This window comes from Vibrio sp. bablab_jr001 (assembly GCF_016464285.1).
In the GTDB taxonomy this organism is placed as follows: Bacteria; Pseudomonadota; Gammaproteobacteria; order Enterobacterales; family Vibrionaceae; genus Vibrio; species Vibrio fluvialis.
On the sequence record NZ_JACDWZ010000072.1, the window covers coordinates 228273 to 285739 of the forward strand.

Annotated in this window: 56 protein-coding genes and 1 tRNA gene (1 of these 57 only partly in view); 35 read left to right on the forward strand and 22 right to left on the reverse strand. The window is 47.1% G+C overall.

Annotated features, from left to right (window positions below):
- The 10 genes in view from rapZ to JIG40_RS11760 are tightly spaced (at most 50 nt apart) and all read right to left on the reverse strand, a layout consistent with a single transcriptional unit that may run on beyond the window.
- On the reverse strand, nucleotides 1-14 hold the beginning of the coding sequence (gene rapZ, locus JIG40_RS11715; RefSeq protein ID WP_047462494.1) for an RNase adapter RapZ. It extends 847 nt beyond the left edge of the window; only the first 14 of its 861 coding nucleotides appear in the window; it begins with the start codon at nucleotides 12-14; its stop codon lies off the left edge, out of view.
- Between the two features lie 7 nt (nucleotides 15-21).
- On the reverse strand, nucleotides 22-474 hold the full coding sequence (gene ptsN, locus JIG40_RS11720) for a PTS IIA-like nitrogen regulatory protein PtsN (protein WP_020329527.1): 453 nt from the start codon (nucleotides 472-474) through the stop codon (nucleotides 22-24).
- 1 nt (nucleotide 475) lies between these two features.
- Nucleotides 476-763: a ribosome hibernation promoting factor gene (gene hpf, locus JIG40_RS11725; RefSeq protein WP_020329528.1), complete on the reverse strand. Its 288-nt coding sequence runs from the start codon at nucleotides 761-763 to the stop codon at nucleotides 476-478.
- A gap of 23 nt (nucleotides 764-786) precedes the next feature.
- The gene (locus tag JIG40_RS11730; RefSeq protein ID WP_020329529.1) at nucleotides 787-2247 is read right to left on the reverse strand and encodes an RNA polymerase factor sigma-54; all 1461 of its coding nucleotides are present in this window, start codon (nucleotides 2245-2247) and stop codon (nucleotides 787-789) included.
- A 50-nt stretch (nucleotides 2248-2297) separates the two neighbouring features.
- A complete protein-coding gene (gene lptB, locus JIG40_RS11735; RefSeq protein WP_020329530.1) occupies nucleotides 2298-3023 on the reverse strand; it encodes an LPS export ABC transporter ATP-binding protein in 726 nt (241 codons plus the stop codon).
- A gap of 6 nt (nucleotides 3024-3029) precedes the next feature.
- A complete protein-coding gene (gene lptA, locus JIG40_RS11740; protein WP_020329531.1) occupies nucleotides 3030-3524 on the reverse strand; it encodes a lipopolysaccharide transport periplasmic protein LptA in 495 nt (164 codons plus the stop codon).
- Nucleotides 3505-4068 (reverse strand): LPS export ABC transporter periplasmic protein LptC, encoded by a 564-nt coding sequence (lptC, locus tag JIG40_RS11745; RefSeq protein WP_020429055.1) that lies wholly within the window; start codon nucleotides 4066-4068, stop codon nucleotides 3505-3507. The genes lptA and lptC overlap by 20 nt, the downstream gene beginning before the upstream one ends.
- The gene (kdsC, locus tag JIG40_RS11750) at nucleotides 4065-4622 is read right to left on the reverse strand and encodes a 3-deoxy-manno-octulosonate-8-phosphatase KdsC (protein ID WP_199465371.1); all 558 of its coding nucleotides are present in this window, start codon (nucleotides 4620-4622) and stop codon (nucleotides 4065-4067) included. The genes lptC and kdsC overlap by 4 nt, the downstream gene beginning before the upstream one ends.
- Entirely contained in the window at nucleotides 4622-5596 is a 975-nt protein-coding gene (gene kdsD, locus JIG40_RS11755; protein ID WP_104966463.1) for an arabinose-5-phosphate isomerase KdsD, read from the reverse strand. Before kdsD ends, kdsC begins: the two co-directional genes overlap by 1 nt.
- 12 nt (nucleotides 5597-5608) lie before the next feature.
- Nucleotides 5609-6574, reverse strand: coding sequence for a calcium/sodium antiporter (locus JIG40_RS11760; protein ID WP_020329535.1), 966 nt, complete (start codon nucleotides 6572-6574; stop codon nucleotides 5609-5611).
- A 324-nt stretch (nucleotides 6575-6898) separates the two neighbouring features.
- Between JIG40_RS11760 and mlaF the strand changes: the two genes are divergently transcribed.
- The 8 genes from mlaF (at nucleotide 6899) to JIG40_RS11800 (ending at nucleotide 12303) form a co-directional block, all read left to right on the forward strand.
- Nucleotides 6899-7702 carry a phospholipid ABC transporter ATP-binding protein MlaF gene (mlaF, locus tag JIG40_RS11765; RefSeq protein ID WP_075988105.1) on the forward strand — a complete coding sequence of 268 codons (804 nt, stop codon included), beginning with the start codon at nucleotides 6899-6901 and terminating at the stop codon, nucleotides 7700-7702.
- Entirely contained in the window at nucleotides 7692-8483 is a 792-nt protein-coding gene (gene mlaE / locus JIG40_RS11770) for a lipid asymmetry maintenance ABC transporter permease subunit MlaE (protein WP_020329537.1), read from the forward strand. Before mlaF ends, mlaE begins: the two co-directional genes overlap by 11 nt.
- A gap of 2 nt (nucleotides 8484-8485) precedes the next feature.
- Nucleotides 8486-8980, forward strand: coding sequence for an outer membrane lipid asymmetry maintenance protein MlaD (mlaD, locus tag JIG40_RS11775; RefSeq protein ID WP_020329538.1), 495 nt, complete (start codon nucleotides 8486-8488; stop codon nucleotides 8978-8980).
- Nucleotides 8981-8982: 2 nt separating this feature from the next.
- A complete protein-coding gene (locus JIG40_RS11780; RefSeq protein ID WP_020329539.1) occupies nucleotides 8983-9642 on the forward strand; it encodes a phospholipid-binding protein MlaC in 660 nt (219 codons plus the stop codon).
- The gene (locus JIG40_RS11785; RefSeq protein WP_172557726.1) at nucleotides 9639-9968 is read left to right on the forward strand and encodes a lipid asymmetry maintenance protein MlaB; all 330 of its coding nucleotides are present in this window, start codon (nucleotides 9639-9641) and stop codon (nucleotides 9966-9968) included. Before JIG40_RS11780 ends, JIG40_RS11785 begins: the two co-directional genes overlap by 4 nt.
- Entirely contained in the window at nucleotides 9961-10215 is a 255-nt protein-coding gene (gene ibaG, locus JIG40_RS11790) for a BolA family iron metabolism protein IbaG (RefSeq protein ID WP_020329541.1), read from the forward strand. The genes JIG40_RS11785 and ibaG overlap by 8 nt, the downstream gene beginning before the upstream one ends.
- Before the next feature lie 9 nt (nucleotides 10216-10224).
- Nucleotides 10225-11490, forward strand: a complete 1266-nt coding sequence (gene murA, locus JIG40_RS11795) for a UDP-N-acetylglucosamine 1-carboxyvinyltransferase (protein WP_020329542.1) — start codon at nucleotides 10225-10227, stop codon at nucleotides 11488-11490.
- Between the two features lie 72 nt (nucleotides 11491-11562).
- On the forward strand, nucleotides 11563-12303 hold the full coding sequence (locus JIG40_RS11800; protein WP_020329543.1) for a 1-acylglycerol-3-phosphate O-acyltransferase: 741 nt from the start codon (nucleotides 11563-11565) through the stop codon (nucleotides 12301-12303).
- Between the two features lie 56 nt (nucleotides 12304-12359).
- On the opposite strand, the gene JIG40_RS11805 is transcribed toward JIG40_RS11800, so the two are convergent.
- From JIG40_RS11805 to JIG40_RS11825, 5 genes are all read right to left on the reverse strand, one after another.
- Nucleotides 12360-12749 (reverse strand): RidA family protein, encoded by a 390-nt coding sequence (locus tag JIG40_RS11805; RefSeq protein ID WP_020329544.1) that lies wholly within the window; start codon nucleotides 12747-12749, stop codon nucleotides 12360-12362.
- Nucleotides 12750-12854: 105 nt separating this feature from the next.
- Nucleotides 12855-13322, reverse strand: coding sequence for an aspartate carbamoyltransferase regulatory subunit (pyrI, locus tag JIG40_RS11810; RefSeq protein ID WP_020329545.1), 468 nt, complete (start codon nucleotides 13320-13322; stop codon nucleotides 12855-12857).
- Between the two features lie 12 nt (nucleotides 13323-13334).
- Nucleotides 13335-14264 (reverse strand): aspartate carbamoyltransferase, encoded by a 930-nt coding sequence (gene pyrB, locus JIG40_RS11815; protein WP_020329546.1) that lies wholly within the window; start codon nucleotides 14262-14264, stop codon nucleotides 13335-13337.
- Nucleotides 14265-14695: 431 nt separating this feature from the next.
- Nucleotides 14696-15700, reverse strand: a complete 1005-nt coding sequence (locus tag JIG40_RS11820) for an ornithine carbamoyltransferase (protein ID WP_020329547.1) — start codon at nucleotides 15698-15700, stop codon at nucleotides 14696-14698.
- Nucleotides 15701-15817: 117 nt separating this feature from the next.
- Nucleotides 15818-17194: a PhoH family protein gene (locus JIG40_RS11825; RefSeq protein ID WP_020329548.1), complete on the reverse strand. Its 1377-nt coding sequence runs from the start codon at nucleotides 17192-17194 to the stop codon at nucleotides 15818-15820.
- A gap of 416 nt (nucleotides 17195-17610) precedes the next feature.
- On the opposite strand from JIG40_RS11825, the gene rapA reads away from it, so the two are divergent.
- Entirely contained in the window at nucleotides 17611-20520 is a 2910-nt protein-coding gene (gene rapA, locus JIG40_RS11830) for an RNA polymerase-associated protein RapA (RefSeq protein ID WP_158151683.1), read from the forward strand.
- Between the two features lie 64 nt (nucleotides 20521-20584).
- Here the strand turns inward: rapA and JIG40_RS11835 are convergent, their stop codons facing one another.
- Nucleotides 20585-21856 carry an Nramp family divalent metal transporter gene (locus JIG40_RS11835; RefSeq protein WP_020429043.1) on the reverse strand — a complete coding sequence of 424 codons (1272 nt, stop codon included), beginning with the start codon at nucleotides 21854-21856 and terminating at the stop codon, nucleotides 20585-20587.
- A gap of 340 nt (nucleotides 21857-22196) precedes the next feature.
- On the opposite strand from JIG40_RS11835, the gene JIG40_RS11840 reads away from it, so the two are divergent.
- Both JIG40_RS11840 and JIG40_RS11845 read left to right on the forward strand, forming a co-directional pair.
- On the forward strand, nucleotides 22197-22934 hold the full coding sequence (locus JIG40_RS11840) for a pseudouridine synthase (RefSeq protein ID WP_199465372.1): 738 nt from the start codon (nucleotides 22197-22199) through the stop codon (nucleotides 22932-22934).
- Between the two features lie 45 nt (nucleotides 22935-22979).
- On the forward strand, nucleotides 22980-23942 hold the full coding sequence (locus tag JIG40_RS11845; RefSeq protein ID WP_199465373.1) for a D-2-hydroxyacid dehydrogenase: 963 nt from the start codon (nucleotides 22980-22982) through the stop codon (nucleotides 23940-23942).
- Between the two features lie 72 nt (nucleotides 23943-24014).
- On the opposite strand, the gene JIG40_RS11850 is transcribed toward JIG40_RS11845, so the two are convergent.
- The 3 genes from JIG40_RS11850 to pepA form a co-directional block, all read right to left on the reverse strand.
- Entirely contained in the window at nucleotides 24015-26876 is a 2862-nt protein-coding gene (locus JIG40_RS11850; protein ID WP_158151685.1) for a valine--tRNA ligase, read from the reverse strand.
- 92 nt (nucleotides 26877-26968) lie between these two features.
- Nucleotides 26969-27418, reverse strand: coding sequence for a DNA polymerase III subunit chi (locus JIG40_RS11855; protein ID WP_199465374.1), 450 nt, complete (start codon nucleotides 27416-27418; stop codon nucleotides 26969-26971).
- Between the two features lie 75 nt (nucleotides 27419-27493).
- Nucleotides 27494-29002, reverse strand: a complete 1509-nt coding sequence (gene pepA / locus JIG40_RS11860; protein ID WP_020329555.1) for a leucyl aminopeptidase — start codon at nucleotides 29000-29002, stop codon at nucleotides 27494-27496.
- 191 nt (nucleotides 29003-29193) lie between these two features.
- Between pepA and lptF the strand changes: the two genes are divergently transcribed.
- Both lptF and lptG read left to right on the forward strand, forming a co-directional pair.
- Nucleotides 29194-30297, forward strand: a complete 1104-nt coding sequence (gene lptF, locus JIG40_RS11865) for an LPS export ABC transporter permease LptF (RefSeq protein WP_020329556.1) — start codon at nucleotides 29194-29196, stop codon at nucleotides 30295-30297.
- A gap of 3 nt (nucleotides 30298-30300) precedes the next feature.
- The gene (lptG, locus tag JIG40_RS11870; protein ID WP_199465375.1) at nucleotides 30301-31371 is read left to right on the forward strand and encodes an LPS export ABC transporter permease LptG; all 1071 of its coding nucleotides are present in this window, start codon (nucleotides 30301-30303) and stop codon (nucleotides 31369-31371) included.
- 52 nt (nucleotides 31372-31423) lie between these two features.
- Here lptG and JIG40_RS11875 read toward each other — a convergent pair whose 3' ends face one another.
- A complete protein-coding gene (locus tag JIG40_RS11875; RefSeq protein ID WP_075988115.1) occupies nucleotides 31424-31897 on the reverse strand; it encodes an RDD family protein in 474 nt (157 codons plus the stop codon).
- Between the two features lie 235 nt (nucleotides 31898-32132).
- Here JIG40_RS11875 and JIG40_RS11880 point away from each other — a divergent pair, with 235 nt between their 5' ends.
- The 5 genes from JIG40_RS11880 to JIG40_RS11900 all read left to right on the forward strand — a co-directional run bounded on the left by JIG40_RS11880 (nucleotide 32133) and on the right by JIG40_RS11900 (nucleotide 36491).
- Nucleotides 32133-33506, forward strand: a complete 1374-nt coding sequence (locus tag JIG40_RS11880; protein WP_199465376.1) for a GGDEF domain-containing protein — start codon at nucleotides 32133-32135, stop codon at nucleotides 33504-33506.
- A gap of 143 nt (nucleotides 33507-33649) precedes the next feature.
- Nucleotides 33650-33734, forward strand: a tRNA-Leu gene (locus JIG40_RS11885).
- A gap of 517 nt (nucleotides 33735-34251) precedes the next feature.
- Nucleotides 34252-34812, forward strand: a complete 561-nt coding sequence (locus JIG40_RS11890) for a hypothetical protein (RefSeq protein ID WP_038127910.1) — start codon at nucleotides 34252-34254, stop codon at nucleotides 34810-34812.
- Nucleotides 34813-35535: 723 nt separating this feature from the next.
- Nucleotides 35536-35673 carry a hypothetical protein gene (locus JIG40_RS11895; RefSeq protein WP_020329561.1) on the forward strand — a complete coding sequence of 46 codons (138 nt, stop codon included), beginning with the start codon at nucleotides 35536-35538 and terminating at the stop codon, nucleotides 35671-35673.
- Nucleotides 35674-35735: 62 nt separating this feature from the next.
- Entirely contained in the window at nucleotides 35736-36491 is a 756-nt protein-coding gene (locus tag JIG40_RS11900) for a hypothetical protein (RefSeq protein WP_020329562.1), read from the forward strand.
- A 279-nt stretch (nucleotides 36492-36770) separates the two neighbouring features.
- On the opposite strand, the gene JIG40_RS11905 is transcribed toward JIG40_RS11900, so the two are convergent.
- On the reverse strand, nucleotides 36771-37856 hold the full coding sequence (locus tag JIG40_RS11905) for a phospholipase D family protein (protein WP_020329563.1): 1086 nt from the start codon (nucleotides 37854-37856) through the stop codon (nucleotides 36771-36773).
- Nucleotides 37857-38063: 207 nt separating this feature from the next.
- Between JIG40_RS11905 and JIG40_RS11910 the strand changes: the two genes are divergently transcribed.
- The 4 genes from JIG40_RS11910 to JIG40_RS11925 all read left to right on the forward strand — a co-directional run bounded on the left by JIG40_RS11910 (nucleotide 38064) and on the right by JIG40_RS11925 (nucleotide 40866).
- A complete protein-coding gene (locus tag JIG40_RS11910) occupies nucleotides 38064-39302 on the forward strand; it encodes an integrase family protein (protein WP_020329564.1) in 1239 nt (412 codons plus the stop codon).
- Between the two features lie 101 nt (nucleotides 39303-39403).
- Nucleotides 39404-39787, forward strand: coding sequence for a hypothetical protein (locus JIG40_RS11915; protein WP_020329565.1), 384 nt, complete (start codon nucleotides 39404-39406; stop codon nucleotides 39785-39787).
- A 44-nt stretch (nucleotides 39788-39831) separates the two neighbouring features.
- A complete protein-coding gene (locus JIG40_RS11920) occupies nucleotides 39832-40332 on the forward strand; it encodes a hypothetical protein (protein ID WP_020329566.1) in 501 nt (166 codons plus the stop codon).
- Nucleotides 40333-40434: 102 nt separating this feature from the next.
- Nucleotides 40435-40866, forward strand: coding sequence for a DUF2787 domain-containing protein (locus tag JIG40_RS11925; protein ID WP_199465377.1), 432 nt, complete (start codon nucleotides 40435-40437; stop codon nucleotides 40864-40866).
- Between the two features lie 1004 nt (nucleotides 40867-41870).
- On the opposite strand, the gene JIG40_RS11930 is transcribed toward JIG40_RS11925, so the two are convergent.
- Nucleotides 41871-42752: a WYL domain-containing protein gene (locus JIG40_RS11930; protein ID WP_020329568.1), complete on the reverse strand. Its 882-nt coding sequence runs from the start codon at nucleotides 42750-42752 to the stop codon at nucleotides 41871-41873.
- Nucleotides 42753-43019: 267 nt separating this feature from the next.
- Between JIG40_RS11930 and JIG40_RS11935 the strand changes: the two genes are divergently transcribed.
- The 13 genes from JIG40_RS11935 (at nucleotide 43020) to JIG40_RS11995 (ending at nucleotide 56755) form a co-directional block, all read left to right on the forward strand.
- Nucleotides 43020-43268 (forward strand): hypothetical protein, encoded by a 249-nt coding sequence (locus JIG40_RS11935; RefSeq protein WP_020329569.1) that lies wholly within the window; start codon nucleotides 43020-43022, stop codon nucleotides 43266-43268.
- Nucleotides 43269-43443: 175 nt separating this feature from the next.
- Entirely contained in the window at nucleotides 43444-43644 is a 201-nt protein-coding gene (locus JIG40_RS11940; RefSeq protein ID WP_038127913.1) for a hypothetical protein, read from the forward strand.
- Nucleotides 43645-43776: 132 nt separating this feature from the next.
- Nucleotides 43777-45330: a sensor domain-containing diguanylate cyclase gene (locus tag JIG40_RS11945; protein ID WP_020329570.1), complete on the forward strand. Its 1554-nt coding sequence runs from the start codon at nucleotides 43777-43779 to the stop codon at nucleotides 45328-45330.
- A gap of 76 nt (nucleotides 45331-45406) precedes the next feature.
- Nucleotides 45407-45814: an H-NS family nucleoid-associated regulatory protein gene (locus tag JIG40_RS11950; RefSeq protein ID WP_020329571.1), complete on the forward strand. Its 408-nt coding sequence runs from the start codon at nucleotides 45407-45409 to the stop codon at nucleotides 45812-45814.
- Between the two features lie 210 nt (nucleotides 45815-46024).
- A complete protein-coding gene (locus JIG40_RS11955; protein WP_020329572.1) occupies nucleotides 46025-47128 on the forward strand; it encodes a hypothetical protein in 1104 nt (367 codons plus the stop codon).
- A 96-nt stretch (nucleotides 47129-47224) separates the two neighbouring features.
- On the forward strand, nucleotides 47225-48388 hold the full coding sequence (locus JIG40_RS11960) for a site-specific integrase (protein ID WP_020329573.1): 1164 nt from the start codon (nucleotides 47225-47227) through the stop codon (nucleotides 48386-48388).
- Between the two features lie 13 nt (nucleotides 48389-48401).
- The gene (locus JIG40_RS11965; RefSeq protein ID WP_020329574.1) at nucleotides 48402-48650 is read left to right on the forward strand and encodes a hypothetical protein; all 249 of its coding nucleotides are present in this window, start codon (nucleotides 48402-48404) and stop codon (nucleotides 48648-48650) included.
- A 244-nt stretch (nucleotides 48651-48894) separates the two neighbouring features.
- Nucleotides 48895-49326, forward strand: coding sequence for a hypothetical protein (locus tag JIG40_RS11970; RefSeq protein ID WP_020329575.1), 432 nt, complete (start codon nucleotides 48895-48897; stop codon nucleotides 49324-49326).
- A gap of 66 nt (nucleotides 49327-49392) precedes the next feature.
- Complete coding sequence (locus JIG40_RS11975) at nucleotides 49393-52095, forward strand: hypothetical protein (RefSeq protein WP_020329576.1); 2703 nt, start codon at nucleotides 49393-49395, stop codon at nucleotides 52093-52095.
- A 169-nt stretch (nucleotides 52096-52264) separates the two neighbouring features.
- A complete protein-coding gene (locus JIG40_RS11980; RefSeq protein ID WP_020329577.1) occupies nucleotides 52265-52933 on the forward strand; it encodes a hypothetical protein in 669 nt (222 codons plus the stop codon).
- Nucleotides 52934-53031: 98 nt separating this feature from the next.
- Entirely contained in the window at nucleotides 53032-53652 is a 621-nt protein-coding gene (locus JIG40_RS11985) for a LysR family transcriptional regulator (protein ID WP_020329578.1), read from the forward strand.
- Between the two features lie 784 nt (nucleotides 53653-54436).
- Nucleotides 54437-56023 carry a hypothetical protein gene (locus JIG40_RS11990; protein WP_038127917.1) on the forward strand — a complete coding sequence of 529 codons (1587 nt, stop codon included), beginning with the start codon at nucleotides 54437-54439 and terminating at the stop codon, nucleotides 56021-56023.
- Nucleotides 56024-56032: 9 nt separating this feature from the next.
- Complete coding sequence (locus tag JIG40_RS11995) at nucleotides 56033-56755, forward strand: abortive infection system antitoxin AbiGi family protein (protein WP_020329580.1); 723 nt, start codon at nucleotides 56033-56035, stop codon at nucleotides 56753-56755.
- The last annotated feature ends 712 nt before the right edge of the window (nucleotides 56756-57467 follow it).

The following is a 57467-nucleotide window of genomic DNA, read 5'->3' on the forward strand; positions in this document are numbered from 1 at the left end:
ACAATTAAACGCATGGGGGACCTATTGAGGTTGGTTAACCATGATGTCGTACAGCTCCTGGTCACTGGTAGCACCGCGCAGCTGTTTCAGAGTCTGTTTGTCGTTCAGGCGTTCAGCCATGCAAGACAAGGTTTTGAGGTGTTCTTTACATTGAGCTTCCGGGACCAACAGGGCAAACAGCAGGTCAACCGGACGATTGTCGATGGAGTCGAACTCAATCGGTTCCTCACACTGCACCAACACGGCCACAGCCTGGTCACTGGAGGTCATTCGAGCGTGCGGAATGGCGATACCGTTGCCAATCCCCGTACTGCCCATTTTCTCGCGGCTGAGCATACACTCAAACAGCTCAGTGGCGTTTTGACCGGTATGCAGCGCGGCGATCTCGCTGATGATTTCCAGGGCTCTTTTTTTGCTAGAACACTGGACTGCACTCTTGGTGCAGTCCAGTGAAAGTACTTCGCGTAATTGCATGTTAGTGGCTACTTAGCTTTTCTTTATGCTTGTTGAGTTGACGAGAGAGCTTGTCCACGAGGCCATCTATCGCTGCGTACATGATTTCATCTTCCGCAGTGGCGTGAACTTCTCCTTGATTAATGTGAAGCGTAGCTTCAGCGATTTGGCGCGTTTTTTCAACACGTAAAATCACCTGAACAGTATTGATATGGTCGAAAAAACGTTCAAGTTTTTGAAATTTAGAGTGAACATAGTCTTGCATTGAATCGGTAAGATCAATGTGATGGCCTTGAATATTGATTTGCATAGACTTTCCTTCTCAGTTAGGCCTTATAGCAGGCGTTTGCGCTGACTCGAAGGGGCGATGCCCAAGGATTCGCGGTATTTGGCGATGGTACGTCTTGCCACCTGAATCCCTTGATCAGCGAGTAGAGCCGCAATCTTGCTGTCACTTAATGGTTTGGCTGGGGTTTCCGCAGCGACCAATTTTTTGATCAGTGCTCGAATCGCGGTAGATGAACATTCTCCGCCGTTGTCAGTACTAACATGACTGGAGAAAAAGTACTTCAATTCGAATATGCCACGCGGGGTATGCATGTACTTCTGTGTCGTAACACGAGAAATGGTCGATTCATGCATATCCACGGCAAGCGCGACGTCGTTGAGAACCATCGGCTTCATGGCTTCTTCACCATACTCGAAGAAATCACGCTGATGTTCAACTATGCACTTGGCAACTTTGAGCAAGGTCTCGTTTCGGCTTTCAAGGCTCTTAATTAACCATTTAGCTTCTTGCAGGTTGGTACGGATGTAGTTGCTGTCAGCACTATTTCCGCGCACCAGATCGGCGTATTGTTGGTTAATTTTGAGTTTTGGCACGCTATCCGGATTGATGGTCACAATCCACTTGCCATGCTCTTTAAACACCGACACATCAGGGATGACGTATTCTGCATGCTCTGATGCGATACGGCTGCCTGGTCTTGGGTCCAACTGCTGAATCAGCTGTAGCACTTCGCGCAACTCTTCTTCTTTGAGTTTAGTCTCTTTCAGAATGACTTTGTAATCGCGGTTGCCAAGATAGTCGATGTACTGAGATAGGAGCGTCTTGGCTTCTTCCAGCCAAGGGGTGTCGGATGGGTACGTGGCCAGTTGCAGCAGCAGGCAGTCCTGCAGATTCAGTGAGGCAACGCCCAGCGGGTCGAACTGTTGAATGCGTTTGCGCACCGCTTCGATTTCATCCAGCTCAATCTCTTCACTGTTGAAGTTTTCCAGAATCTCTTCCAGAGATTGAGTGAGGTAACCGTAATCGTCGATGGCGTCGATTAATGCAAGCGCGATGGTGCGGTCAGTATCGCTGAACGGCGTCAAATCCAGTTGCCACAACAGGTAATCCTGCAGGGTCTGGGTCGTCTCGCCCTGATACACAGGTGCATCGTCATCGAGGGCAATGCCAGTGCTGCCTGTGTTGGCACTGTATACGTCATCCCAAGTGGTATCAATTTCCAGTTCGGCGCTGATTTCCGATTTTTCGATCAGTTCTGAGCTGTCTTGCGGTTCAGGTTCGGCGATGTCAGCACTGGCGTCTTTCTCCTCACTGGCGGTCGAATGTTCAGCGGCCGAAAACTCTTCCATTGATTCTTCAACATCCAGCAGCGGATTTGATTCCAACGCTTCCTGGATTTCCTGTTGCAGATCCAATGTCGACAGCTGCAATAAGCGAATCGCTTGCTGCAACTGAGGTGTCATGGCTAACTGTTGACCTAGCTTGAGCTGTAATGAGGGTTTCATTCAGTATTAACTGCCTTGTTTTTGTTAGAATTGATCTCAATCTACTCTAATCATAGACGGAATTGTTCACCGAGATAAACCTGTTTCACCTGCTCGTTGTTGAGCACTTCCTGCGGTGTTCCTTCTGCGATTAAGCGTCCCTGACTTACGATATAAGCTTTTTCACACACATCCAAGGTTTCACGAACGTTGTGGTCGGTGATCAAAACCCCTAAGCCACGATCACGCAGATGTTCGATGATTTTCTTGATGTCGATAACCGAAATCGGGTCAACCCCGGCAAACGGTTCGTCCAGCAGGATAAACTGTGGGTTGGCGGCCAGTGCTCGCGCGATTTCCACCCGGCGGCGCTCACCACCAGACAGCGCCATACCGGCACTGCTGCGAATGTGCTGAATGTGGAACTCTTCCAGCAAATCTTCCAGCTTGTCCTGGCGCTCTTCACGCGTCATCTCTTCGCGTGTTTCCAGCACGGCCATGATGTTATCTTCCACTGACAGCTTACGGAAAATAGAAGCTTCCTGTGGAAGATAACCAATCCCCATGCGTGAACGGCTGTGCATTGGCAGGACACTGATGTCCTTGTCGTCAATGCAGATTTTGCCTTCATCACGGGCGACGAGACCGACAATCATATAGAACGAGGTGGTTTTCCCTGCTCCGTTCGGGCCAAGCAGGCCCACAATCTGGCCGGATTCAACCTGCAGGCTGACGTCCGACACCACTTTACGTTTTTTATAGCTCTTGGCTAAATGTTCTGCTTTGAGTATTGCCATAGGTTACTACTGCTGCGTCGCTTGAGGTTGAAGGACGGTAGACACACGGCCGCTGCCATTGCTGTCGGCAATCAACTTCTGCGAAGAAATTTTGTAGCGGATTTTACTGCCGCGGATTTCACTGTCGTCCTGGGACAACATGGCTTGATCGATCATGGTCAGTTCGTCATCTGCCATTTTGTAATACAGCTCTTTGGCTTCGCCGTACAGCGTTTTACCATCATCGGTCAGCTGCGAGAAGGTCGCCAGATTGCCGTAGCCTTCAATGTCCTGCACTTTGCCGGTTTTCGCGTCACGAATGACGATCAGTTTGTCAGCATTGATGTTGATGCTGCCTTGTTTGAGCTTCACGTCGCCCAGAAAGGTCACGCGGCTGCTTTTCATGTCCAGCTGCTGGCTGTCTGAGTCAATGTACACCGGCTGCTGAGAATCCGACGATAATGCCAGAGCGTGGCCAGAAGCCAGCAACAGTGCCAGAAAACTAAGGTGTGAGAGTTTCATATCTACCTTGTACATGGTTATACAGTACAGCCGAATGATCGCCAAAGTTGCCTTTCATCGCCTGTCCTTGAGTTTCAAACTGAGGACCGAGTAACTCAACGGGGTTGTCTGCCCAAAAATCGCGGTTATCGAGCTGAATGCTCATGCGCGATGTGGTGAGCGTGTCAAAACCGGAGTCTTCAAATAAATTCTTGACCAGTACGTCATCGTACAGCGTCAGCACATGTTCTTTGGTCAGAATGCCACGTTTTGCGGTGATCTCCCACTCTTGCGTGACGCCCTGTTGATACACTTTCAGTACAGGGTATTCAAAAATGGTGTTGCCGCCTTTGGCATAGTGATCCAAATGCTTGGAGGTGATCACATAGCTTTTGATACCTTGCTGATCATACGTGATGTTGTCCAGATTTTTTCCGCTAAACATCGGCAGCTCAAGATTCGGAGCCACCTGAATTGCCGTGCTTTGTTCTTTGTCCAACAGGTAATAGGCAGACCATGATGCAACAAAGAAAAGTATCGCGTAAAGGATACGAGAAAAACTCATATACTCAGGCCTTTGTGTACGTCGAGCTCATTCCGTGCTTGTAAAATTAAATCGCACACTTCGCGTACTGCGCCGTGTCCGCCTTTGATGTGAGTGACGTAATTTGCGCGTTTGGCTAACAGCGGATGACCGTCGGCCACACAAACTTTTAGGGCCACTTTTTCCATTACGGGCCAGTCAATCAGATCATCGCCAATGTAGCCAGTGTGTTGTGGCTCAATGGCAAGACGCTGACAAATATCGTGATACGCTTTCACTTTGTCATCCTGATCCTGATAGATCAGTTTAATGCCCAGTGCTTGCATACGATTTTCAACGATTTGAGATTTTCGGCCAGTAATAATAGCGATCTCAATGCCAGCGTTCATTAACGATTTTACGCCATATCCGTCACGGGTATGAAACGTTTTCAACTCTTCACCCTGATTGCCCATGTAAATCAGGCCGTCAGAAAACACGCCATCCACGTCGCAGATCAGCAGTTTAATCTCTTTGGCAATCGCCAGCAGAGCGGCATCCACGTCGCCATACAAGGTTTCGATAGTTTGGCTCATTACATGACTCCGGCTTTGAGTAAATCGTGCATATTCAGCGCGCCGACCAGCTTACCGTCTTCTACCAGCATCAAACCGTTGATGCGTTTGTCCTGCATCAGATTAAGGCCTTCGACGGCAAGCAGGTTCGGAGAGGCCACGGTCGGGTTACGGGTCATCACTTCGCTGATGGTCGCCGTGTGAATATCGATGCGTTTGTCAAGAATCCGGCGCAGGTCACCGTCGGTAAAAATACCAATCATATGGTCATCACCTTCCACTACAGCGGTCATCCCGAGCCCTTTCTGGCTAATTTCCAACAGTGCGTCACGCACCAGTGCGGTGGGCTGGACTTTCGGCAGTGCATCACCTGAGTGCATAATGTCTTGCAGTTTCATCAGCAGCTTACGCCCTAAAGCGCCCCCCGGATGAGACAAGGCAAAATCTTCGGCGGTGAAACCGCGCGCCTGAAGCAGCGCTACAGCCAGCGCATCGCCCATCACCAGTGTTGCGGTCGTGCTGGATGTCGGCGCCAGACCCAGTGGACAGGCTTCTTTAGGGACGGTTATTTGCAAGTGAATGTCAGCCAGCTTGGCCATATTCGATTGCGGGTTGCCCGTCATACTGATGATGCGATTGTTCAGACGCTTGAGGACCGGGAACAGCGCCAGAATTTCGGATGATTCTCCGGAGTTGGAGATGGCCAGCACAATATCGCCGCTCTCAATCATGCCGAGATCGCCGTGTGACGCTTCTCCCGGATGAACAAAGAATGCCGATGTGCCAGTGCTGGCCAGCGTGGCAGCAATTTTTTTACCGATATGGCCAGACTTACCAATCCCCATCACAACTACTTTGCCGCTGTTATTGGCCAGGATCATTTCGCAGGCACGGCAGAAGTCGTCATTAAAGTATTGGTCGAGTTGTTGCAGACCTTCGATCTCCGTTGCCAGCACCTGCTGAGCAACACTGCGGTAGTCAAAGTGATCAGACATCCTAAACTCCAATTAAGCAGCCATATTCATAAACAGGTACACCTGATACGCAAGAAACGCCGCAAACAGGATTGCTCCTTCGATGCGGTTAATACTGCGAGATTTACCCAGTGCCATCAGAACCAGCAGTAGTGAGACTGCCAGCATCACCCAGAAATCACGTCCCATAGCATGTGAGCTGAGAACCGACGGATTCAGGATCCCTGGCAGTCCCATGACTGCCAGAATGTTAAATACGTTGGAGCCGATGATGTTACCTACGGCCATGTCATCTTCGCCTTTGAGAACGCCTGCCAATGAGGCGGCCAGTTCTGGCAAGCTGGTACCGATCGCGATGATCGTCAGGCCAATCACCAGATCGCTCATACCGAAATATTTAGCGATAATGACGGAGTTGTCGACCAGTAAACTGGCTGCAAGTGGCAGCAGGATCAGACCGATCGCGACCCACATGACGGCTTTCCAGTTGCTGACACCTTCCGGGATCTCCGATTCGTGTTCTTCCAGCAGCGTATCGCCATTTTTCTGTTCACTGCGGCTGATTTTCAGCATCGCCAGAATAAAAGCGGCAAACAGGACGAACAGCAGAATGCCTTCGTAAAAACCAAGATGGTTATCCCACAACAGTGCGCCCGCCAGTAATGTGACGGCAATCATCAGTGGAAGTTCACGGCGAATAACAGTGGAACTAATAGAAAGTGGCTTAATCAAAGCGGTTATGCCAAGAATTAATGCGATGTTGGCAATGTTAGAACCGAGTACGTTACCCACGGCGGTATCGGTTTTACCATCGAGAGCGGCGGTTGCCGACACCATCATTTCAGGTGCGGATGAGCCCATGGCCAGAATCGTCATGCCGATGACTAAAGGAGAAATGCCGATGTTGCGCGCTAAGGCTGCGGATCCAAAGACCAGTTTATCGGCACTCCAGACCAGAAGAACGAGACCTACAATAAGAAACGCAACGGCTTCAAGCATGACAATTCCTAACTTTATGAAAAATTAAATGAGTAACCGCCAATTTTGACTTGTTGGTCATTAAAAGGGAAGCCGAAGATACAATTTATTGTCTCGTTTTTACTGTTCATCACCGCTGCCACAGAGCGGATTTGTCCGGTTGCTTGGTGTGCTTTAATTCAAGCGCTTGATGAGTTTATCAACAAAAGATTCGCATCAACTAAAAATCGTTCTTAAATTCAGTTTGAACACGAAATGTAATTGAACAGTGCTTTTAATTTACGGGCAATGTGCTTATGATTGCCCATTCCTTGGATGGAAATCCCACAATAGCGAATCGTGAGTATGTCCGAAACCGATCTAGTGACCATAAACAATCTGACGTTTTCCCGTGCTGAGCGAGTGATTTTTGATGATATCAGCCTGCATGTTCCCAAAGGGAAAGTGACCGCCATTATGGGGCCTTCCGGGATTGGTAAAACCACGCTGTTGCGCTTAATCGGCGGACAGTTACTGCCGGAACATGGCGATATCTGGTTCGATGGCCAGAACATTCCCACTCTGACTCGCAGTAAACTCTATAAAGCCCGCAAAAAAATGAGCATGTTGTTCCAGTCCGGCGCACTGTTCACCGATCTTAATGTCTTTGATAATGTCGCGTTTCCGTTGCGTGAGCACACGGAACTCGATGAATCCCTGATTCGAACTCTGGTGCTGTTAAAACTCGAAGCGGTTGGTCTGCGTGGTGCGGCGCAACTGATGCCAAGTGAACTTTCCGGCGGCATGGCACGCCGAGCGGCGCTGGCGCGAGCGATCGCGCTTGACCCGGAGCTGATCATGTTTGATGAGCCCTTTGTCGGCCAAGACCCGATCACCATGGGCGTGCTGGTTGAGCTGATTCGTAACCTCAATCAGGCGCTTGGCGTAACTTCTGTGGTGGTATCGCATGATGTACCGGAAGTGATGAGCATTGCCGACTGGGTTTATCTGCTGGCCGACGGTAAGGTGATTGCCTTTGGTACTCCAAAAGATCTGGTCAATAACAGCGATCCGCGTGTGCAGCAGTTTTTACAAGGCGAAGCCGACGGCCCGGTGCCTTTCCGGTTTCCGGCTCAGCCGATAGAAAAGGATCTTTTCCATGTTGGATAATCTGCAGCGCTGGATCGGCGGAGTCGGACGACGCTTCTTTGCCATGTGCGAATCGTTTGGCCGTGCCAGCCTGATGTTGTTTGGTGCGCTGGCCGGGCGTCCGCGTCCGATTCAGAATTTACCTCTATTAGTCAAACAACTTTACAGCGTCGGCGTTCAGTCGCTGGCGATTATTGTTGTTTCCGGTCTGTTTATCGGCATGGTGCTCAGCCTGCAAGGCTACGTGATTCTGGTCGATTACGGCGCGGAAACCAGTTTGGGTCAGATGGTCGCTCTCTCCTTATTGCGTGAACTCGGCCCGGTGGTGACCGCACTGCTGTTTGCCGGACGTGCAGGCTCTGCTCTGACGGCGGAAATCGGCCTGATGAAAGCGACCGAGCAGTTGTCCAGCCTGGAAATGATGGCGGTTGACCCGCTTAAGCGTGTGATTGCACCGCGTTTGTGGGCTGGCTTGATTTCGATGCCGCTCTTGGCGATGATTTTTATGGCGGTCGGTATCTGGGGCGGTCAGTTGGTCGGCGTTGACTGGAAAGGGATTGATCACGGCAGCTTCTGGTCTGCGATGCAGGCATCGGTCGAGCTGGGTGAAGATATTGGCAACAGTGTGATTAAGTGTGTGGCGTTTGCCATCACCGTCACCTGGATTGCTCTGTTTAATGGCTATGATGCGATTCCGACTTCTGAAGGCATCAGCCGTGCGACAACACGAACCGTTGTGCATTCGTCCCTAGCCGTGTTGGGGCTGGACTTTGTACTTACCGCATTGATGTTTGGGAACTAATCATGCAACAAACACGAAAACTAGAATTTTGGGTAGGCAGTTTTGTGCTGGCAGGAATTTGCGCAATTCTGGTGATGATTTTTCAAGTCGCTGACGTGAAAGGGCTGGGCTCCAACGATACTTATTCGGTAAAAGCGGAGTTTGATAACATCGGTAGTCTGAAAGTACGTTCACCAGTCAAAGTCGGTGGCGTAGTGGTGGGACGGGTCGAATCGATTTCGCTGGACAAAGAGCGTCTGATCCCGTCCGTAACTTTGGCGATTGACAGTCGTTACAACCAGTTTCCGGAAAACTCCAGTGTGCAGATCCTGACGTCTGGCCTGATCGGTGAACAGTACATCAGCTTGATCCCGGGCTTTGTGTTTGAGGATGAAGGCATGCTGAAAGACGGTGACCGTATTGAGGACACCAAATCGGCGCTGGTACTGGAAGATTTGATTGGTCAGGTGCTGTACAGCGTCGGCGGATCAGACAAAGACAACAAGAAGAGTGAGTAATCATGCTGAGTAAAACTAAGTGGCTGAAACAATACGTTATTCTTCTGGTGAGTGCGTTGCTGACCTGGACGGCAAATGCCGCGCAGGAGATTGATCAGACCGAACCGTATCTGATGATGAAGCAGGTGGCGCAAAAGTCGTTTGATCGTCTCAAAGCTGAGCAGGATCTGGTGCATAAAGATCCGGAACATCTGAAGGTGATCGTTGAACAAGAGCTGATGCCTTACGTCAACGATCAGTATGCGGCGCTGAAATTGCTGGGTCCAAACCTGAAAGGAGCGAAGCGTGAAGATGTGGCGAGGTTCATCACCGCATTTCGTGCTTATCTGGTGACCAGTTACGCTCAGGTACTGACTCAGTACAGTGATCAGACGATTGAATTCGGTCCGGAACAGGCGGTGGGCGATGATCGCCGTATCACTAGTGTGAAAGTCGACATCGTCGATACTCCGCGTCCGAATATCAAACTGGAATTCAAACTGCGTAAAGAGAAATCCGGCGAATGGCGTGCGTTCGACATGATTGCTGAAGGTATCAGCCTGTTGTCGAGCAAACAGTCGGAGTGGAATGGCAAGATTCGTCAGGAGGGTATTCTGGCGGTGGCCAAAGAGCTTGACGATTTGGCAGCACAACCGATTCGCTTTGAGAGTAAAACCCAATGAGCCATCCACAATGGCAACAGCGAAACCCTGAACAGGCGGAGCTGAGCGGAGCGTTAGACCGCGACACCGTGCCTGGGTTGTGGACAGTTTTGCAACAATGGCAGCCGCAAGGTGCGCATTGTGAGCTTTCCCTGAAATCGGTGACACGTATCGATTCTGCGGGGATGGTGATGTTAATTCACTTATTAGAGCATGCAAAAAAGCAAAACTGTCATATAATGCTGAGTTTTGTGCCAGAGCAACTGCGCACACTGTTTCAGTTGAGTAACATTGACGCAATGATGTCTCGACACATTAAACAACCAGCAGGGGTGAATTGTGGATAGCGCACAAGTACAACAGATATTAGAACAAGCACTCAATCTTCAAGAGATTCACGTCAAAGGTGAAGGCAGTCACTACGAAGTGATTGCTGTTGATGCCGTTTTTGAAGGCATGAGCCGTGTGAAGAAACAGCAGCTGATCTACGCTCCTCTGATGGAGTACATTCAGCGCAATGATATTCATGCTGTGTCAATCAAAGCGTTCACGCCTAGCGAGTGGGCTCGCGATAAGAAGTTGATGTCGCTATAAGGTTTGTGAATGGATAAGTTTCGAGTTATTGGGTCCAATAAACCGCTGCAAGGCGAAGTGACCATCTCTGGTGCAAAAAATGCTGCACTGCCAATTTTATTTGCTTCTATCCTGGCGTCTGAGCCGGTAGAAGTTGCTAACGTTCCTCACTTACGTGACATTGACACCACCATGGAGCTGCTTAAGCGTCTGGGTGCCAAAGTTGAACGTAACGGTTCTGTCCACGTCGATCCAAGTCAAATTGATCAATACTGCGCACCGTACGATTTGGTGAAAACCATGCGCGCATCAATTTGGGCTCTGGGTCCGCTGGTGGCTCGTTTTGGTCACGGTCAGGTGTCACTGCCCGGTGGCTGTGCGATCGGTGCTCGTCCGGTGGATTTGCATATTCACGGTCTGGAGCAACTGGGTGCTACCATCGCTCTGGAAGACGGTTACGTGAAAGCGACCGTTGATGGCCGCCTGAAAGGCGCGCACATCGTCATGGACAAAGTCAGTGTCGGCGCCACCATTACCATCATGTGTGCTGCAACACTGGCAGATGGTAAAACCGTATTGGATAACGCAGCGCGTGAACCAGAAATCGTTGATACGGCGATGTTCCTGAACAAGCTGGGCGCGAAGATTAGCGGTGCCGGTACTGATACTATCACCATCGAAGGCGTTGAGCGTCTGGGTGGCGGTAAACATTCAGTGGTGGCAGACCGTATCGAAACGGGTACGTTTCTGGTGGCGGCCGCGGTGTCACACGGCAAAGTGGTGTGTCGCAACACCAACGCCAAACTGCTGGAAGCCGTTCTGGCTAAGCTGGAAGACGCAGGCGCACTGATTGAAACGGGTGAAGACTGGATCAGCCTTGATATGACGGGGCGCGATCTCAAAGCCGTCTCTATTCGTACCGCGCCACACCCAGGTTTCCCAACCGACATGCAGGCTCAGTTTACACTGCTGAACATGATGGCCAAAGGTGGTGGTGTGATTACTGAAACCATCTTTGAAAACCGTTTCATGCATGTGCCAGAGCTGATGCGTATGGGCGCAAAAGCAGAAATTGAAGGCAACACGGTGATCTGTGGTGATGTGGATTCTCTGAGCGGTGCTCAGGTGATGGCCACTGACCTGCGTGCATCGGCGAGTCTGGTGATCGCGGGTTGTATTGCCAAAGGCGAAACCATCGTTGATCGTATCTACCACATCGACCGTGGTTACGAGAAGATCGAAGACAAGCTGTCGGCTCTGGGCGCAAATATTGAGCGTTTCCGCGAGTCGAGTTAAACTGCCGACTTATCAATGGGCCGAAATCCAAGGGTTTCGGCTTTTTTATTCTAGCTCCTTTGGAGAATCTGGATGATTGCTTTACTCCGTATTCTTGCGGTGGCGTTGTTTGCTGTCGTGATGTTTGTGTTCGGTTGTGGTTACTGCCTGCTTAGCCCGCGTAACCCGAAGCACGTATTTACCTTTGGTCGCATGTTTGGTGCGATGTCCAAAGTGTTTGGCATTAAGCTGGAATTGCGTATTCCGGATGATGCTTACAATCGTGGCCAGGCGATTTACATTGCCAACCACCAGAATAACTGGGATTTGTTTACCGTCTCTTCCGCGGTGACCCCAAAAGTGGTGACCGTCGGCAAAAAGAGCCTGGCTTGGATGCCGCTGTTTGGCCAGCTTTACTGGCTGACCGGTAATATTCTGATTGACCGCGCGAACAAAACCAAAGCCAAAGGCACCATCGACCAAGTGGTCGATAGCATGAAAAACAGCGACGTGTCGGTGTGGATGTTCCCGGAAGGTACCCGCTCACGCGGCCGTGGTCTGCTGCCGTTTAAAGCTGGTGCGTTTCACGCTGCGCTAGGGGCAGGCGTGCCTATCATTCCGATTGTATGCAGTTCGACGGATAAACTGCGCCTCAACCGCTGGAACAACGGCCACATCATTGTTGAAATGCTACCGCCGGTGAGCACAGAAGGCATGGGTAAAGAGCACGTGCGTGAGCTGTCGCAGCGTTGTTATCACGACATGAAAGCTAAACTGCAAGAACTGGATGACGAAGTGGCGATGCGCAATGCTAAGAAAGCGACGTCTAACTGATTTCAGTCCAATAAAAAAAGGTTGCTCAATGAGCAACCTTTTTTGTTTTCATTACCTTACTTGCGTACGGCAATGGCTTCAATTTCGATACCCACATCTTTTGGCAGACGAGCCACTTCCACGCAAGAGCGTGCAGGGTAGTGAGCGACTTGGTGCTCATCAAAGAATTTGCCGTACACTTCGTTTACGGTGCCGAAGTCGTTCAGATCTTTAACGAACACGGTCATTTTCACGATATCGCCGACAGTCAGACCAGAGGCCTCAACCACGGCTTTGACGTTGTCCAGAGACTGGCGTGCTTGCGCCGCGATGTCTGCTGGTACTTCACCCGTCGCTGGGTTTACTGGGATCTGGCCTGAAGTCAGAACCATGTTGCCAAGATCAACGCCTTGAATGTAAGGGCCAATAGCTGCAGGTGCAGAGTCTGTATGCAGAACTTTTGTCATGCTTGTTATTCCATTGGTTAAGCAAAAAAACGAGCGGTCAGTGTGCCTGTTCTTGGCGGCGAGGTAAAGAGCCGACCATGGATTTCACCCGGTCGGCCTCATGGCTTACGCTTCGCGTTCGGTCACGATTTCGCGTGAGAACACTTTCTCGCAGTACTTACATTTCAGGCGAATATCGTTGGCCTTTTCAAAAATGCGGAAGCTGCTTTCCACCGGCTCGTTGTGCGAAATACAGTTGCTGTTCGGGCAGGCAAACACATTGTTGATGCGCTCAGGCAGTTCCAGTGCCAGCTTCTTCACCACCTCGTAGTTTTCAATCTGGTTCACGGTGGCGTGCGGTGCATACAGCGCCAGCTTATTGGCTTGCTCTTCACTGATGAACACGTTCTCGATTTTCAGCAAATCTTTATGACCCAGCGCCGATGAAGGCAGGTTGAGGCCAATCGTCACACGCTGGTTGGAATTGTGCATATCAAACAGCTTCAGCACTTTTACGCCCACTTTCGCTGGAATGTGGTCAATCACTGTGCCGTTTTTAATCGCTTCAACTTGCAGTTTGGTTTCTTTACTCATGACAGACTCCGGTTACAGTGATTCGTTCAGAACAAGGGCAAGCAAGGCTTCACGCGCGTACACGCCGTTTTCTGCCTGTTGGAAGAAGTAGGCGTGCGGTGTTTTGTCGACATCGGTCGTGATCTCATCGACACGTGGCAGCGGGTGCAGCACTTTCATGTTCGGACGGGCATTGTCCAGCATTGCCGCGGTCAGTACGTACGCCGACTTGATGTGGGCGTATTCGGATTCGTCGAAACGCTCCTTCTGCACGCGAGTCATGTACAGAATGTCCAGTTCCGGAATCACGCTTTCCATGTCGGCGTGCAGGCTGTATTCGACGCCCGCTTCGTCCAGCTCTTCACAGATGTAGTCTGGCATCGCCAGTGCTTCCGGTGCGACGAAGAAAAAGCGGTTATTGTTGAATTTCGCCAGAGCCTGAGCCAGAGAATGCACTGTGCGGCCATATTTCAGGTCACCGACGAACGCAACATTCAGGTTGTCGAGACGGCCCTGAGTTTCAAACAGCGTGAAAAGATCCAGCAGCGTTTGGCTTGGGTGTTGGTTGGAACCGTCACCGGCGTTGATGACTGGCACACCATTGGAGAATTCAGACGCCAGACGCGCCGCACCTTCCTGCGGGTGACGCATCACGAAGGCATCCACGTAAGAGGAAATCACCTGCACTGAATCAGCCAGTGTTTCGCCTTTTTTGGCCAGAGAAGTGTTTCCGCCGTTATCAAAACCAATCACACTGCCACCGATACGCTGAATCGCCGTCTCGAACGACAAACGAGTACGGGTCGATGGTTCAAAGAAACAGCTCGCGACGACTTTGTGTTTGATCAGTTCCGGATTAGGCTGAGCTTTAAGCTGGCCCGCGGTGTTTACAATCAGTTCCAGTTCTTCACGTGAAAGCTCAGAAATGGAGATGATGTGCTTTTGATAAAGCGAATTCGCCATGATCTTCTTCCCTATAAATGTGTAGCAATACCCGGCTTTTAGCCATAAAAAAGCCCCCCGATCTGGGAGGCTTTAAAAATCAATAGAGGGGGCAAATACGACGCCCTGTAAGCATGCTCGCTTACCGAATGTGTAATGTGTTACCTGGACTTGTTTCACCGGCTACCCCTCAGACAAATTGCTCGGCATTATACGCCTAAGTGGTGTGAGCGCAAGCGATTAACTCACAATCTTCGGCATCCTGGCCACCGTCGCGTTGTTCGCTGCTTTCGCTCGCCCGAATCACATACGGATGTATGCTCATCGGGTCTCGTTCAATGGCGGCCTAACGACAGCACCCATGATTTTGAAGCGATTTCGGCATCTTAGTCACTGGCGCGTTGTTCTCTGCTTTCACTCGCCGGAATCACATATTGAGCCTTCGGGGTGAATCAGGAACCCAGCGTCGCGACCATGACAGCTTTGATGGTGTGCATGCGGTTTTCGGCTTCGTCAAACACGATGGAGTAGTCGGATTCAAACACCTCTTCCGTCACTTCCAGCCCTTTCATGCCGTATTTTTCGGCGACTTGTTTACCGATGGTGGTTTCATCGTTGTGGAACGCAGGCAGACAGTGCATGAATTTGACGTGCGGATTGCCGGTCGCTTCGATGGTGTGCATGTTGACCTGATACGGTTTCATCATTGCAACGCGTTCATCCCATGCATCGGCAGCTTCACCCATTGAAACCCACACATCAGTGTAGAGGAAATCACACCCTTTGACGCCTTCGGCGACATGTTCAGTCAGAGTAATGCGGGCTCCGGTTTGCTCGGCAATCTGCTGACAGGTTTGCACCAACTCGGCGTCTGGCCAGAACGCTTTTGGTGCAACCAGACGGATATCCATACCCATTTTCGCGGCGCCCACCATCAGCGAGTTGCCCATGTTATTACGTGCATCGCCGAGGTAAGCAAAGCTGATTTCGTGCAGCGCTTTACCGCGACCGTGTTCTTGCATGGTCAGAAAGTCGGCCAGAATTTGCGTCGGGTGGAATTCATCGGTCAAACCGTTCCAGACGGGAACGCCGGCGAACTGGCCGAGTTCTTCGACGATTTCCTGACCAAAGCCACGATACTGAATACCATCGTACATGCGGCCGAGCACGCGCGCGGTGTCTTTCATCGACTCTTTGTGGCCGATTTGCGAGCCCGACGGGCCGAGGTAACTCACCTGAGCGCCTTGATCAAATGCCGCCACTTCAAAAGCACAGCGGGTTCGAGTAGAGGACTTTTCAAAGATGAGCGCGATGTTTTTACCCGTCAGGGTTTTCTGCTCGGTACCCGCGTATTTTGCGCGTTTCAGGTCGGCAGATAGGTCCAGCAGAAACTGAATTTCTTTCGGCGTGAAATCGAGCAGTTTGAGAAAATTGCGGTGACGTAAATTGAAAGCCATATCTCAGTCCTTAGCTGTAACAATTGAGTACGGCTAGTAAAACATACAAATGCTATAAAAGTGAATAATTATTTTAAATAAAGTGGCGAGATATAGATAATATCTCGCCAAATGTGATTATAAATTCTCTTCGGCGAATTCAGCCAGACGGCTGCGGACGACACCGTTGAGGTGGATGTTGGCGCTGCCTTCGAAGTTTTTGAAGCGCTCAACCATGTAGGTCAAACCGGAGGTCACCGGGGTCAGGTAAGGGGAGTCAATTTGCGCCAGGTTGCCCGAGCAGACGATCTTGGTGCCTTCGCCGCAACGGGTAATGATGGTTTTGATTTGCGAAGCGGTGAGGTTCTGACACTCATCCAGCAGCACAAATGCATCCTGAATGGACCGGCCGCGCATAAAGTTGATGGATTTGAACTGAATGTTGGCTTTGTCGACGATGTATTTCAGCGACCCTTCAGTGCAGTGATCGTTCTTATGCAGTGCTTCCAGCGTATCGGTAACGGCCGCCAGCCAAGGCATCATTTTCTCTTCCTCGGTGCCGGGCAGGAAACCAATCGATTCGCCGATATCCGGCGTGTTACGCGTGACGATGATCTTGTCGAACATCTTTTTCTCAACGGTCTGCTCAAGTGCAGCCGCCATGGCCAGCAGCGTTTTACCACTACCGGCAGCGCCAGTCAGAATCACCAGATCGATGTCTGGGTCGAGCAGGGCGTCGAGCGCCATGCCCTGATAGATATTTTTCGGTGTAATGTCCCATGCTTTGCGGTGCAGCATGCGTTCACGACTTAAGTCGAGCAGAGTGATTTTGTCTTCGGTGATGGTTTCAACCCGTGCAGCGAAGTCACTCTCTTCGTCCAGTACGTATTGGTTGATGTAGGTGGGTTCAAACGGCTCGCGATCCAGTTTGTGGAAGGTTTTGCCGCCGAGTGAGTAGCTGTCGACGCTGTCCACTTTGTCCCAGAAATTCCCCGGGCGGGTCTGAAAACCTTTGGTCAGATACTGCACGTCGTCGATCAGTTGGTCGGTACGATAATCTTCAACAAAACGCACGCCAGCGCCTTTGGCGCGCAAACGCATGTTGATGTCTTTCGTGATCAGCACCACCGAGCGTGGCGCACGTTTGTTCTGTAGATGCAGAACCGCGTTGAGGATACGGTTGTCACCCTCTTTGTCGGTAAAGGCTTTCACGCTTTCGTGGACATCGTAATCGGCGAGAATGGAGATGGTGCCGGTCGCACTGCCGTGTTTGGTAAACGGAATCCCTTCTGAAATCTCATCTGGAGTAGCGTCGTGGAACATATTCTCTAAGGCACGAATCGCCACACGGGCATCGCGCGCAACATCGCGCTTGCTGTCTTTGATTCGGTCGAGTTCTTCGAGGACGGTCATGGGAATGACCACGTCATGTTCTTGGAAGGAGTAGATGGCTAGAGGTTCATGAAGCAGGATATTGGTATCCAGTACAAACAGTTTCCGATCGGTATCGCCCATAAGCGTCTCCTTGCTACGTAGTAGCTTGCTTTGCAAAGGATGTTTGCCACAGTACTTACAAGGATCGTACGCTTGGGTCAGGCATTCGATCACTTGTCGATTGGTGCAAACCCGTGTTGATACTCTCTGTTTGAACTTGCAGACTTTGTGCCAAGGTTTTCACCTCAGCTCGTCGCGCCTTCACCTTGAGTATAGCAACGCTGTTCTTTACAAATGCCACTGGTTTCTTACAGTTTGATGTCAGTTAGATCTTGACGAAAAAAAGCAGGGAATGGGCGTGACCTGCATCACGCCATCAAGTAAGATTAGCGACCTTTTTCTGCACCACTCTTTCAGAACTATCATAATTAGACTCTCCCTTCTTGTGGTCGCAGGTCACTATAAATTCCAATCCAAATTGATGAGGTAGTCGATTCATGACTTTTGCTTTGGGGCAACGCTGGATAAGCGATACGGAAAGCGATTTAGGTTTAGGTACTGTGGTAGCCATGGATACCCGTACTGTGACACTGATGTTTGCTGCATCCGAAGAAAACCGCGTGTACGCACGTAACGATGCCCCGGTAACCCGTGTGACGTTTAATGTCGGCGACGTGATTGACTGCCAGGAAGGCTGGTCGCTGCAAGTGGAACAGGTGGTGGAAGAGAACGGCCTGTTCACCTATCTGGGTACGCGTGAGGACACCGAGGAATCGGGTGTCGCGCTGCGCGAGATTTTCCTCAGCAACCAAATTCGCTTTAACAAACCGCAGGACAAACTGTTTGCCGGTCAGATTGATCGTATGGACAACTTTGTGCTGCGCTACCGTGCGCTGTCTAACCAGTACCAGCAACACAAGAGCCCGATGCGTGGTCTGTGTGGCATGCGTGCCGGCCTGATCCCGCATCAGCTGTTTATTGCCCATGAAGTGGGCCGTCGTCATGCACCGCGTGTGCTTCTTGCCGATGAAGTAGGTCTGGGTAAAACCATCGAAGCGGGCATGATCATTCACCAGCAGGTGCTGTCTGGCCGCGCGGAACGTATTCTGATCGTGGTACCAGAAACGCTGCAACATCAGTGGCTGGTGGAAATGCTGCGCCGTTTCAACCTGCATTTCTCCGTGTTTGACGAAGAGCGCTGCGTGGAAGCGTTCGCTGAAGCGGACAACCCATTTGAAACTCAGCAGTTTGTCCTGTGTTCGCTCGACTTCCTGCGTAAGAGCCGTCAGCGTTTTGAACAGGCACTGGAGGCGGAATGGGATCTTCTGGTGGTCGACGAAGCGCACCACTTGGAGTGGAGTCAGGATAAACCGAGCCGTGAATATCAGGTGATTGAAGCGCTGGCTGAGCGCACGCCGGGCGTTCTGCTGCTGACCGCAACGCCAGAGCAATTGGGCCGCGAAAGCCACTTTGCTCGTCTGCGTCTGCTCGATGCAGACCGTTTCTACGACTACGAAGCGTTCGTGCAGGAAGAAGCGCAATACGAGCCGGTGGCGGATGCGGTGAGTGCGCTGTTCTCCGGTCAGGCGCTGCCAAATGACGCCAAAAACCAAATTACCGAGCTGCTGTCGGAGCAGGATGTGGAACCGCTGTTTCGCGTGCTGGAAAGCCAGGCAGATGACGAAGAGAAAGCATCGGCACGTCAGGAGCTGATTGATAACCTGATGGATCGTCACGGTACCGGACGTGTGCTGTTCCGTAACACGCGTGCGGCAATCAAAGGCTTCCCGGTGCGCAATGTGCATCTGATGGAGATGGAGATCCCGCAGCAATACACCACCTCGATGCGTGTGGCCGGCATGATTGGCGGTAAGCTCAGTCCGGAAGCACGTGCGATGAAAATGCTCTATCCGGAAGAAATCTTTCAAGAGTTCGAGGGCGATGATGCAAGCTGGTGGCAGTTTGACTCACGCGTTAACTGGCTACTTGAAAAAGTCAAAGCCAAACGCAGTGACAAGATCCTGGTGATCGCATCACGCGCCAGTACCGCACTGCAACTGGAACAAGCACTGCGTGAGCGTGAAGGTATCCGCGCAACCGTCTTCCACGAAGGCATGTCGATTCTGGAGCGTGATAAAGCGGCGGCGTACTTTGCCCAAGAAGAGGGCGGCGCACAGGTGCTGATCTGTAGTGAAATCGGTTCTGAAGGTCGTAACTTCCAGTTTGCCAGCCAACTGGTGATGTTTGATTTACCGTTCAACCCAGACCTGCTGGAGCAGCGTATCGGTCGTCTGGACCGTATCGGCCAGAAGAACGACATCGATATTCATGTGCCCTACCTCAAAGGAACCTCACAGGCGATTCTGGCGCGCTGGTACCAGGAAGGTCTCAATGCGTTTGCCGAAACCTGTCCGACAGGCCGCGCGGTGTACGATGAGTTTGCCGAGCGCCTGATCCCGATTCTGGCTTCCGGCGATGACAGCGAGCTGGATGCGATCATCGATGAATCGGCCAAGATGAACAAAACGCTCAAAGCTCAGTTGGAGCAAGGGCGAGATCGACTGCTGGAAATGCACTCCAACGGTGGCGACAAAGCGCAGCAGATTGCCAAGCAAATTGCCGCGACCGATGGTGACACCAATCTGGTGACGTTTGCGCTGAGCCTGTTCGATACCATCGGCCTTAATCAGGAAGACCGTGGTGAGAACGCGTTGGTGGTGACGCCGTCTGAACACATGATGGTGCCGAGCTACCCGGGTCTGCCGTATGAAGGTGCGACCATCACGTTTGATCGCGATACCGCGCTGTCGCGTGAAGATATGCACTTCATCAGTTGGGAACATCCGATGGTTCAAGGCGGTATTGATCTGCTGATGAGCGAAGGCGTGGGTGTTTCGGCGGTCTCACTGCTGAAAAACAAAGCGCTGCCAGTGGGCACCATTTTGCTTGAACTGGTTTATCTGGTGGACGCACAGGCGCCAAAACGCACTGGCATCAGCCGCTTCCTGCCACAAACGCCAATCCGTATGTTGATGGACGCGCGTGGCAATGATTTGTCGGCGCAGGTGGAGTTTGAAGCGTTCAACCGCCAGCTCAGCCCGGTGAACCGCCATCTGGCCAGCAAGCTGGTGAGCTCAGTGCAGAACGACGTTCATCGTCTGATCACGGCCAGTGAAGTTCCCGTGATGGAGCAGGTTACCGCGATTCGCGAGCAGGCGCAGAAAGAGATGCACCAGATCCTCAACGGTGAACTGGAACGTTTGCAGGCGCTTAAAGCGGTCAACCCGAACATTCGTGATGAAGAGATTGAGGTGCTGGAGCAGCAGATTCAGGAGCTGACCGGCTACATCGCACAGGCACAGTATCAGCTTGATTCATTGCGTCTGATTGTCGTGGCACACAACTAAGTTCCCCGAAATGTAAAAAGGCCTTCCAGTGGAAGGCCTTTTTTATGTCTGTAAAATGGCGGGATTACATCAACCATTTCCACCAGATGAACAGCGCCAGGAAACCAAACAAGTAAATCAGGCCGAGAATCGACAGCGCTTTGAGTTTCGGTCCCACCTTCAGCTCGTCCGGCAGCTCGGTACGTGTCACCAGAACGTAGTTCAGCAGCGCAAATACCGGCGTGGTCATGAAAGCCATGATCATGGCAAAGTTCAGCATGGGCATCAGAGCAGACGCGAAGAACACAATGATGGCCAGTGACGCAGCCGATACCAGAATCATCCAGCCTTGCAGCACTTTCGGACTCTGTTCTTTCTGCTCTTTCAGCAGACGCTGTGATTCGGCAATCACGCGTGAGTAGCCATCAATCACCGTAATAGTACTACCGAAGATACAGAAGAAGGCAATCACAGCAATCAGGTAGCGTGACCATTCACCGATAGTGGAGGCGTACAGACCGACTAACTGATGCGAGAAACCCACGCCGGATTTTGACAGCTCTACACCAGTGCCGTGCAGCACCAGAGCACCCAACGCAAGAAAAACAATCGCCAGAATCGCAGTGCCGATGTAACCGACGTTGAAGTCGAACAGGGCTGACTGCGCAGTCACACGTTGCTGGCGACACTGACTTTTCAACCATACTGATGTCAGCGACGAGATCTCAATCGGTGCAGGCATCCAACCCATGGTCACCACCAAAAAGCCGATTGCGGCCAGCGTCCATGGTGATGGGCCTTCTGTCGTTACCGTGACGGGGGCCGGGTTCGCTGCGGCAATCACGACCGCCAATAGCGTGGCGATGGTCAATACCGCCATGATCACTTTAGACAGCGTATCCAGTGCGCGGTAATGGCCAGCAAACAGAATGATCAGACAGGTGGCAAGCACGATGCCGCACAGCACAGGCATGGAAAGCTCAAACGGAATGAAGTAACTCAGCAGGCTGGCACTGAACATCAGCAGTGCAGCCGTGTTAACGATGCCTGAGAACACCGCCAGTACCGTGAAGATCCACAGGTAAGGTTTGCCCATTTTGGCGTAGCCTTCGACCAAACTGTCACCGGTGCCCATGGTGTACTGTACGCCTGCTTTGAAGAACGGGTATTTAAACAGGTTAACCAGCAGGATCAGGACCGCGAGTTGCCAGCCATAAATAGCACCCGCTTTGGTTGATGCCACCAGATGAGAACCGCCAACGGCTGCGGCTGCCATCATGATGCCAGGACCTAGTGATCGAAGTAGTTGTGATAATGAGAGCCGTTGTTCGGATGGATAAGGGACGGCGTTTTCCATTCTTGTTCCTTATGAATTGTTATGTTGTGTTTGGTTGTATTTATGATTCGCCTTGTCCTGCTTGGGATTGGGCTGATTTTATTGTCAATACCCTCCATGAATATCACACTGATTATTAGTGTCAATTTATAGTTACAACTTCAACGCAACTTTTTATTCACCGAGTGCACATGCAAGGAAAAGCGACGACCAAGACTGCGTTCGCATAGGTAAAACGTACCCATTATGGTGGTATTCATGCATTGGGGAGTGGAGCGCCACTCACTTAGGTTTGGGGATAAAAGGTTTGGGTATATAATGCGCCGATTTTTGTAGATGAGCGTTTTCGCGAGAGACTTTTATGGCAATGACCGAGTACCACCCACCAACGGATCCGTGGATTGATGTGGTCTTTGAGGATGACTACATTCTGGCGGTGAACAAGCCGTCCGGTTTACTTTCCGTTCCGGGCCGCCTGGCTGAACACCACGACAGTATGTGGAGTCGCCTGCAGGAACGATACCCGGAGATTCAGGTGGTGCATCGTCTTGATATGTCGACGTCAGGCCTGATGCTGTTTGCCAAAGATAAGTACATGGAAGCGGCGCTCAAGAAGCAGTTTCAGTACCGTCTGACGCATAAAATTTATTATGCCCGTGTGTGGGGTGTGTTAGAGCAGGATGAAGGTAATATTGATCTGCCGCTCATTTGTGATTGGCCAAATCGTCCCAAACAGATGGTTTGTCATGAAACTGGGAAACCATCGCAGACATTGTTTCAGGTCGTCAAGCGTGAAGCGCAAACCACAGTGGTTCGTCTGTTGCCGATAACCGGACGTTCACATCAGTTGCGAGTGCACATGCAGGCACTGGGGCATCCGATTGTTGGTGATGAGTTCTACGCGCCGCAAGAAGCGATCGATTTTACTGATCGACTGGAGTTGCATGCAGCGGAGCTGAGCTTTTATCATCCTCGTAGTCATTGGCTACGCTCTATCTTTGTTCCTTGTGACTTCTATCCCGAAGCGCAGGAAGAGATATTGCAGCATTTCGATCCTGAGCGAAAATTGCCGGATTATAAAAAACTACCCCGTCCTTAATCGATTATCTTTCATTGATGACAGTGGGTAGGCAAAGGAGAAGTTATGTCTTTACCCACTGTTGTATTCCTCGATCGCGCGACGATTCCCCGTCATATTCATGTGCCCGCACTGACGTTTTCTCATCGTTGGCAAGAATTCGATTTTACCTTGCCGGAACAGGTGGTTGAACGCCTGCAAGATGCGGAAATCGTGATCACCAATAAAGTGGTACTCACCGCAGAAATGCTGGCGCAACTGCCCAAACTGCGTCTGATCGCGGTGTCGGCGACAGGTGTCAACAACGTGGATATTGACTATTGCCGCGCCAACCATATCGCGGTGTGCAACATACAAGGTTACGCGACCCAATCCGTGCCGGAGCATGTGGTCGCGATGATGTTTGCCTTGCGGCGTAATCTGATGGGTTACCATCACGATATCGCCGCTGGTGAGTGGCAGCGTAATAAGCAGTTTTGTTTCTTTACTCATCCGATTGGCGATATCGCAGGCAGCACGCTGGGCGTGGTGGGCGGTGGCGAATTGGGGCAAGCGACCGCAACCCTCGCTCAAGCGCTGGGTATGACAGTGTTGTTTGCGGAACACAAAGGCGCTGAGCATTGCCGTGACGGTTACACCCGGTTTGAACAGGTCCTGCAACAGGCGGATGTCTTGACCCTGCATTGTCCGCTGACGGAAGCGACACGTAATCTGATTGCCGAAGCGGAGTTTGCGCAGATGAAACCAAACGCGCTGCTGATCAATGCCGGGCGCGGTGGGCTGGTGGATGAAGTGGCATTGGTGGATGCGCTGAAGAGACGTCAGATTGCCGGAGCGGGCGTCGATGTGTTTACTCAGGAGCCGGCGGATATCAGCAATCCGCTGATTGCGAACATGGATTTACCTAATCTGCTACTGACGCCGCATGTGGCGTGGGGCAGTGACTCTGCGATTCAGAAACTGGCCAACATTCTGATTGATAATATTCAGGCGTTTGTCGAAGGTCGCCAGCAAAATCGTATTGTGTGATCGGCGATCGAAAACTTCAGGCAACAAAAAAGGCAGCGAATTCGCTGCCTTTTGCTTAGGTAAACGCCTGTATTACAGCGCCGCGATAGTCGCTTGCTGCTCAGCCAGTTTCACCAAGGTTTCTTTGTAACCGTCCAGCTTTTCACGCTCTTTGGCAATCACGGCTTCAGGTGCTTTCGCAACAAAGCCTTCGTTACCCAGTTTGCCTTCGATGCGCTTGATCTCGCCTTCGGTTTTGGCAATTTCTTTTGCCAGACGAGCCAGCTCGGCGTCTTTATCGATCAGACCTGCCATCGGGATCATCAGCTCAGATTTACCAACCAGTGCCGTTGCGCACGCCGGAGTCTCTTCGCCAGCCGCCAGAACACGTACGTTTTCCAGTTTCGCCAGAGACACCAGTACTTGCTTGTTCGCTTCCAGACGCGCAGCATCGCTGTCGTTCGCCGCTTTCAGCATCACATCCAGTGGTTTACCTGGGTTGATGTCGTACTCGGCACGAAGGTTACGAATCGCGGTGATGAAGGTTTTCACCCACTCGATGTCATCCAGCGCTTCCTGGTTGAAGTTCGCCGCGTCAAACTGAGGCAAAGCCTGCAGCATGATGGTATCGCCTTCCACACCGTCAACCAGTGGCTTGATGCTTTGCCAGATGGTTTCAGTGATGTATGGCAGAACTGGGTGAGCCAGACGTAGCGTCTTCTCCAGTACGGTGATCAGCGTGCGACGTGTTGCGCGTTGCTGCGCTTCACTGCCTTTCCACAGTACTGGTTTAGTCAGCTCTAGGTACCAGTCACAGAACTGGTTCCAGATGAACTCGTACAGCGTGTTCGCGGCCATATCCAGACGGTAGTTGTCGATGTGCTCGTTGAACGCTTTGGCAGCCAGTTCAAACTGAGATTCGATCCATTTGTCCGCCAGAGAGTATTCCAGCTCAGCACCCGCGCCAAAGCCACAATCCTGCTCTTCTGTATTCATCATTACGTAACGGCTTGCGTTCCATAGTTTGTTACAGAAGTTACGGTAACCTTCCAGACGTTTCATATCCCAGTTGATATCGCGGCCGGTCGATGCCATTGCTGCCAGAGTAAAGCGCAGTGCGTCAGTACCGTATGGTTCGATACCGTTTTCGAATGTTTTACGTGTGTTTTTCTCGATCTTCGCAGCAAGTTGCGGCTGCATCATGTTACCAGTACGCTTAGTTACTAGTGACTCAAGATCAATGCCATCGATCATGTCGATTGGATCCAGCACGTTGCCTTTCGATTTCGACATTTTGTCGCCATTTTCGTCACGGATCAGACCCGTTACGTACACGGTTTTGAATGGCACTTGTGGTTTGCCGTCTTCATCTTTGATGAAGTGCATGGTCATCATGATCATACGGGCAACCCAGAAGAAGATGATGTCAAAACCTGTCACCAATACTTCTGATGGGTGGAAGACTTTCAGTGCGTCAGTCTTCTCAGGCCAACCCAGTGTACCGAAGGTCCAAAGCGCAGAAGAGAACCAGGTATCAAGAACGTCTTCGTCTTGGCTTAGTGCTACATCTGCTGGGATGTTGTTGTCTGCACGCACTTCGTCTTCGTTGCGGCCAACATAAACATTGCCTTGTGCGTCGTACCACGCCGGAATGCGGTGACCCCACCACAGCTGACGAGAAATACACCAGTCTTGAATGTCACGCATCCAAGAGAAGTACATGTTTTCGTATTGCTTCGGTACGAATTGAATGTCGCCGTTCTCAACCGCTTCAACCGCTGGTTTCGCCAGAATACCTGCGCGCACATACCATTGGTCAGTCAGCATAGGTTCGATAACTACGCCACCACGGTCGCCGTAAGGCACAGTCAGGTCGTGATCTTTGATCTCTTCCAGCAGACCCAGCTCTTCGAATTCTGCCACGATCGCTTTACGTGCCGCAAAACGTTCCATGCCTTGGTATTTCGCAGGAATGTCAGTGCCGTAAGCCGTACTGGCTTCGCCGTTTGAGTTGAAGACTTCGGCTGCATCGCGGATGTTGGCATCGAAAGTCAGAATGTTGATCATTGGCAACTGGTGACGCTTACCGACTTCATAGTCGTTGAAGTCGTGCGCTGGTGTGATTTTCACACAGCCCGTGCCTTTTTCCATGTCCGCGTGCTCATCGCCCACGATAGGAATGCGACGGTCAACGATAGGCAGAATGATTTCTTTACCAATAAGATCTTTGTAACGAGGATCTTCTGGGTTAACGGCAACACCGGTATCACCCAGCATGGTTTCTGGACGTGTGGTGGCGACAACAATGTAGTCTTTACCTTCAGCCGTTTTAACGCCATCAGCCAGCGGGTAGCGGAAGTGCCACATGTGGCCTTTCACGTCTTTGTTTTCAACTTCCAGATCCGAAATCGCGGTGTGCAGTTTTGGATCCCAGTTCACCAGACGTTTACCACGGTAGATCAGGTCATCTTTGTACAGACGTACAAACACTTCCTGAACCGCTTTGTAGAAGCCGTCATCCATGGTGAAGCGTTCACGATCCCAGTCGACCGACGCACCCAGGCGGCGCAGCTGTTTGGTGATGGTGCCACCAGACTCGTTTTTCCATTCCCAGATTTTGTCGATGAACGCATCACGGCCGTAATCGTGCTTCGTTTTGCCTTCTTCTGCTGCGATCTTACGCTCAACAACCATCTGAGTCGCGATACCGGCGTGGTCAGTACCCACTTGCCACAGCGTATTTTTGCCTTTCATACGCTGGCAACGGATCAAGGTATCCATAATGGTGTCTTGGAATGCGTGACCCATGTGCAGGCTACCAGTGACGTTCGGTGGCGGAATCATGATGCTGTATGCGTCTTTTGATGTGTCACCGTGAGGCTTAAAGTAGCCTTTCTCTTCCCAAGTCTTATACAGATCTTGTTCGATGGATGTTGGGTTGTATGTCTTTTCCATAGTGCTCTTTAATGGATACTTTGATGGTTAATTCGGTCAATCTTTATAAGTGAGTTCTCTGGCAAAGAGAGCTTAACTATAAGGATGAACCGTTACGGATAATGGATCTCGATGGTTTGCAGTTGATAACCCGCCTGACGGTACAACTTATAACGCTCGCGAGACCGTTGTTTCGCATTTTCTTCGTTGGGGACGAAGTCTACCACCTCTGCGAAGGCCTTCGCAAAGGTTGTATGATTATCGGCCAAATTTATTGCCAGTTGTCGGTTCCAAGAGGGTTTCACCCCGACATGGCCAATCTCAATATTGGTGCCGTATTTCGGTCCTTCACCCACCAGATTATGGCCCAGAAAGTGTTTGGCTTCGACCTGCCAGAATCGTTCCGCCAATTGTTCGGCGTGCGCTTTATTATCGCACTGCAAATACACTTTTGCGCCCTGACGTGCAAAGTGCTGAGTCAGGTACACCACGTACGCCTCGAAACCAGCCGTGGTGGCTTGTTCCGAGTCGGGCCGAACGATGTAAAACGTGGCAGTTGCCATAGTCGTCTGAGCGCTCCTGTCATGGTGAAGGTGAAAAACAAAAAAGGGCCTTGCGGCCCTTTTTGTGGATGAGGTTTATTCCTCGGTCTCTTGGCCACTGCGGTTTAGCAGGAATTGGACAAGCATCGAGACCGGACGACCGGTAGACCCTTTCGCTGCACCTGATTTCCACGCAGTACCTGCGATGTCGAGGTGAGCCCAGTTGTACTTCTTGGTAAACTTCGACAGGAAGCAGCCAGCGGTGATAGCGCCGCCTGGACGACCACCGATGTTCGCCATATCGGCAAACGGGCTCTTCAGCTGTTCATGGTATTCGTCTGCCAGTGGTAGACGCCATGCGCGGTCACTTGCCTGTTCAGAGGCATTGACCAGCTCGTGCGCCAGCGGGTTGTGGTTCGACATGACACCGCTGATATGATGGCCAAGCGCAATCACACAAGCGCCAGTCAGGGTCGCTACATCCACCACGCAATCTGGTTCAAAGCGTTCGACGTAAGTCAGCGCGTCACACAGTACCAGACGGCCTTCGGCGTCCGTGTTGAGGACTTCTACGGTTTGACCTGACATCGTGGTCAGAATGTCGCCCGGACGGTATGCGTTGCTACCCGGCATGTTTTCACAGCCAGCCAGTACGCCGATAACGTTCAGTGGCAGGTTCAGTTTCGCGATCGCTTTCATAGTACCGAATACGGACGCCGCACCACACATGTCGTACTTCATCTCGTCCATACCTTCACCCGGTTTGAGTGAGATACCGCCTGAATCGAAGGTCAGCCCTTTACCAACCAGAACGATCGGTTTCGCGTCTGCATCTGGGTTACCTTTATATTCGATAACCGACATCATGGATTCGTTCTTTGAACCGCGGCCCACTGCCAGATAAGAGCTCATGCCCAGTTTTTCCATCTCTTCTTCACCAATGATTTTGGTGGTGATGGTTTCATAGTCATCAGCCAGGCGACGAGCCTGAGACGCCAGATAAGCTGGGTTGGCAATGTTTGGTGGCATGTTGCCAAGATCTTTACACGCTTTCACGCCCGACGAAATTGCCAGACCGTGAGTAATCGCGCGTTCACCCAGGCTCAGTTCACGGCGAGTAGGTACGTTGAACACCAGTTTACGCAGTGGACGACGGGTTTCTGGCTTCACACTCTTGAACTGATCAAAGGTGTACAGACCATCTTTAGTCGCTTCGACGGCTTGACGAACTTTCCAGTAAGTATCGCGGCCTTTCACGTGCAGTTCAGTCAGGAAGCAAACGGCTTCCATAGAACCTGTCTCGTTAAGTGTGCTGATGGTTTTCTGAATGATTTCTTTGTATTGACGTTCGCCCAGTTCGCGCTCTTTACCGCAACCGACCAACAATACACGCTCAGATAAGACACCTGGCACTTGATGCAGCAGTAGCATCTGCCCCGGTTTACCTTCTAGATCACCACGGCGAAGCAGTGAACTAATATAGCCGTCGCTGATTTTATCAAGCTGTTCTGCTACTGGAGAAAGGCGGCGTGGTTCAAAGACTCCGACAACGATACATGCGCTACGTTGTTTTTCAGGGCTACCACTTTTAACACTGAACTCCATGCGTACTCCTACATCCTAAAGACAAATAGAACTAAATGTTAGATAATGCGTTCTTACTTGTTGAATCCTTAATTGGATCTACCCTTTGTTTAAGCGCTCTAACACATAGCGAAATTTTTAAAAATAAAAGGTTCAACGGGAAATTATAGTGATTCAATCAAAAAAACAAGTTTTGCATAGGTTATTTCAGCGTGATTATTGTTAGATATTTGATCCGCGAGACACTAAAAAGCCAATTGGCTATCTTTTTCGTCCTGTTTTTAGTGTTTCTGAGCCAAAAATTTATTCGCGTTTTGGCCGATGCGTCAGATGGTGAAATCCCAGCTCGCTTAATTTTATCTATCGTTGGTTTGAACATGCCATCGATGGGGTTATTAATGCTGCCTTTGAGTCTCTATATCGGGATTCTGCTCACCTTCGGGCGTTTGTATGCTGAAAGTGAAATCACGGTGATGAACGCGACCGGTATCGGCAACAAGTTCCTGATCCGCGCCGCACTGTATCTCGGCATCATCACTTCTTGTCTGGCGGGCTTTAACGCGCTGTGGCTATCGCCATGGAGTCAGGACAAAGTCGATTCGGTGATGGAACAACTGGCAGCGGAAAACAGTGTTGATTTGCTGCAAAAAGGGCAGTTCCAGCGTTCGCCGGATGGTTCGTCGGTGGTGTTCATCGATAACATTGAGAACAAAAAACTGAGCAATGTGTTCGTTGCCCAGTTGGCACCGCGTGAGTCGATTCTGCCAAGCGTGATGTTCTCCGATTCAGGTGATGTCAAAGAGCTCAGCGACGGCCGCCAGGTCATCACGATGTATAACGGTACCCGCTATGAAGGTGTGCCGACGCGTGTCGATTACATGGTGACTCGATTTGATGAGTACGAAGGTCTGATTGGTCAGCGTGAAGTGAAGGAAAAAGGCCGCGGTTGGGATGCGATTCCGACGCTCGAACTGCTGCAAAATCCGGATCGCCGCGCTCAGGCGGAACTGCAATGGCGAATTTCGTTGGTGGTGTGTATTCCACTGCTGACCATGCTGGTGGTGCCGCTGTCGGCGGTGAACCCGCGTCAGGGACGTTTTGCCAAAATGGGGCCAGCGATTCTGATTTATCTGACTTACTTTCTGGCCATCAGTGCGACCAAATCAGCACTGGAAGACGGTTCAATTCCTGCCATGGTCGGCTTATGGCCAATCAACGCCGCGTTGCTGCTGGCGGCAATTGTTGCCAATACACTCGACAGTGTGCCGGTCAGAAAATTCAAAGACAAATTAAGACAGAAGAGAAAGGTAGCGTAAGTCGTGTTTAAGATTCTTGACTGGTACATTGGCCGGACCATCATCGCAACCACTATCTTAGTGTTGACGACCTTTATCGGTTTGTCGGGCATCATCAAATATGTCGAACAGCTGCGCAAAGTCGGTAACGGTACTTATGACCTGATGCAGGCGCTATTGTTTGTGGTGCTGAGTATTCCGCGCGACATCGAGATGTTTTTCCCGATGGCGGCTCTGTTGGGCGCGCTGATTGGTCTTGGTGCGCTGGCGGCGAGCTCTGAACTAGTTGTCATGCAGGCCGCAGGCTTTTCCAAATTGGATATCGGCCTGTCGGTACTGAAAACTGCAGTGCCGCTGATGATCATCATTACTCTGCTTGGCGAATGGGGCGCACCACAAGCACAGAAAGCGGCGCGTGATTTACGTGCGTTTGCCACATCCGGTGGTCAGATTCTGTCAGTTAGAACGGGGGTGTGGGCCCGGGATGCCAACGATTTTATCTTCATTGGTAAGATTGATGACAACCATCTGTACGGTCTCAACATGTGGCGTTTCGACGAACAGAAACAACTGCGCACGGTTATTTTTGCCAAGCAGGTGGATTACCTCGGTGAGAATGAGTGGATGATGAAAAATGTGGAAATGACTGACATGAATAACGATGTCGTGATTACTAAACAGTCACTGCCACAGTACAGCTGGGAAACCTCTCTGGCACCGGACAAACTCGCCGTCGTTACAGTGAAGCCTGAAGAGCTGGCGCTGAGCGGTTTGTATGATTACGTGCATTATCTGAAAGCGTCAGAGCAGGATGCTTCGCGTTATGAACTGGCGTTCTGGCGTAAGATCACTCAGCCGTTTTCGATTGCGGTGATGATGCTGATGGCGCTGTCGTTTATCTTTGGTCCGCTGCGTAGCGTCACCATGGGGGCGAGAATTCTGTCTGGCGTGATTGCGGGCTTTACGTTCTACATTTCCAGCGAGTTCTTTGGGCCGCTCAGTCTGGTGTATGGCATCCCGCCTGTGTTCGGCGCGGTGGCTCCCAGCCTGGTATTTCTGACCATCGCGCTGTTGCTGCTAAGACGAAAACTGTAAACGAAAAAAGGAAGGCGATGCCTTCCTTTTTTATTTGCGGGCTTTGTTAAAATTAGCGCACTTTTGGCAGCACGAGAACTTGGGTCTTGGCCCACATATCCTGAAAGGCACGTTTTTTCGGGTCAAGCGGAACCGTCAGATTGCCCAGACCAAAAACGGATGTTGCCAAGCGAATCAGAGCCTGAGTAGCTGAGATGCGATCGCCATTCTGATTGCACACCACAATTTTCCAGGCGCGCATGCCCAGTGTTTGCCCGCCACGTGTCCAGAAATAGACAAAGAAGTAGATCCAAGTCGCAGCCAGATACAAGGTGTACACCGGGCTCCAGATTGGGTGGCGAGTCAGAAGTTCCCCTGCGTCCTGATAAGGCGCGTAACTGAACAGTCCGGCGGCAACCAGAGCTTCTAACACAGCGACGACAACGCCACCGGCAATCATCAGAATAGCCATCACGACCAGGGAATCATAAAACAGGGCGCCCAGGCGGCGAAACAGTCCTGCAGGAGGCAAAGTTGATGTGTGCATAACGACCTTTGTGTCTGACAACAAATGGCGGCAAGCATATCGGCTGAGGGCGGTACTGAAAAGAGAGCTGCCGCACAGGTTAACGAATCGGCACAATATTTCAGACTCTATCTTGGCGCTGCGGCGAGATATGCAGGGAAAAGCTGGCCCGTCAACCTTGTCACGCGGAAGGGGCGGGGTAGAATGAGCAACAGGATTTTCAGCCACGCATTCGTATTGCATTACAAGGATTCTCATGTCGGTATTTAACTGGTACCACGCCTCTATCAAACAAAAAATCGGTGGCCTGTTTGTGCTGTTGCTGTCGTTTTTGTTTTTTGTCATCGTCTATTCAGGCTACAAAATTAAACTGATTGAAAAGGAGATGCGGGAAGTCGCGTATCTGGATATTCCGCTCAGCCAAATCATGCGTCAGGTTGAGTTCATCGAACTGGAGCAGCACCTTCAGTTTGAACAGTATCAGTTGAAAGGCGAAAAACCGTATCAGGAACTCAAGCAACATCAACAATTGGTTTTTCAACAACAGCAACTCAAGAGCCTGTTGGATCGTGCGGTCGGGCTGATTACCGAAAGCCTGAGCGCGAAACAATTGATGCTGGCTCAAAGTGAACACGAACAAGTGCTAAGCCGCATAGAAAGTTATGCGCAGAAAAGTGCGGCCTTTGAATCCCACCTTGAACAACTGTTTGAAAGCCAGACACTAAACGATGAACAGCGCAGTGCGATGGAACAAATGGCAGCGGAGCTGGAAAGTGCAGAAAACGATATCATTCAGCAGCTCAACACCATCACGACCAATGATGTGTATTACACCGAGAAACATGAGAAAGAGTTTCTGTTTGTCAGTTCGCTGCTCGGTATCAGCGCCGTTGTGCTTGGCTTTTTGCTGACGGTTTACATTGTGCAAATCATCTTGCAGCGTATTAAACGCATTCAGGGTGACATCAAAACTCTCAATGCGTCCCTTGACCAAGGGGATTCGTCGTCTCAGGAAGCGGTGAGCAAAATTACCACCAAGGATGAGCTGGCCGAACTGGAACACGACATCAAAGCCGTCATGTCGCGCTTGGCGAAAGAAATCACCTGTCGGGAACAGGTCGAAAAGCAATTGCTGACTCTGGCGACCCAAGACAAACTGACCGGTGCATACAACCGCCACAAGTGGGAAGAACAAATCAATATGCAGCTCAATCTCGCTCAGCGCGGTAGTTATCCGTTCGGTTTGATTCTGCTGGATGTCGACTATTTTAAACGGGTAAACGATCAGTTTGGCCATCAGGTTGGTGACCAATTATTGAAACGCATGGTATCAGAGTTGCAACAACGGATACGTTCGACGGATATGTTGTTTCGACTGGGGGGCGAGGAGTTTGCTATTTTGCTGCCGATGCAGGATATCGAAAGCGCCTGTAAACTTGCGGAAAGCCTGCGCTCGCAAATGGAATTGCTGCAAGTGGACAACTTACCCGCATTTACGATCAGTGTTGGCGTGACCAGCTATCACGACATGGACAGTGAAGCCTCTATTTTCCGCCGCGCAGATATGGCTTTGTACCGCGCCAAAGCGCAGGGCAGGAACCAGGTTGTGCAACAACTGACCGAGGAATAACCGCGGGTTGCTGCGGAGTTAGTTTCGAAAATATCTCGCTTGGCGAAATATTCAGCAAACAATTTACTTTTCAATATATTGTTATTGCGCCAACCGGTTTCTTCCGTATAATGGCCAACCATCAAAGGGTCATCCCCCAAGATGCCGGTGTGGTGAAATTGGTAGACACGACGGATTCAAAATCCGTTTCCTTCGGGAGTGGCGGTTCAAGTCCGCCCATCGGTACCATAATTCATATGACAAAGCCTCGACGAAAGTCGGGGCTTTGTTGTTTCTAGGCTAATCAAAAGCTTACCTCAGTTTTCCTGTTCTGCTATCGCCTCTTTTCTTCCCAAAATAGGCCCATTTTATCCGCCTTGAAATCTTTCCCATGGTCCATACATGGTTCATCGCATGACGATTCTGTGCGCAAGGGAATCCTAGTAAATCCAACAAACTCCGGTGACTGCTAACTCGCAAGCCATTATTCCCAAGGGGTGTGGACTGGAAGAACCATGGTCGTACCATGGTGACTTTACGGTGCTATGCGCTTCTGGTTTGGCTGCTATGTGGTTATTGATCGTTTTGATGGATTGTCGAAAACCGTTTTGTTATGTGAGGTTTTGCGGTGTGTGTGGTAAGTACGTTGGGGTATATGGTCATCGTTAAGCACACGCTAATGCACATGTTTCGACCCTAAAGTTGATATCAATATGCAACTGTGCAATCTTGTTTATAGAGGTAAACAATTGGAGCTTGCCTAACTATGAAGATGATTTTCGTTGATGCTGAAAATGTAGGGTTGAAAGAACTAGAGAAAATTGGTGCTTCCATCATCGACAAAGTGTTTGTTTTCTCTAAATCGGAAGCCGTTAAACTTGTTTGTGATAAGTCATTGTATTTATTCCTTTCCGATTATCCTACCGGACAGAATCAAGCCGATTTCTATATTGTTGCCTACTTATCCAGAGTGCTACTCGCCTTAGATAAAAAGCAGCTAGGTTCGGTTAATTTTGAGCTCTATAGTAACGATGAAAGTTTGATTTCAGCATTCGAATTTCAATGCGGTCAGTTAGGTGCAGCTTATCGCAGTGTCAGAACTAGAGATAACACCGTTGTCCCAATCGTTGAAACATTACCCGCTAAACACAAATCCCCCGAAGAGAAGCTTCTTCATGCTTTGAATACTCCTCGTGCTTTAGATCCTAGCTTTCAAAAACAACTAGGGCTGTCTAAGTCAGACTTTTCCAGAGCCATTCAAGGGCTCTCACAGAGCAAACAAATTAAGCGTAGTCCTCAGTCCAAGAAAAAATGGGTTAGGTGTTAAGGATCTGGCTCAACGGCACAACTAGGGGGTGATTAGCGACTGCCCTCACCATCGTTACTACTAACCATCAGTGCGTGAATATCGCTGCTCTAAGCTCGCTGAGTGATGATCTCGGTACTCTCTGGTGAGCTGCGTGTGAGATTTGTCTACCGAGTGGCGTACCGTAGAAAAATATGTGGTTTGAACGAGTGTCTATGTGGGTTATGGACTCTAAACGTGTTGCTGGTGTCGGTAGTTGTAGGATTACGTGGATGTGGCTTGATAGATGAGGGCTAGGTCTTGGATGGGATTTTTATATTAAATATATAATAACCAGTACAACAGCTTGCCGTAGGCCGCTGTTGTACTGGTTATTATTAATACAATGTTAGTGGTTCTGGTTGAGAAATCTGTAGGTAATACAGTGGTAGTTTCCCTTTTAAGCTATGACATTTTTCACTCATCCGTCCAAAATCACTGAATATCACTAAGAATCACTGAACAATCACCGTCCCATCATCGTCGCTACGAAACCGACTCTCATACAATGTCATCGTTCATTCAACAAAGGAGATAGCGCGATGAGCAACGGTAATAAACAGAACGATCATAAAGCAAACCAAGCCAACGGTAACAAAGGAACTTCTGGTCACAATACGGCGTACCAGAAAGTTCTTGATAACAGAGCTAATCAATTGAACCCAAATAACTCACGTTACCAAGGAAAGAAATAGGAGATTCAATATGATTGATACTTCGGACATGTCACAAGACGAACTAGATCTATGGTCAGATATCAATAACCCGAATAATGATGCAGATATGGATGATTGGGCGGATGCTCACAACCCTAATAATGATGATTATTTAGGTGATGACTAAGATGAAAGCCGATGATTAAATATCATCGGCTTTCTTTTAAATAACAGTTGGTTGGCATGACGATGAGTGACGATAAAAAATACAAATATACAAGGCAGTTGTTGAAAATTGCTAAACAAGAAGGCAATTACACGAATAAAGAGATTGAGAAGAAGGCTGGTTTGAGTGGGTCTTCCGGCTCTTTAGCGTCTCGGTGGTTAAATGGTTTAGCCCCCGCTACTGAGAGGCAAATGCGTTATTTTATCAATAACTATGGTCATCTGCTTAAGCGACAAATGGAGCATCTGTACTATCAGTTCATGCCAGATGGCGAAGACTTGGTAATTCATTACGTTAAAATTTCCGGTAATGTCATTTTTAAACACCAGATCCGCTTAGATCCCTCCCGTGAGTATAAAAAACAATTGAGCGTATTTAGGGTCGTTGTGATAGAGAGCAACGGAGGTTATAAACTTCTACTGCAATATCGAGCAGGACTTATCCAATGGAAACAAGTGCAAGATGGAGAGAAGATAGTTTATCAACCCCATATTCGTGACTTTAAAGCTCTAAGCCACGCAGATAACGAAGAGGCTAATTGGTATATATGGAGAGTTATAGATTGCGATAATGTGGATAAATTAATAGAAGAATTTGAAGTGTCTTTAGAGAGAATACTAAGGCAAGATAATATTATTGATTGGGCAAAGAATATGGGTAAAGCGGACAGTAAAGCGACGTCGCATTATTTCAGTATTAAACACGTTGCTCCGATGCAGTTTTCTTTCTATCAAAAGTTAATGAAACTTGGCTTGCAGAGTGAGTTATTGCCGTTTTAATATTAACCCGAAAACCCAATAGCCTATGAGGGGCTCAATCCTCAAAGCAGAACTGGATGCCAGTTCAACAACAAATACCTTTCATCATGAGCACCACCTTAGCTTTAAACTTAGCTTTAAAGTTGAGGTCGTGTATAGGTATTCGGATAACCTTGTAATCTGTCAGTGACTAGGTGAAAACGCTGAGGCAAGTAGCTGAAACGGTTCAAGGTTTATTAGGGATAGGGGTGGGTAAAGCCGAACCATATAACTTCGTGTTGTATCGTTCGGCTTTTATTTTCACTTCATGCAATTCTTTATTTTGCCTATTAAAAACTCGCCAAATTCTTTAGTTATCTGTACTTTATCGTTACCGAAGTTAAGCGTACCTAGAGTGAAATTTCCTGACTTTGTCACTGGAATAGTGGGATAAAGTTGTCGGAATTCTTCTAATGCCGCGTTACGTTTAATGTCATATTCCCACCATGAACCACCGAAGTCACAGCTATGGTTTTGTCCTTCCATATACCAAGGCCAGCGTTCCTTCCAAGACTCCTGTTTTATCTCTTGATCTGTTACATGGAAAAGACTACCCGTGACTTTGAAGTAACTAAGCAATGAGCCACATCCTACGCCAGTTGTAATGACGATATCGCCTTTGGTTACGCCTTTAGGCTTTTTCTTGGAAAAGTGTAAATTTTGGTGGAGATCTGAGTAATCTCGTCGTTCTTCGAGAAGTACAGGATCATCCTGAGTCCCAATTGGTTTTAGGAAGTAGAGTGGCTCTTTATCTGAGTCGCTCTCAGAGGAGTAGACTCGTGGTAGGATATCGATGTCAGCACTTGGCTGCTTTGTTTCCCATGCCTTTTGTGAGCTGTACTGCTCAGCGAACATCACGGCTTTTCTGAGTTGAGTTAACGTAAGCTCTCTAAATTCTATAGCTTCGTAAATTTCATCAATAAGATTGTCCAGATGGTCACTGTGTGGGGTTAGTACCCCCCATTCGTGATTGTGGTGCAATCCGTTTTTAGTGAAGTTTGCCGATGTGATGATAGCTTGATGCTCATGGTTTTTGGTTAGGGCATAGATTTTTCCATGAAGGCTATTATCGATGTGAACTTTTGCCTTTACCTTTGGGTATTTGGCATTGAAGTATTCGAGGAAGTCTAATAGTTGTTTTGGCTTTGTTAACTGCTCAGGATCATTGGCTTTGAATGTCGTTACCAGTTCAATGTTCTTGATCGCATTGAAATGAAAGCCATCTAAAAAACTTGTCATATCAGAAGCTAAGAACGGTGATGTAATGAGAAGTCTATCGCCACCTTGATCAACTAACCTTTGCAGATCTTGGTGATGGGAGCCAGTGATATTCGATAATATATACATATTTTTCTAGCCTTGAATGGCGTGTCGATATCTCATCATATTTGGCTGTGCTTGGTAGTGCATCAATATCGTCCTATGACTATTCAGTTTTGTTAACTAGAGTGGTTTTGTACCTAAAGCCACTATTAATCAAGGGTGTACCCGTAACTAAAGACCTCTGAAATTTATATTACTGAAGTGTGGGCATATAAATTAACGGAGGTCTAAATGAGCAAATCACAACGACTCACCACCACATTCTTAAACAACCTTAAACCCAATGCCAAAACTGCTAAATCCACTGATTACGAAGTAAATTTGTCAGCTATGAAAGATAGTGGACTGCCTATTGGTGTTCGCTGTTTAGTGGGCAAGTCTGGCGGGAAACGCTTCTTACTGAGGTATATCAGTCCTCAGATCCCCGGAAGGAAATCAGCGATTAGCCTTGGACGTCACCCTGAGACCGACTTAGTAACCTTGAGAAAGATTGCTAAAGAGTATCGTCAGAAGATCCTTGAAGGGATTGATCCCAAGCTTGAGCGTGACAATCAGACTGCTGAAAAGACAATGACTCTAGAACGGTTCTTTGATGAAGTTTACCTGCCACTGGCTAAACAGAAACGCAGTTGGAAGGACGACGCAGCGCGATTTCGTTTAGCAAAATCGATACATCATATTTCGATTCACGACCTAACCGCCGCCGATATCATCAAAGTACAAATGGAGATGCAAAATACCGTTACGATTAAAGGGACTCCGTATGCTCCTGCTTCGATAAATCGCGTTTTGGCTCTATTGAAAACTATTAACCGTCAGGCATACAAGTTGATGGATACACCGCTTATCGCGGACAAGGTGAGCTTGTTGAAGGAAGATAACGTTCGCACTGGCTACTTATCGGAAGCACAGCTAAAGGAGTTCATAGGTCACGCTTTGAACCATGAAGACAAAAGTATTGGCGCGTATCTAGCCTTGCTGTTTTTGACTGGCGCGAGGGATAAGGAACTGCGTTTACGCTTGAAATCCGATGTGAGTTGGGAAGATAAATCGCTCACTATCCCGCATACGAAAAACGGTAGTAGCCACGTTATTTACTTGAGTGATTACATGCTTGAGATTTTGAGGTCAGTGCCTCATGTGGCGAATAATCCGTATCTCTTTCCTGGACGCAAAAAGGGTAAACCAGTAGGGCAACCTAGGCATGCTTTCAAGGCTATTAAAGCCAAGATGGGACTACCCGACATACCCGGAGATAAAGCGAATCTAACCCTGCATTCAGCTCGTCATACGGTTGGAAGTCTTCTAGCTAGCCAAGGAGTCTCGTTGCACGATATAGCCAAGCAACTCAATCACGCAGACCTTTCATCAACAAGACGCTATTCGAAGCTGACTGTTGGACGTCGGCGCGAAATTGGTTCACGATTGTCGGATATGGTGACTGCGAAGCCAGAGTTACGTTGGGAATGAAGAAGTTAGGTTTAACCAGTTAATTTAGAAATGACATTAGAAAGCCCCTGTTTAGCTCATCGCTAAACAGGGGCTTTTTCATTCTTAAACGGAGATTAGAAATGAAAACAGTAAACAAGTTTGAAGACATCCAATCACTACCAATGCCTGATGGTGTGAAAGCAAAACTGCTCGAACACCTGATAGAACCATTCGGTGATGAAGAAAGCACGAAAGCGTTCTGGGATGAGGTCGGTACTACCTTGTACTTGATTGAGGAAGCCGATACCGACGAAACGTTGGGTGAGCAATCCGAAGAAGACCAGCATTTTCTACGATTTGTATCTGAATACCCTGAATGGGTGCTAATTCTTAACTCTCCTGACTGTCCTTGGCTATTAGCGGTTGCCATAGTGACCATGGAAGGCGGTGGCGTGTACTGCTGCGCTCCTATGAACAGTCCAACGTTCCCTGTCGCCAAGTTAGCTGATCAAGCTGAATCTTAAAACCAAATTAAACCTGAACAATCCCATCTTAAAGGAGGTGTCCTATGGCACGTAAATCAAACCAACAACAAGAAACGGCTCGACCTGAAATCCCAGAGAGCAATGAACAAGTAACAGTCGTGGAAGAGTTACCAGTTGACCATTTCACTAATATAGTACGCGAGGGTAAAGCGAAGAAGTTATCACCCAAAACCGAGAATCATGTGTTCTATGAAATCGCCCTACATGACGAGGAAACCGAGCTCTATATCCGCATGTCGGGCAATGAAGGTGGCGGTCTACACAGCAAGGAATGGATCCCCCTTAAAGATATCACCGCAGTTCTGGATGTGCAGGGTGATAAGCCGTTTAAGAGCTCTGTGATGCGGTGTGTGTTTTCCGGACAGTCAGCGAACAACGCGGGTTTTATGGCTGCTTGTTGCAGGGGACTTGGTCTTATCATCCAGTCCGAGAAATCGGTGTTTCTCCACGTTTTAGCACCAGACTACGAACAGCGTCGAGACGAACTCCTGTCTCTCGTGGACACAGAAACCAAAGCTGAATAACCTCGAAACTCACATCAATCCTTGCCCACTAAGCCAATTCTGGCTTTTCATACCGAGCACCTAACAAGAGTGCATCCTTAGTAAACTAAACGAGATTTTATTATGAGCTTAGTCTTTAACACTGAGAAATTTTTGCTGCCTGTCAGTATAGATCTTCAAGATGCTTTAAACCGAGTGATCAGCGAATCAGGCAAATGGACACCCATGATCCAATCGGTCGTGTTTAACTTCCGAGATTCATCTTACAGTTCGGAAAATGGTGGTTTTCATCCTGTTGAAATCAGACTTGTCCGCTGCGACGACCAGTGGATCTTTGATTACATTACGGACTTTGCGTATTGCGGTGGTCCTTATCCCGAACTGGTTAAAGAGGTGGACTTTAACTTCTCATCTGGAACAGCCTGTTTTTCCTATGTTCCGGAATTACCGATAACGAGTAATGACGTTGCTGAGTTTTATTCGATGTGGGAATCCAACTTTCTCAGCTACGTCGAAATGGGCGTGTTCGATGAGATAAAAGTCACCGTGGATTAGTCCATTCGTCCGGAACCAAGTTGAAAGCACCGTATATGAACCATAAAATTGGTTACTCACTTCCTAGTGGCTCAGAGGCTTCCTATTGTCCCATGCTTGTCATGGTGTAATGGGAAGCCTTTTTCATTGGGGCAAGTTTTAGCAACGTTTACCCAATCCGTTGCCTTCGGGATTCAGAGGGGATGGCGTTGCTGGATTGCGATGGACGGTGGAAACACCAAGGAAGGGAGCGTTAATTTTAACGAGTTTGGTTAGTTTGTTCTGGTGTTTTGTTATTAAAAACCCCCATTGCTATGTCGAAGCAATGGGGGGAGTAAAGGTAGGGAAGCCTATAGAAAATACCGAGAGAATGATTTGTCTGATGCTATCTCTGCGTCTGTGGGTAAAGGCTTCCCTTAATATCAGCGGCCAAGAGCGCTTAATTTCATGTTTTCCGTTTCGTACGAAAACTTGGTCATTTTCAACGTTGTTATAGGGGTAAGAGGTAAACAACCATGTCTGCACATACCCCAAAAACCCGTTGAGTTAAAAAGGAACTTGTCACTGGAATCTATAGTGACAAGTTCAATTCATGGCTCGGTTATCCGGTAATCAAGCAAAGTAGATAGCCAATGGCAGCAAAGCTTAACAGGTTGGCTATATCGACAAGGAAAAGATACGGGCTTGAGCTAGCGAGTTGGAGCAGAGTTCGTGCATCAGACATCATGGTTTTACCCCCTATTTAAATTCAGCTTCCTTCGGAACTATTTTAGTGTTTTCTAATTAACACTAAAAAACAGCATCATTTTGAGTTTTACCTTGCTCGGTATCGGTTTGTGATTCTGCTAAATCAGTCACTTTCCATACCCAACATAGGTGACTTAAAAATCAGCGCATAGTGGTAAGTTCTTGGTGAGGAGGGGCTGTAGTGGCCCAGTGAAACAACATTATGTCGCGGTAACTGGACAGCACAGCGTTCCACCATCAAGAAGGTACCGTTCACCGTCAATCAGTGCGCTAGCTTTCTACTTGGTTGAGTCCAGGTAAGTTTGTAACTCTTGCTTCAACAAGTAACGAATCCAGTCAGGTGAGAGCACTTCGGCATGAGGAAGCCACGCTTTGAGTTGACGTAGTAACCGAGGAATGTTCTTGGTCTGGTGGCTGATAAGCAGGCTACCTGAATCCAGTTCTTTCAATACTTGGAAGTCGTCAGTATTACTTTCATTCAAGAATGCGTCGGTCATTTTACTGCTCATCTGCATAAGAACCTCAACGGCATTGAGCAACTCCCCCTCATATTCTCGACCAGCGAGCTTCTGTTCAATGCTAGGGTCGGGAGAGTATTTATCTTCGTAGCGGATTAAATCCCGAATTTTCATGATTCTGAGTGACTCTAGGCGGTTTCTCTGAGTCCCAGCTACGTACCACAATCCATATTCATTCACCAAGCGGTAGGGGTGAAACTCATCGTAAGTTTTGCCTTCGCAGGTAAAGCTAATAACATTTCGCCTCTGGACCGATTCGATAAGTTTCTCAAACACATTGGAGTAATTACTGATGTCCTCGATGTGCGGGTTCTTGAATAGAAAAGGCGGTGTTGATTTGTTGTTAAGCACTCCGTTACTCAGATAGTGCTTACCCGAAAACAGTGTATCGAGTCCCATGTTGGCGAGTAACGTAGATATTTCGTGGTTGGTCTGCCTACCCAGAACCTTTGGGTCAAGAAAATAACAGGCCCCTTCGCGTTGAATAGGGAGGTAATTTAAGCGCTCATTGAAATCCCGTTGTAGAGTTCGTTCACTCACACCGAACTCTCGACTCAATTCTTCCAGATACAACCGTTCTCCCGTATTCAAACGGGTCAGGATAATACCAAGTCTTTTCGCTAGGGTGTCATGCTCTTTCATGCTACGCATTGTAGATAGACCACTCGTCAGGGTGTGTCGGGCTTTCAGAAACTCTGATTATTTCTAGCGAAACTTCATAAGGTTACTGATATTGCTATCGCTTTTATTGGTCGCCACAACGTATGTCTGACAAGGCATATATAACCTGAGTGAAATTGATTCACTCATCTCGACACAACCTGTCGATCACCCTCTTTAAACTATTAACCATTCGCGCTCTCGGTGCCTTCACTAATGGCGTCATGATGTATTCAAGGAAACAACACAATGAAAAAATCAATCATCCTGCTAGGTCTAACTTGTCTATTCGCTACAACTTCATCATTCGCTGGCGGTACGTTCGGCGGTAATCCGGGTGATATTTCACAAATGAAAGAACTGCTTGAATCGAAGTGGAACGGTAAGCCGGGCACTCAGAATACAGCGGCTTATGGTGTCATTGTGCAGTGGCAAGCTGATGTATGCGGAACTCTGAACGGTAAAGAAACGGATGCAACAAAGTGCACTGCTAAGTAGTATGTCATTAATCGACTAATTTAAAGAGTTTGTTGCACTGACCTACTCTATAGCTTGAATGTAGAAAGTGGGGACTCTCGGCATTTGAGCAGGCTCAAGTAGAGTTGGTGTGACATCACTAGGGCGGCAGCGTTATTCACGTTGTCGCCCTTTTTCGTTTAAGTAAGGAAATATGATGCGAAATGAAGCAGTTCATATACGTTATCCCAATCAAGACCAAGATAGAAAAATCGAAGTTGAACTCAGTTTGAGCGGTGCTAAGAAGGGATGTGCCATTGGCGCTATTGTTGCTTCTCGAATACCACATCCTGCCTCAATACCCATTGGCGTTCTTGTCGGTGGTATCCTAGGTGGGGTTTTGGGAAAAGCTGACTAAGCCTTGAAAAGAGGGGGAACTCTCTTTTCATTAGGTTTGAATTATAATTGTTGACTTTATATAAGTTGCAGCTAAGGATTTAGTCAATTAGATTGACTAAACTATAACTAGAATATGGGGCCATGTGGGTAAATGTTTGAAAAATTAAATTTAAGAAAATTGATTTTAATCTTAGGTGTATTCAGCGTAGTTATTACCCTTTTTAATGCATTTTACTCCATCTATAAAGTTCAACGGGATTTGATTGTCAACAACACAATGGAGTCGAATCGCGTATACGCAGAGAAAATGGCAGAAATGACGGACGCTTTTATCGAATCCGCCTTTTCGCAACTAAAATTTAGTGCGCATGTTCTCAGTTCTAAAATGAATAACTCACAGGTGCTCGAACTTGAAGCAGAGCGTCTCCGTACTCAAACTGATTCATTTAACTCAGTAGTTATCGTTAATACAGAAGGGATCATTGTTGCCGTTTCACCTGAAACTGTACAGGTTAAAGGTGTTAAATTGACTAGTGAAAGGTCCCTTCAGTCTTTAAGGGCTCAAGCGCCAATCATCACTGATCCCTTTGTGTCACCAGCAGGCAACTATTTAACCAGCATTTCCTATCCAATTTTTTCTTCTTCAGGGGAGTATTTAGGGTATGTTGGTGGAACAATTTACTTGGAAAAGAAAAATATCCTAACCACATTATTGGGGCAGCATGGTTATAAAGATGGGTCATATCTTTACGTTGTTGATAGAAATCATACACTCATTTACCATCCTGATAAGCGAAGAATAGGCCAAGTTATCGTTAATAATGAAGTTATTAACGATGTTATCCAAGGAGATTTTGGAGGGAAGGATATTTTTAACTCTCAAGGGGTGGAAATGCTTGCAGGATATGCTCCGGTGAAGAATGCCGGTTGGGGGATTGTTGCTCAAAAGTCAAAGCAATTAACGCTCTCTACTCTTGACGAACAAATGTGGAAAGTATTTCTAGAGTCACTGCCAATTGGCATACTAACGCTTTTACTAATTTGGGTGTCATCTATCTTCATTTCTAGGCCACTTTGGCAACTGGCCAGCGCTGTTAGAAATTTCGAAAGTCATGTAAAGACAATGGATGACTTGAAAAAGATCAAACCGTGGTATTTTGAAGCCTCGCATTTAAAAATAAGTTTCTTACGAGCTTTTAGTATCGTGTCTAATACGATAGAAAAACTTCATTCTGATAGTTTAACCGATTCAATGACTGGACTTTTGAATAGACGTGGTTTAGATAAAGCAATCGAAAGTTTCCGTCTTGAGAATATTCCATTTTCAGTTCTTGCTCTGGATATTGATTATTTTAAAAAAGTTAATGATACATATGGTCATGACGTAGGTGATGAATTACTTAAGAATGTTTCGCAACTTATGAAAAACCAAGCTAGGGAGCACGATGTTCTCTGTCGAGCCGGAGGAGAAGAATTTATGATTTTCTTACCTAATACGGATTTAAACAGAGCATTTGAAGCAGCTGAGAGAATACGTAAGTCTATTGAAATATATTCATTCCCGACAGTTGGAAATATCACGATTTCAATAGGAATTTCGTCTTGGAAAGGTTTGGCTGAACGAATTGATGATGTGATAAAAAAATCAGATCAAGCTCTTTATAAAGCTAAGAATAATGGTAGAAATAGAACTGAAGTAAATTGATTTAGTTTCTTACTTTTTATTGATGAAGTAATAGCCCGGATAAATACGTACGCGGGCTGTATTTATGAGGTTTACAATGAACGAACTTATTAAAACGTTACTCAATTTGCGTAGTCTTCGTGCTTTTGCTCGCGATTTAACCATGGAGCAGCTAGAGGAAGCATACGGTAAATTCACTACAGTGATTGAAGAACGCCGAGAAGAAGAGGCGAAAATCCTTGAGGAGCAAGCGGAGAAAGAAGCTCAGTTAGCGGCGATAGCTAAACAAATCACGGAACAAGGTCTGGATGTGAACGAGTTAATCTCGGCCCTTTCTTCGAACAAGCCTGCTAAGACACAAGCTAAACGTCAACCTAGGCCTGCGAAATATAAATATACTGATGCTTCAGGTCAGGAAAAAACCTGGACGGGGCAGGGGCGAACGCCTGCTGCGATTCAGGAAGCATTGAATAATGGCCAGTCCCTAGAGGATTTTGCGATTTAGCAGGAATAAATTTAAGTTGATAGAAAAAGCAGAGACATTCCGTCTCTGCTTTTTTGTTGGTCGTAATTTTTGATTGGTGCTTTCTCTTTTTATCATAGGGACTTTTAGCTTAGTGATCATTTAGTTCGTTGGGGAGTTAATAACACGGACTAACATACCCAATACTTATGATAGGATTATCAGTCGTTGTATTGTGAAACTGCGTAAACAATGTCTAGAAAAAAGAAAGAAATTAATGTTCTTAAGAAGCGAATCAAAGCGTGTGAGTTACAGTTAAAAGCGCTTTTAGATGAGAAAGGATTGAAGTATCACGCTAGCGCATTTGAAACAGAGAGCACATTGATCAATGGTCGAGAAACCGTTTTAGCTGGTAGTGGAGTCTGGCATTACGTCAAAGCAGCTATAGAAGACGTTCGATGTAATGCCGCCGAGTTTGTTGATGATGATTTTTGCTCTAGTATCGGTTTGCCGTCGCCTAAACAATCCGCGGGTTATACAGATGTACAAGCGCTGTATTTGTCGATGATTGTTCCGGAGTTATACCCTGATTTTGATGATAGGCTCCTAAAAGATCCTCATCTACCTGAACTTTTGTTTCCAGCCCTAGCGCACCATAAGTTAAAAACTACTAAAAAAATTGTCGAAGATCATATTATTACATTATCTGACGTTGATGAGATTCTGACTAAGGTTAGAGACTCTTTGTCTGCAGTTGATGGCCTTTCGGCTGAGCTTAAAAGCATTCTGTCCGAGGTTTATGCTCTTTTATCTGAAGTAGAAATAATTGTCGAAATGATGTCCTTAAGTCGCCGAAAGTTCTCTGGTGAAAAGACGCTTTCTCCGTTACTAAAGCTTAAAGCTGACGCTGAAAACAAAGCGGCAAAGGTGTCCGAGATTCGAAGATCTGTGACTAAGAAGTCGTCTATACAGAAAGAAGTTATGGAGTTTCAAGGTAAAGTTCGGGAGTTGGTGTCTAAGGTGGTATCGGAAATGGGTAAATATCATCTTCCAATCTCAAAGGAAACCGTGAGACGGCTATGTTTGGACGCGTTTACACCTCAAGATAGAAAGCAGTATGTTGATGAGCGCTATAGACATTTAGCTGCGGGGGGTGGTGACTATAAAAACAGAAATACAACGCTGTTAAAACAGGCTAAGCGGGATGTGAATGCGCTATATGATTTTGTTTATGAGCTAATAGACGAGTTCTTGGTTTCTTATGAGTTGGAAGATGACGGCGAGAAATCGGAAGAGCTCTTTAACGATAAAAGGTTGGAGAATTATTTGCGAAATATCATCGAGAAGGAAGTTTAGTGACCTGAAAATCGCCATTTTGTACTGCCAGATAATACACGGCTAATCCGTAAAATCCTTTGCATGTTTTTGATTTTTTATACACAGGAGTAAATTGTGGTTAGTCGTACCATTCCTTTTACCGCATCCATTTTTGAATCACATCCTCGCCCTAAATCTGGACAGAGTCCAATTGTTAAGCGACGTGAAGGTGTGAAGTACCAGCAAGTAACATTCTATGCCAATACGATCTCTCTAGGCATCTCTAAGACGTTTAAAGGTCAGCGTTTTAATGAAGTGATTGGACACTGGCCTGAGATGAGCATTTCTACTTTTGACAAGATAGCCCGAGAGCGTGTCTCGAAGATTGAGCTTGGCTATTACAACAAAGCTGCATCCCTTTTAATCGGTGACTTCTTCATTGATTATGTTCTTCCAATGATGGAAAGCCGAAATCGAGATATCGAGAGTGTAAAAACACGTTGGCGTCGAGTGGCTCCATTCTTTGCACATCAAGCTTTAGGTGATGTCAGTAAGTTGCAGATTACGCAATTTCTTACCGAGCTATCTACTCAAGTTAAAGGTTCAACGGTAAACCGTCATTTATCCCTTCTATCGCGCATTTTTTCACTTGCTGTAGAGCTGGAGCTTTTGATTGTAAACCCGTGTAAGGGTATCAAGAAGTGGCCTGAAAACAATATACGTGACCGAGTTTTAAGTGACGATGAGTTACGTATCTATATTCGGGAAGCGATTCACATTAACAGCTTTCAGTCTAAGGCGCTGTTGTTCAGTTTGATTACGGGACTTCGCATCGGAAATGTCATTGATATCCGTCGAGAAATGCTGAGTGACGACCTTACACTGTTGACTCTGCCGATGACTAAAAATGGTAAGTCGTACCGTGTGATGCTTAATGAGCCAGCTCGAGAAGTATTAAAAAGCTGCGCAGAGTTGTCATGGAATGGGTGGATTTTTCCTTCTGCTGTGAAGGAGGGTGCGCATATAGCTTACCCTCGTAGTTGCCATGAGAAGATTCGCGATGTTGTGTTGCAGTCTACGGGAGGGAGTGAGTCTTTTAATATCCATGACTTACGCCGTACATACGCCAGTAGACAGTTGATGCTCACTGGTGATGCTCGATTAGTGCAGTCCAGCTTGTTTCACCAGAGTATTACAACGACTGAGCGATATGCTTTTCATCAACAATCTAAACTGGCTGAAGCGAGCCAAAGCACTGCCTTGTCTTTGTTGTCTGGCAATTCTGAATTACGTCTATAAGGAAAATGAAAAAATGAATGATGTTATCTTGACTAAACAAGACCTTGCTGAACGCCAAAAGCGTAGCTTAGAGTCTATTACTACAGCTTGTTCCCGTAACCCATCTTCGTTACCGCCTTTCTTTAAATTGGGGACTAACCGAAATAGCCCTATTCGTTTCCGGTTAAGTGATGTGATTGCTTGGGAAGATGAGCAGGCTGAGAAGCAGAAGAAACTGTTGGAAGAGCAAGAACGGAAGTTGGCTCCTCGTTGGTTAATCTAACTTAAGTTTGTAACGTACTAAAAACAAAGCCCAGAGTGCTATGCACTCTGGGCTTTGTTTATTTCAGGAGTTTTCATTGCGCAACGATTCGTGACCTGAAAATCGCATTTTTGTACCCCCAAAATGCGATGCCTTAAAAAAGCAGAATATTGGTATCCCAAGTTTGGGGCGGGAGGGCAACTGGATTGGTTCGTCCAACCAGATTGCTCTTTAACAATTCAAAATTTAGAAGGACACAGAAAAAATGAGCAATAACTCTCTATTCATTCGTACTAAGTTAGGTGTAGCAAATGTGTTTGGTGGTAAAACTGTTCTTCCGTCTGAAGATTTACTGCTTATTCTGGGTGCAAGAGGCAATCTAATCGTTGCTGAAACAGGTGAAGAGGCTGATGCATTGTTTAAACAGGTATCGAAGAAGATGAAGCCTGAGAAGAAAAAATGCTTCATGCTGGAAAGCGGTGGCTGGATTCATGCAGATACGGTTGGCGGTGCTTTCATCTCTCCAAAGTCGGGTGCATTGTTGATGACGGTGATAAACAGCGACAACTTGCTTGCTATGTTTACGCCTGAAGAATTCAGTGACCTCGAAGGTTTGCGTGACGCGATTACTGAAGCCTTGCTGACGTACAGCGAGGGTAATGACCTACCTATGATTACTTGGTCAGATTTTAAGTAATTATCATTGTAAACCTTGCAAAAAGACGCCTTAGGGCGTCTTTTTGCGTTTCTGGAGAGTAGTTATATGAACGAAAAATATGATTGGTTAGAGCAAGCTTCTGACTTAAGCATGGACAACCTAGCAACATCCGGTTGGACTGAGGAAGAAGCGGTAAGTGCTTGGGGTGAAGCTCAACCGAGTGAGCCTGCTTCTTTTGATGGCGTAAAGCGCAAAGCTAAATCCATAGTGCTCCGCAAACCCAAAAAGAAGAAGCAAACCAAGCGTAAAAAGCGAAAGGCAACACCGTTCTTTGAACGCCCCGTGATAGCGATGGATACTGAGTATGTGGAGTCTGAATGCGGAACTTACAACCGTATCTTGAGTTACCAATTTGCTGTTCTTTTCGAGGGTAAGTTATCAACGATTATCTTGTTCCCTGAATCGACAAAAAAATCGGGACGACTAGCACTGGACAGATGCTTGGTTCAGGCTATCGAAAAAGCGATGGATGATAAAGTGCTTGATAAGTGGCCGACTGACATCATTTTGTGTGCTCATTGGCTATCGGCTGATTTGTTTAACTTCAGCCAAGCCTTTGATCAGTTAAAGACCCACGTAAAAGGTCTACGCAAGACGGTAGCAAGCCTTGATGACGTATACGGACTGGAACTTGATAAAGTCATGTCTCGACGTATCGACAAAGAACCACTACAGGCTTACTCGAAGTCTGGTAACAAGAAAACACTCTTCATCACTTTCTATGACACCATGCTTTTATCGCCTAATGGCTCATCTCTCTCATCCCTCTCATCCGTAGGTGACCTACTGTCTATACCCAAAGTTGAAATTCCAGAGCCGTATTCCATCTCCCGGATGGATGAGTTTCTGGAAGCACAACCGGAGAAATTCGCTGAGTATGCAATTACTGATTCAATTATCAGTGCTCGTCATTTCGAGCGTGTTTCTTCCTTCTGTCAAAATACACTCGGTCTAAATTCGGTTCCTTTTACTATTGGTGGTATCGCCGTTAAAGCCTTTGTGAATAGCTTAGAGGATAAGCGCGGTTATCGTGGTTTGTTTGGCTTTGAGAAGGTGACTAAAGAAGTGTGGCCTTCTGACCGAAGTAAACCGCTAACGATAACTCGTGATGTGCCTGCAACGGCTCGTATGACGTTGGAAAACTTTGCTACCCAGTGTTACCACGGTGGTCGCAACGAGTCATTTATTGCTGGCCCGACAGATATTGATACATGGCGTGATTACGATGTTCCATCATGTTATTCGGCGATTACGCTTGGTTTACGCGAGTTAGATTACGACCAGATGTACATGACCAAAGATCTTAATGATCTGTTAGGAGATAAGTGTGCTCTGGCGTGGGTGGAATTCACTTTTCCCTCGACCTGTCGCTTCCCAAGTTTAGCCGTTCGATCTGAGTATGGATTGATATTTCCGCTATCGGGTGAGACGCATTGTACAGGTCATGAGCTTGAAGTCGCTTACAACCAAGGTGCGGAAATCACCATCAAGCAAGCGTTTGTAGTGCCATGGAAGAATGATGTTCGTATTTTCGAGCCTTTTATGAAATGGGGGCGGGAGCGTCGCAAGTCATTTGTTAAAGGTAGTTTTGATGAAAAACTAACCAAGGAAATGTTAAATAGTTGTTATGGAAAGTTGGCGCAGTCACTTCGTCCGAAGAACTCGTTTGATATCCAAGCTGGATACTCGAAGCAATTACCGCCATCTACTTTGACTAATCCCTTCTTTGCTGCCTATACCACTGGACTTGCAAGAGCCTTGTTGGGGGAAATGCTTCATAACATCCCCGATGACAAGGTTGTTGTATCAGTGACTACCGACGGCTTCCTGACTAATGCTGAACTGCATGAAATAGACTTAAAAGGTCCTATTTGTCAGCGGTTCCGAGAGCTCTACCACCGTATAGACCCAACTGGTGGTGAAGTACTGGAACTCAAGCATCAAGCGAAGCAACTGATCGGTGCTAAGACTCGTGCTCAGTACACGGTTATCGAAAGTGAAGGTTTTGAGCCGATACTTGCGAAAGGTAGCGTTAAGGTTGATCCGATGGTTACTGACCAAAGTGCTTATATGGTGAACAAGTATCTTACCCGTAAGCCCGGCGATAAAGTTGATGGTAGTTACCTGACACCGAACCGAATGCGCTTTTTAGAGCACAAGGATTTGATGCTAGAGAAGCGGTCTATCTACCAGAACATGGAGTTCGATCAGAAGCGACAGCTTCTAAATCCGGTAATGGTTGACGTGAAAGGACGGAGTCATATCGCGCTTGAAACCAAACCACACAAGTCGTTGGATGAGATGCTGTTTACAAGATTGCGCTTTGATCACTGGCGGAAGGCGCATTGTCTTAAAACGTCTGAGGATTGGTATGACTGGCAAGACCGCTTGGTAATGGCTGAGACCGCTAGTAATCAAAATTTGCGTTTAAAGGCTAAGGAGGCCTCTGACAGTTTGATGGCACGCTTATTCTTGCGTTTCTACGCGCATGAAAAAAGCGGTATGAGTAAGAAACAGATTACCGCCAAAGCGTTAGCTGAGTGGATGACCGATATTGGCTATCCAACCAAAGCGACCGCTGTTCGTAGTGCTAAGAACGCCAAATTGATTGAAGGCGCTGTACCGATGACAGAGCTGACCATCAACTTAGCTCGCTTAATAGTCTCGAAGTTTCCTGACTTCGAAGTTGAAATCCTCTTCAACCCTGAATCTCGTTCCTCACTACGAGAAGCTCTCAACGCACGTTGAGATCGTAAATGTTGACCTATCAAAAGCCCTTATATCAATGGGCCTTTTTACCAATCAACCATTGCACCGTTGGGGGTATAAGAAGCCCAACCTCACACGCAATGACATTTATTCAAATTCACAGCCGTCATTCCGGCGGCTAACTCAATAAAATTTAAGGAGCATTATTATGTCTAATCAAAAATTTAACTTTTACGCATCGGTAAACAACAACAAAGCTCGTATCGTAAAAACATGGACTGAATGTGAGAAAATTATTGCTAACCCCGGTGGTAAGAAGAAGGGGGCTTACACCTACAAACAGGCCGAAGAATACTTGCAGGAGTTGGTGTCTGAACGTGATGCTCGCCTTGAGCACAGTAAGCCTAAAAGAAATCGATACAGTAATTCTCGACCAAAAGAAGATTTAAGCTTCTTGAGTGCTTTCACAGCAAGACCTACGAAAAAGACCATTACCTGTAAGCTTGGTGTTGGCGGTAAGGGTTCGACGGTTTCGGTTGTAGGTGGTGACACGCAAATATTTGAAGTTAAGAAGTCTACAGTTTCGGCAATGCGCTACCAGCTCTGTATGCACACACTAAACATCGCTAAAAGTTTGTTAGATCAGGAGGTGAGTTCTATCGAGATTAAAGGGATGGATGCCGCGACGATAAAAACCCTCACTGAATGGGCACCTAAATGGAAGCAACAGAACTGGGTGAAACCTAACGGACAGCCGAGACCGAACGCCGAACTCGTACGCGACATGCTGGCGTTGTATGAGCAGATTAAATCTAAGGTCAGCTTCGGCGAAGGTATGGCTCAAAAAGCTCCTGTAGACGGTGATGCACCGTTTTAAGACCTACTTCGAGTAGTGTGACCATGCAGAGGTCGTCTGGCTTGTCCAGGCGGCCTCTGTGTGGTTTTAGATTTAACAAATTGAAAAGAGATAACAATATGAAAAATATCTATGAAATTGATGGGGTTGAGTTCCCTTCCCGCACCGCTGCTGCGCGTCACTATGGCTTGAACCCTAAACTGGTCAACGAACGCATAACCAAGTTCGGTTGGACGCTAGAGCAAGCTCTTGAACTGGAAGCGCGCCCTAAAGGCGACTACAGCAAGAAAGTTGCTATAGACGGCACCGAGTACTCAAGTATGCGCCAAGCGGCTAGAGAGCTAGGTGTGGCGCAAAGTACGCTAATGAACCGCATAAAAGCTGGCATATCTGTAGAGGAAGCACTATCGACTCCTCAGTCCGACCGAGAGAAGCTAAAAGTTCAGTCCAAACCAATGTTTTACCAAGGAAAGCTCTATCCGTCTGCGCGCCATTTGTTGCTTGCTAACCCTGCGCTGGTTGCTGGTGGTGATTTGGGTAAGGCCGTTACCTCGTTGAATGATAAGGCTCGCCGAGCTAAGAATCATGGTGAGGTTTTGAATCTGTCGTTGGATCAAGTTACTGCTGAATATGGCTTAGCGAAAATTGGGTTTGCTGATGAGTTTGATGGTTTTGTTGTACAGTTAGTTGAGCAAGTTGGTGACGCGGCTTTGACCGAGCTGTTCTACGAGCTGAAGTAGTCCGAATTGGCTTTCTGAAGGGAGTAGTTGCGTTGAGTGACTGCTCCCTTTTTGTTGGGTGCTATTCGTGCTGGTGGTTTTGTTGTCGGATTCTAGCTTGGATGGCTAGGTAGTAGCGCAAGACTGTCTGGGATACCGAGTCTTAGTATATTGATTACGCACTGGAAAACATCCATTCAGTTTGGTTTCTCAAGAATCTGATAGATGGAATCAAATTCGGGTTGGTGAGCACACGTAGTTGGTGCTTGCGCTAAGTTGGTTTTGCCCCTTTACGCCTTAGTGAGATTACTCATCAACGGGTGACGCTGCTGAGTTTGTGATACCTGTAGTTACAGCAGGAGCCAGAACAGCGATGCACGTAATCTTCCAAAAGTGTGCAAAAATGTGTTTTGACCGGCAAATATCGCTTGAATCGTTATGCACCTTCAGTGTTTTCTATAACTTGAATTATGGCAGTCTCAATTTTTCATACGAGTCTGCTTCTTTCTACTGAATGACTTACCTAACGTCAACATGTCACGTTTTCAACAAGTGGCATTTCGACAAATTCTTGACAAGAGCTTTATTCCTAGTTTCACGATCAAGCCATCGGCTGGCTTAAGAGGAGGATCGTTAATCTGCGTGCAGGTGTAACTGCCTCATTTTATAGGATGTTTCGAGACGTACTGCCCTTTGCACTAGAGAGCATCATCACAATTCATCAAGGTAATAGGATAATTTGTTCATTTTTCACACAGAATACAATAGTGTACTAATTGTATATGTCCATTGGATAGGTAGAAATATGAAAAGCATTCATGAACTTAGTTTTGGCAAAAGAGATGCTGTTGCATACAAAACACCTAAAGAGAAGTCTCTATTTGAAAGCATATTTGTAGCTGATAAACATCTAGATGAACTGTGTTCATCAAGCAACTACTTTTTGACCGGTGATAAGGGGACAGGGAAAACTGCCTATGCCAAATTCATTTCCGAGGTGGGTTATTGCGGCTTTACAGGGAACCTAGTTTCTATGGAGGATACGGATTACCGTCGTTTTATAGAGCTCAAAAACAAAAAAAACTTGTCTTCTAGTGATTACTCTAATATTTGGAATGTAGTTCTATTATTGCTCGTTGCTAATGAGCTTGCCACTAAAGAAGGTGAAAATATATTTAAACACCTAAAATTCAAAAAATTGCATGATGCTATAGATGAGTTTTACTTTTCGTCTTTCAAGCCTGAAATACATAATGCGTTGGAGCTTGTAGAGTCATCTGCCGATGCTGCTAGCCAAATGTACAGTAATATTTCTGCTTCGGAAAACTCAAGAACTCCTATGTTTAAAGATGATATGACCAAGAGAAATATGATGTATATCATTAAGCAATTTGAAGATGCAATAAAAAGTACTTCGTTAGAAAAAAAACACATTCTTTTTATAGATGGCATTGATGTTCGCCCAGACTTTATTTCTTATGAAGAATATCTTGAGTGTGTAAAAGGATTATCAAACTCCATTTGGTACTTAAATACAAAAATATTTTCAGACCTTTTAGCTGATAATGTTAACATAAAAGTTGTTTTATTGATTAGACCAGACATATTAGACTCTGTAAGATTGCAAAATCTTAACAACAAAATGAATGATAATGTCGTATTATTAGATTGGAGAACAAGTTACAATGAGTATGAAAACTCTGTTATTTATGAGTTGGCAGATAGGATATTATCAAGTCAGCAAAGCAAAAATTATAATATTGGGGAGTGTTGGGAGCATTATTTCCCATTTAGCTCACAATATAATAGGAATAAAGATAAGTCATTTGTAGAATTTCTTAGGTATTCTTTTAGTCGTCCTAGAGATATCATCGCTATGATGGAATGCATGAAATCAATACGAACAAGAAATGGTGATAGTAATAATTGTTCAAGTTTTTCTCTTGAAGATTTTAAGCGAGCTACTCCAGACTTTTCTAACTATTTATTGGGAGAAATTAAAGATTATTTGTCATTTTATTACAAAGAGGATGATTTCGATACATTTAGGAAATTTTTTGATTATTTGAGTGAGCAGCAACATGGTCGGGGAACAGATTTTACTCCAGAGCAATTTAACGAGGCTTTTGATAGATTTAGTGACTACTTAGCTAAAAATATCATGGAGAAACCCGTCATTTTCAATACTGCGGATACGCTTTTACAGTTTTTATACGAACTTAATATTATCTGTTATGAAGATGGTAAGTTAAGGAGTGGCAATACGAAGTATTGCTGGTGTTACAAGGAAAGAAATTACGCTAATATGAGACCAAAAGTTAAATTTAGCTATGAATATCGTGTCCACTATGGAATAGGAAGGGCACTAGGTTTAATTAAGAATAATTTTTAAGGTTATACAGTGAAACCAAAGTCAGATAATTTATTCCACTTTACTAGTGATTTGGATGTTTTGAAGGCTATACTTTCATGTAAAAGTATTAATCCAAGGTTCTGTTTAGAAGATTTAAGGTGGTTCTTTGGGAAAGGCAAAGAGGAATATTACGCGTTCCCTATGAGCTGTTTTTGTGATATTCCTTTAACTAGATTAAATGATCATACCAACTTTTACGGAAATTATGGTATCGGTCTAACGAAAGAATGGGGAGTAAGAAATGGGCTTCATCCTGTAATTTATTGCCCTCCAGAAAGCAATATTCAAAAAGCAGTTTATGATATGCTAAACTTTGATCCAAAAGGTCATAATGAATCTGATACATATTATATGAATTTTTTTAGACTGCTATCATTAATAAAACCGATTAGCGGTACTATGAACATAAAAGGCAAAATTGAGTCGAAGGAATTTTATCAGGAAAATGAATGGCGTTATGTTCCTCCATCACACAAATACCTTAATCAAGTAGAATTCGAAGACAAGCGAGATAAGTTCAATTCAGAGATGGAAAGTTTTGGCTTGCTCTTTGAGCCAAGTGATATTCGTTACATTTTTGTTGAAAAGGATAGTGATATACCCGAGCTATTCGACTTTCTCAGCATAGAGATGGGAGGATTTTCAATGAAGGAAGTTAAAATTCTTCAGAGCCGTATAACTTCACTAGAAACGTTAAGAATTGATCTGTAAGTTAATTGATATGGAATATTCCTATATTAGAGAATGATGTGACGAATGCTTTAGCTCAAAAAATGTCAAACAATCGATAGCTGCCTATGGGCTTATTTTTCCCTAGGCAAGTACTGTTAAAATAATCGGATGGATAGAAACCACGCTATTAGAGCAGTTCATAAATATTGTTTTGAGGTTTTTGGCTCATTTGGGGTGGGAACATTTCTGAACCTTGACTTAGTTTTGAATTTTTTATGAAAAATGTTGCATGAAGTGAATTTGATACAACAGATCTAGGATGAACGAAAATGTCCAATTTCTTGTAAATCGACCACCGCAGGCAACGGTGGTCTTTGACTTTTTGGGATACGAGAAGTTATCTGAAAGCGAGTTTTGGGGCGATTCACGCTAACGAGCTTTTGTCCAGAAACGTGTTACAAAGGGTGGTCTAGTGTGTGCACCGTTTTAAATCTGTGCTCGACGCGTGCTAAAAAGATCCAATGAAACCCTATTTCATGGTCCTTGATATCCAAAAAAATCCTCTTAAATGCAAGTAATTACAAGAGCTTGAGAGGAATTCAAAATCCGTTTCCTTCGGGAGTGGCGGTTCAAGTCCGCCCATCGGTACCATTATTCAGAGAGGTCGCTTATCAAAGCGGCCTTTCGTCGTTTTGAGGTTTTGAAAAACAAAAAGAGCACCTTTGTGCTCTTTCGTTTCAGCGACAGGTTA

Bases quoted from the DNA above. Each gene is read 5' to 3' on its own strand.
- ptsN (WP_020329527.1), bottom strand. From the start codon at position 474: ATGCAATTACGCGAAGTACTTTCACTGGACTGCACCAAGAGTGCAGTC.
- hpf (WP_020329528.1), bottom strand. From the start codon at position 763: ATGCAAATCAATATTCAAGGCCATCACATTGATCTTACCGATTCAATG.
- JIG40_RS11730 (WP_020329529.1), bottom strand. From the start codon at position 2,247: ATGAAACCCTCATTACAGCTCAAGCTAGGTCAACAGTTAGCCATGACA.
- lptB (WP_020329530.1), bottom strand. From the start codon at position 3,023: ATGGCAATACTCAAAGCAGAACATTTAGCCAAGAGCTATAAAAAACGT.
- lptA (WP_020329531.1), bottom strand. From the start codon at position 3,524: ATGAAACTCTCACACCTTAGTTTTCTGGCACTGTTGCTGGCTTCTGGC.
- lptC (WP_020429055.1), bottom strand. From the start codon at position 4,068: ATGAGTTTTTCTCGTATCCTTTACGCGATACTTTTCTTTGTTGCATCA.
- kdsC (WP_199465371.1), bottom strand. From the start codon at position 4,622: ATGAGCCAAACTATCGAAACCTTGTATGGCGACGTGGATGCCGCTCTG.
- kdsD (WP_104966463.1), bottom strand. From the start codon at position 5,596: ATGTCTGATCACTTTGACTACCGCAGTGTTGCTCAGCAGGTGCTGGCA.
- JIG40_RS11760 (WP_020329535.1), bottom strand. From the start codon at position 6,574: ATGCTTGAAGCCGTTGCGTTTCTTATTGTAGGTCTCGTTCTTCTGGTC.
- mlaF (WP_075988105.1), top strand. From the start codon at position 6,899: ATGTCCGAAACCGATCTAGTGACCATAAACAATCTGACGTTTTCCCGT.
- mlaE (WP_020329537.1), top strand. From the start codon at position 7,692: ATGTTGGATAATCTGCAGCGCTGGATCGGCGGAGTCGGACGACGCTTC.
- mlaD (WP_020329538.1), top strand. From the start codon at position 8,486: ATGCAACAAACACGAAAACTAGAATTTTGGGTAGGCAGTTTTGTGCTG.
- JIG40_RS11780 (WP_020329539.1), top strand. From the start codon at position 8,983: ATGCTGAGTAAAACTAAGTGGCTGAAACAATACGTTATTCTTCTGGTG.
- JIG40_RS11785 (WP_172557726.1), top strand. From the start codon at position 9,639: ATGAGCCATCCACAATGGCAACAGCGAAACCCTGAACAGGCGGAGCTG.
- murA (WP_020329542.1), top strand. From the start codon at position 10,225: ATGGATAAGTTTCGAGTTATTGGGTCCAATAAACCGCTGCAAGGCGAA.
- JIG40_RS11800 (WP_020329543.1), top strand. From the start codon at position 11,563: ATGATTGCTTTACTCCGTATTCTTGCGGTGGCGTTGTTTGCTGTCGTG.
- JIG40_RS11805 (WP_020329544.1), bottom strand. From the start codon at position 12,749: ATGACAAAAGTTCTGCATACAGACTCTGCACCTGCAGCTATTGGCCCT.
- pyrI (WP_020329545.1), bottom strand. From the start codon at position 13,322: ATGAGTAAAGAAACCAAACTGCAAGTTGAAGCGATTAAAAACGGCACA.
- pyrB (WP_020329546.1), bottom strand. From the start codon at position 14,264: ATGGCGAATTCGCTTTATCAAAAGCACATCATCTCCATTTCTGAGCTT.
- JIG40_RS11820 (WP_020329547.1), bottom strand. From the start codon at position 15,700: ATGGCTTTCAATTTACGTCACCGCAATTTTCTCAAACTGCTCGATTTC.
- JIG40_RS11825 (WP_020329548.1), bottom strand. From the start codon at position 17,194: ATGGGCGATACCGATCGGAAACTGTTTGTACTGGATACCAATATCCTG.
- rapA (WP_158151683.1), top strand. From the start codon at position 17,611: ATGACTTTTGCTTTGGGGCAACGCTGGATAAGCGATACGGAAAGCGAT.
- JIG40_RS11835 (WP_020429043.1), bottom strand. From the start codon at position 21,856: ATGGAAAACGCCGTCCCTTATCCATCCGAACAACGGCTCTCATTATCA.
- JIG40_RS11840 (WP_199465372.1), top strand. From the start codon at position 22,197: ATGGCAATGACCGAGTACCACCCACCAACGGATCCGTGGATTGATGTG.
- JIG40_RS11845 (WP_199465373.1), top strand. From the start codon at position 22,980: ATGTCTTTACCCACTGTTGTATTCCTCGATCGCGCGACGATTCCCCGT.
- JIG40_RS11850 (WP_158151685.1), bottom strand. From the start codon at position 26,876: ATGGAAAAGACATACAACCCAACATCCATCGAACAAGATCTGTATAAG.
- JIG40_RS11855 (WP_199465374.1), bottom strand. From the start codon at position 27,418: ATGGCAACTGCCACGTTTTACATCGTTCGGCCCGACTCGGAACAAGCC.
- pepA (WP_020329555.1), bottom strand. From the start codon at position 29,002: ATGGAGTTCAGTGTTAAAAGTGGTAGCCCTGAAAAACAACGTAGCGCA.
- JIG40_RS11875 (WP_075988115.1), bottom strand. From the start codon at position 31,897: ATGCACACATCAACTTTGCCTCCTGCAGGACTGTTTCGCCGCCTGGGC.
- JIG40_RS11880 (WP_199465376.1), top strand. From the start codon at position 32,133: ATGTCGGTATTTAACTGGTACCACGCCTCTATCAAACAAAAAATCGGT.
- JIG40_RS11890 (WP_038127910.1), top strand. From the start codon at position 34,252: ATGAAGATGATTTTCGTTGATGCTGAAAATGTAGGGTTGAAAGAACTA.
- JIG40_RS11895 (WP_020329561.1), top strand. From the start codon at position 35,536: ATGATTGATACTTCGGACATGTCACAAGACGAACTAGATCTATGGTCA.
- JIG40_RS11900 (WP_020329562.1), top strand. From the start codon at position 35,736: ATGAGTGACGATAAAAAATACAAATATACAAGGCAGTTGTTGAAAATT.
- JIG40_RS11905 (WP_020329563.1), bottom strand. From the start codon at position 37,856: ATGTATATATTATCGAATATCACTGGCTCCCATCACCAAGATCTGCAA.
- JIG40_RS11910 (WP_020329564.1), top strand. From the start codon at position 38,064: ATGAGCAAATCACAACGACTCACCACCACATTCTTAAACAACCTTAAA.
- JIG40_RS11915 (WP_020329565.1), top strand. From the start codon at position 39,404: ATGAAAACAGTAAACAAGTTTGAAGACATCCAATCACTACCAATGCCT.
- JIG40_RS11920 (WP_020329566.1), top strand. From the start codon at position 39,832: ATGGCACGTAAATCAAACCAACAACAAGAAACGGCTCGACCTGAAATC.
- JIG40_RS11925 (WP_199465377.1), top strand. From the start codon at position 40,435: ATGAGCTTAGTCTTTAACACTGAGAAATTTTTGCTGCCTGTCAGTATA.
- JIG40_RS11930 (WP_020329568.1), bottom strand. From the start codon at position 42,752: ATGAAAGAGCATGACACCCTAGCGAAAAGACTTGGTATTATCCTGACC.
- JIG40_RS11935 (WP_020329569.1), top strand. From the start codon at position 43,020: ATGAAAAAATCAATCATCCTGCTAGGTCTAACTTGTCTATTCGCTACA.
- JIG40_RS11940 (WP_038127913.1), top strand. From the start codon at position 43,444: ATGCGAAATGAAGCAGTTCATATACGTTATCCCAATCAAGACCAAGAT.
- JIG40_RS11945 (WP_020329570.1), top strand. From the start codon at position 43,777: ATGTTTGAAAAATTAAATTTAAGAAAATTGATTTTAATCTTAGGTGTA.
- JIG40_RS11950 (WP_020329571.1), top strand. From the start codon at position 45,407: ATGAACGAACTTATTAAAACGTTACTCAATTTGCGTAGTCTTCGTGCT.
- JIG40_RS11955 (WP_020329572.1), top strand. From the start codon at position 46,025: ATGTCTAGAAAAAAGAAAGAAATTAATGTTCTTAAGAAGCGAATCAAA.
- JIG40_RS11965 (WP_020329574.1), top strand. From the start codon at position 48,402: ATGAATGATGTTATCTTGACTAAACAAGACCTTGCTGAACGCCAAAAG.
- JIG40_RS11970 (WP_020329575.1), top strand. From the start codon at position 48,895: ATGAGCAATAACTCTCTATTCATTCGTACTAAGTTAGGTGTAGCAAAT.
- JIG40_RS11975 (WP_020329576.1), top strand. From the start codon at position 49,393: ATGAACGAAAAATATGATTGGTTAGAGCAAGCTTCTGACTTAAGCATG.
- JIG40_RS11980 (WP_020329577.1), top strand. From the start codon at position 52,265: ATGTCTAATCAAAAATTTAACTTTTACGCATCGGTAAACAACAACAAA.
- JIG40_RS11985 (WP_020329578.1), top strand. From the start codon at position 53,032: ATGAAAAATATCTATGAAATTGATGGGGTTGAGTTCCCTTCCCGCACC.
- JIG40_RS11990 (WP_038127917.1), top strand. From the start codon at position 54,437: ATGAAAAGCATTCATGAACTTAGTTTTGGCAAAAGAGATGCTGTTGCA.